General features: G+C 70.0%; 55 protein-coding genes (1 of these 55 only partly in view). 20 read left to right on the forward strand and 35 right to left on the reverse strand.

Annotated elements, in window-relative coordinates:
* Positions 1–98 precede the first annotated feature (98 nt).
* From PV682_RS35690 to PV682_RS35710, 5 genes are all read right to left on the reverse strand, one after another.
* Entirely contained in the window at positions 99–1,484 is a 1,386-nt protein-coding gene (locus tag PV682_RS35690) for a cytochrome P450 family protein (RefSeq protein ID WP_319735907.1), read from the reverse strand.
* A gap of 55 nt (positions 1,485–1,539) precedes the next feature.
* Positions 1,540–3,783 carry a HelD family protein gene (locus PV682_RS35695; protein ID WP_319735908.1) on the reverse strand — a complete coding sequence of 748 codons (2,244 nt, stop codon included), beginning with the start codon at positions 3,781–3,783 and terminating at the stop codon, positions 1,540–1,542.
* A 167-nt stretch (positions 3,784–3,950) separates the two neighbouring features.
* A complete protein-coding gene (locus PV682_RS35700) occupies positions 3,951–4,700 on the reverse strand; it encodes a hypothetical protein (protein WP_319735909.1) in 750 nt (249 codons plus the stop codon).
* Positions 4,701–5,081: 381 nt separating this feature from the next.
* The gene (locus PV682_RS35705; RefSeq protein WP_319735910.1) at positions 5,082–5,414 is read right to left on the reverse strand and encodes a thioredoxin family protein; all 333 of its coding nucleotides are present in this window, start codon (positions 5,412–5,414) and stop codon (positions 5,082–5,084) included.
* On the reverse strand, positions 5,408–5,821 hold the full coding sequence (locus PV682_RS35710; RefSeq protein WP_055723207.1) for a MerR family transcriptional regulator: 414 nt from the start codon (positions 5,819–5,821) through the stop codon (positions 5,408–5,410). Before PV682_RS35710 ends, PV682_RS35705 begins: the two co-directional genes overlap by 7 nt.
* Before the next feature lie 330 nt (positions 5,822–6,151).
* Here PV682_RS35710 and PV682_RS35715 point away from each other — a divergent pair, with 330 nt between their 5' ends.
* Positions 6,152–6,451 (forward strand): hypothetical protein, encoded by a 300-nt coding sequence (locus tag PV682_RS35715; RefSeq protein ID WP_319735911.1) that lies wholly within the window; start codon positions 6,152–6,154, stop codon positions 6,449–6,451.
* Between the two features lie 53 nt (positions 6,452–6,504).
* Here the strand turns inward: PV682_RS35715 and PV682_RS35720 are convergent, their stop codons facing one another.
* Together PV682_RS35720 and PV682_RS35725 are read right to left on the reverse strand one after the other, a co-directional pair.
* A complete protein-coding gene (locus PV682_RS35720; protein WP_319735979.1) occupies positions 6,505–7,269 on the reverse strand; it encodes a DUF2127 domain-containing protein in 765 nt (254 codons plus the stop codon).
* Between the two features lie 219 nt (positions 7,270–7,488).
* Positions 7,489–8,154 carry a TetR/AcrR family transcriptional regulator gene (locus PV682_RS35725; RefSeq protein WP_319735912.1) on the reverse strand — a complete coding sequence of 222 codons (666 nt, stop codon included), beginning with the start codon at positions 8,152–8,154 and terminating at the stop codon, positions 7,489–7,491.
* A 136-nt stretch (positions 8,155–8,290) separates the two neighbouring features.
* Here PV682_RS35725 and PV682_RS35730 point away from each other — a divergent pair, with 136 nt between their 5' ends.
* Positions 8,291–9,994 (forward strand): MFS transporter, encoded by a 1,704-nt coding sequence (locus PV682_RS35730; protein ID WP_319735913.1) that lies wholly within the window; start codon positions 8,291–8,293, stop codon positions 9,992–9,994.
* A gap of 77 nt (positions 9,995–10,071) precedes the next feature.
* On the opposite strand, the gene PV682_RS35735 is transcribed toward PV682_RS35730, so the two are convergent.
* Both PV682_RS35735 and PV682_RS35740 read right to left on the reverse strand, forming a co-directional pair.
* On the reverse strand, positions 10,072–10,674 hold the full coding sequence (locus PV682_RS35735; protein ID WP_319735914.1) for a 2'-5' RNA ligase family protein: 603 nt from the start codon (positions 10,672–10,674) through the stop codon (positions 10,072–10,074).
* Between the two features lie 221 nt (positions 10,675–10,895).
* Complete coding sequence (locus PV682_RS35740) at positions 10,896–12,323, reverse strand: cation:dicarboxylate symporter family transporter (protein ID WP_319735915.1); 1,428 nt, start codon at positions 12,321–12,323, stop codon at positions 10,896–10,898.
* A 124-nt stretch (positions 12,324–12,447) separates the two neighbouring features.
* On the opposite strand from PV682_RS35740, the gene PV682_RS35745 reads away from it, so the two are divergent.
* Positions 12,448–14,115 carry a sensor histidine kinase gene (locus PV682_RS35745; RefSeq protein WP_319735916.1) on the forward strand — a complete coding sequence of 556 codons (1,668 nt, stop codon included), beginning with the start codon at positions 12,448–12,450 and terminating at the stop codon, positions 14,113–14,115.
* Positions 14,112–14,807 carry a response regulator gene (locus tag PV682_RS35750; protein ID WP_319735917.1) on the forward strand — a complete coding sequence of 232 codons (696 nt, stop codon included), beginning with the start codon at positions 14,112–14,114 and terminating at the stop codon, positions 14,805–14,807. The genes PV682_RS35745 and PV682_RS35750 overlap by 4 nt, the downstream gene beginning before the upstream one ends.
* A gap of 13 nt (positions 14,808–14,820) precedes the next feature.
* On the opposite strand, the gene PV682_RS35755 is transcribed toward PV682_RS35750, so the two are convergent.
* Entirely contained in the window at positions 14,821–15,354 is a 534-nt protein-coding gene (locus PV682_RS35755) for a hypothetical protein (protein ID WP_319735918.1), read from the reverse strand.
* A 47-nt stretch (positions 15,355–15,401) separates the two neighbouring features.
* Here PV682_RS35755 and PV682_RS35760 point away from each other — a divergent pair, with 47 nt between their 5' ends.
* Positions 15,402–16,232 carry a 5'-methylthioadenosine/S-adenosylhomocysteine nucleosidase gene (locus tag PV682_RS35760; protein ID WP_319735919.1) on the forward strand — a complete coding sequence of 277 codons (831 nt, stop codon included), beginning with the start codon at positions 15,402–15,404 and terminating at the stop codon, positions 16,230–16,232.
* 145 nt (positions 16,233–16,377) lie between these two features.
* On the forward strand, positions 16,378–18,252 hold the full coding sequence (locus PV682_RS35765) for a tetratricopeptide repeat protein (RefSeq protein WP_407705798.1): 1,875 nt from the start codon (positions 16,378–16,380) through the stop codon (positions 18,250–18,252).
* Here PV682_RS35765 and PV682_RS35770 read toward each other — a convergent pair.
* Positions 18,241–18,693, reverse strand: a complete 453-nt coding sequence (locus tag PV682_RS35770; RefSeq protein ID WP_319735921.1) for a PPOX class F420-dependent oxidoreductase — start codon at positions 18,691–18,693, stop codon at positions 18,241–18,243. The two genes, PV682_RS35765 and PV682_RS35770, sit on opposite strands and share 12 nt — an antisense overlap.
* Before the next feature lie 26 nt (positions 18,694–18,719).
* Complete coding sequence (locus PV682_RS35775; RefSeq protein ID WP_109362723.1) at positions 18,720–19,745, reverse strand: ATP-dependent 6-phosphofructokinase; 1,026 nt, start codon at positions 19,743–19,745, stop codon at positions 18,720–18,722.
* 212 nt (positions 19,746–19,957) lie between these two features.
* Between PV682_RS35775 and pta the strand changes: the two genes are divergently transcribed.
* From pta to pyk, 3 genes are all read left to right on the forward strand, one after another.
* On the forward strand, positions 19,958–22,048 hold the full coding sequence (pta, locus tag PV682_RS35780; RefSeq protein ID WP_319735922.1) for a phosphate acetyltransferase: 2,091 nt from the start codon (positions 19,958–19,960) through the stop codon (positions 22,046–22,048).
* On the forward strand, positions 22,045–23,280 hold the full coding sequence (locus tag PV682_RS35785; RefSeq protein WP_319735923.1) for an acetate kinase: 1,236 nt from the start codon (positions 22,045–22,047) through the stop codon (positions 23,278–23,280). Before pta ends, PV682_RS35785 begins: the two co-directional genes overlap by 4 nt.
* A gap of 73 nt (positions 23,281–23,353) precedes the next feature.
* Positions 23,354–24,784, forward strand: coding sequence for a pyruvate kinase (gene pyk / locus PV682_RS35790; protein WP_319735924.1), 1,431 nt, complete (start codon positions 23,354–23,356; stop codon positions 24,782–24,784).
* A gap of 363 nt (positions 24,785–25,147) precedes the next feature.
* Here the strand turns inward: pyk and PV682_RS35795 are convergent, their stop codons facing one another.
* The 4 genes from PV682_RS35795 to PV682_RS35810 form a co-directional block, all read right to left on the reverse strand.
* Positions 25,148–26,509 (reverse strand): hypothetical protein, encoded by a 1,362-nt coding sequence (locus tag PV682_RS35795; protein WP_319735925.1) that lies wholly within the window; start codon positions 26,507–26,509, stop codon positions 25,148–25,150.
* Complete coding sequence (locus PV682_RS35800) at positions 26,499–27,083, reverse strand: DUF6114 domain-containing protein (protein WP_319735926.1); 585 nt, start codon at positions 27,081–27,083, stop codon at positions 26,499–26,501. The genes PV682_RS35795 and PV682_RS35800 overlap by 11 nt, the downstream gene beginning before the upstream one ends.
* A 169-nt stretch (positions 27,084–27,252) precedes the next feature.
* The gene (locus tag PV682_RS35805) at positions 27,253–27,900 is read right to left on the reverse strand and encodes a DUF6230 family protein (RefSeq protein ID WP_319735927.1); all 648 of its coding nucleotides are present in this window, start codon (positions 27,898–27,900) and stop codon (positions 27,253–27,255) included.
* Positions 27,901–28,526: 626 nt separating this feature from the next.
* Positions 28,527–29,504 carry a tetratricopeptide repeat protein gene (locus tag PV682_RS35810; protein ID WP_319735928.1) on the reverse strand — a complete coding sequence of 326 codons (978 nt, stop codon included), beginning with the start codon at positions 29,502–29,504 and terminating at the stop codon, positions 28,527–28,529.
* Between the two features lie 407 nt (positions 29,505–29,911).
* Between PV682_RS35810 and PV682_RS35815 the strand changes: the two genes are divergently transcribed.
* Positions 29,912–30,538, forward strand: coding sequence for a TetR/AcrR family transcriptional regulator (locus PV682_RS35815; protein WP_319735929.1), 627 nt, complete (start codon positions 29,912–29,914; stop codon positions 30,536–30,538).
* A 24-nt stretch (positions 30,539–30,562) separates the two neighbouring features.
* Here PV682_RS35815 and PV682_RS35820 read toward each other — a convergent pair whose 3' ends face one another.
* The gene (locus PV682_RS35820) at positions 30,563–30,901 is read right to left on the reverse strand and encodes a DUF3817 domain-containing protein (protein ID WP_319735930.1); all 339 of its coding nucleotides are present in this window, start codon (positions 30,899–30,901) and stop codon (positions 30,563–30,565) included.
* 127 nt (positions 30,902–31,028) lie between these two features.
* Positions 31,029–31,538, reverse strand: a complete 510-nt coding sequence (locus PV682_RS35825) for a MarR family winged helix-turn-helix transcriptional regulator (protein ID WP_319735931.1) — start codon at positions 31,536–31,538, stop codon at positions 31,029–31,031.
* 182 nt (positions 31,539–31,720) lie between these two features.
* Here PV682_RS35825 and PV682_RS35830 point away from each other — a divergent pair, with 182 nt between their 5' ends.
* Positions 31,721–32,716 carry a glycoside hydrolase family 6 protein gene (locus PV682_RS35830; RefSeq protein ID WP_319735932.1) on the forward strand — a complete coding sequence of 332 codons (996 nt, stop codon included), beginning with the start codon at positions 31,721–31,723 and terminating at the stop codon, positions 32,714–32,716.
* A 22-nt stretch (positions 32,717–32,738) separates the two neighbouring features.
* Here PV682_RS35830 and glxA read toward each other — a convergent pair whose 3' ends face one another.
* The 7 genes from glxA to PV682_RS35865 form a co-directional block, all read right to left on the reverse strand.
* Positions 32,739–34,688: a radical copper oxidase GlxA gene (gene glxA / locus PV682_RS35835; protein ID WP_319735933.1), complete on the reverse strand. Its 1,950-nt coding sequence runs from the start codon at positions 34,686–34,688 to the stop codon at positions 32,739–32,741.
* A gap of 2 nt (positions 34,689–34,690) precedes the next feature.
* Positions 34,691–36,457, reverse strand: a complete 1,767-nt coding sequence (locus PV682_RS35840) for a glycosyltransferase family 2 protein (RefSeq protein WP_319735980.1) — start codon at positions 36,455–36,457, stop codon at positions 34,691–34,693.
* 243 nt (positions 36,458–36,700) lie between these two features.
* On the reverse strand, positions 36,701–37,048 hold the full coding sequence (locus PV682_RS35845) for a hypothetical protein (protein ID WP_319735935.1): 348 nt from the start codon (positions 37,046–37,048) through the stop codon (positions 36,701–36,703).
* A gap of 27 nt (positions 37,049–37,075) precedes the next feature.
* Complete coding sequence (locus tag PV682_RS35850; protein ID WP_319735936.1) at positions 37,076–37,975, reverse strand: radical SAM protein; 900 nt, start codon at positions 37,973–37,975, stop codon at positions 37,076–37,078.
* 179 nt (positions 37,976–38,154) lie between these two features.
* Positions 38,155–38,346 (reverse strand): hypothetical protein, encoded by a 192-nt coding sequence (locus PV682_RS35855; RefSeq protein ID WP_055721997.1) that lies wholly within the window; start codon positions 38,344–38,346, stop codon positions 38,155–38,157.
* Positions 38,333–38,563 (reverse strand): hypothetical protein, encoded by a 231-nt coding sequence (locus PV682_RS35860; RefSeq protein WP_319735937.1) that lies wholly within the window; start codon positions 38,561–38,563, stop codon positions 38,333–38,335. The genes PV682_RS35855 and PV682_RS35860 overlap by 14 nt, the downstream gene beginning before the upstream one ends.
* Positions 38,560–38,799, reverse strand: a complete 240-nt coding sequence (locus PV682_RS35865) for a hypothetical protein (RefSeq protein ID WP_319735938.1) — start codon at positions 38,797–38,799, stop codon at positions 38,560–38,562. The genes PV682_RS35860 and PV682_RS35865 overlap by 4 nt, the downstream gene beginning before the upstream one ends.
* A gap of 224 nt (positions 38,800–39,023) precedes the next feature.
* On the opposite strand from PV682_RS35865, the gene PV682_RS35870 reads away from it, so the two are divergent.
* Complete coding sequence (locus PV682_RS35870) at positions 39,024–40,370, forward strand: tetratricopeptide repeat protein (protein WP_319735939.1); 1,347 nt, start codon at positions 39,024–39,026, stop codon at positions 40,368–40,370.
* 21 nt (positions 40,371–40,391) lie between these two features.
* On the opposite strand, the gene PV682_RS35875 is transcribed toward PV682_RS35870, so the two are convergent.
* Genes PV682_RS35875 through PV682_RS35885 form a run of 3 tightly spaced genes read right to left on the reverse strand, consistent with a single transcriptional unit; the run spans position 40,392 to position 42,450 of the window.
* Positions 40,392–41,036 (reverse strand): TetR/AcrR family transcriptional regulator, encoded by a 645-nt coding sequence (locus PV682_RS35875; RefSeq protein ID WP_319735940.1) that lies wholly within the window; start codon positions 41,034–41,036, stop codon positions 40,392–40,394.
* Positions 41,033–41,713 (reverse strand): DUF4166 domain-containing protein, encoded by a 681-nt coding sequence (locus PV682_RS35880; RefSeq protein WP_319735942.1) that lies wholly within the window; start codon positions 41,711–41,713, stop codon positions 41,033–41,035. The genes PV682_RS35875 and PV682_RS35880 overlap by 4 nt, the downstream gene beginning before the upstream one ends.
* Complete coding sequence (locus PV682_RS35885) at positions 41,710–42,450, reverse strand: hypothetical protein (RefSeq protein ID WP_319735944.1); 741 nt, start codon at positions 42,448–42,450, stop codon at positions 41,710–41,712. The genes PV682_RS35880 and PV682_RS35885 overlap by 4 nt, the downstream gene beginning before the upstream one ends.
* Before the next feature lie 174 nt (positions 42,451–42,624).
* Here PV682_RS35885 and PV682_RS35890 point away from each other — a divergent pair, with 174 nt between their 5' ends.
* Entirely contained in the window at positions 42,625–43,377 is a 753-nt protein-coding gene (locus tag PV682_RS35890) for a matrixin family metalloprotease (protein ID WP_319735946.1), read from the forward strand.
* 95 nt (positions 43,378–43,472) lie between these two features.
* Here the strand turns inward: PV682_RS35890 and PV682_RS35895 are convergent, their stop codons facing one another.
* Positions 43,473–43,766 carry an MTH1187 family thiamine-binding protein gene (locus tag PV682_RS35895; protein ID WP_010353257.1) on the reverse strand — a complete coding sequence of 98 codons (294 nt, stop codon included), beginning with the start codon at positions 43,764–43,766 and terminating at the stop codon, positions 43,473–43,475.
* A complete protein-coding gene (locus PV682_RS35900) occupies positions 43,763–44,107 on the reverse strand; it encodes a DUF3817 domain-containing protein (RefSeq protein ID WP_055719466.1) in 345 nt (114 codons plus the stop codon). Before PV682_RS35900 ends, PV682_RS35895 begins: the two co-directional genes overlap by 4 nt.
* Positions 44,108–44,316: 209 nt before the next feature.
* Here PV682_RS35900 and PV682_RS35905 point away from each other — a divergent pair, with 209 nt between their 5' ends.
* From PV682_RS35905 to PV682_RS35920, 4 genes are all read left to right on the forward strand, one after another.
* The gene (locus tag PV682_RS35905) at positions 44,317–44,949 is read left to right on the forward strand and encodes an AIM24 family protein (RefSeq protein WP_319735981.1); all 633 of its coding nucleotides are present in this window, start codon (positions 44,317–44,319) and stop codon (positions 44,947–44,949) included.
* Positions 44,949–45,599, forward strand: a complete 651-nt coding sequence (locus PV682_RS35910) for an AIM24 family protein (protein ID WP_055719467.1) — start codon at positions 44,949–44,951, stop codon at positions 45,597–45,599. Before PV682_RS35905 ends, PV682_RS35910 begins: the two co-directional genes overlap by 1 nt.
* Positions 45,596–46,396, forward strand: coding sequence for an AIM24 family protein (locus PV682_RS35915; RefSeq protein ID WP_319735948.1), 801 nt, complete (start codon positions 45,596–45,598; stop codon positions 46,394–46,396). The genes PV682_RS35910 and PV682_RS35915 overlap by 4 nt, the downstream gene beginning before the upstream one ends.
* Before the next feature lie 88 nt (positions 46,397–46,484).
* Positions 46,485–46,961 carry a MarR family winged helix-turn-helix transcriptional regulator gene (locus PV682_RS35920; RefSeq protein ID WP_319735949.1) on the forward strand — a complete coding sequence of 159 codons (477 nt, stop codon included), beginning with the start codon at positions 46,485–46,487 and terminating at the stop codon, positions 46,959–46,961.
* Here the strand turns inward: PV682_RS35920 and PV682_RS35925 are convergent.
* Positions 46,958–48,304 carry a sensor histidine kinase gene (locus PV682_RS35925; protein ID WP_319735950.1) on the reverse strand — a complete coding sequence of 449 codons (1,347 nt, stop codon included), beginning with the start codon at positions 48,302–48,304 and terminating at the stop codon, positions 46,958–46,960. The two genes, PV682_RS35920 and PV682_RS35925, sit on opposite strands and share 4 nt — an antisense overlap.
* Positions 48,301–48,966, reverse strand: a complete 666-nt coding sequence (locus PV682_RS35930) for a response regulator transcription factor (RefSeq protein ID WP_055719471.1) — start codon at positions 48,964–48,966, stop codon at positions 48,301–48,303. Before PV682_RS35930 ends, PV682_RS35925 begins: the two co-directional genes overlap by 4 nt.
* A gap of 119 nt (positions 48,967–49,085) precedes the next feature.
* Between PV682_RS35930 and PV682_RS35935 the strand changes: the two genes are divergently transcribed.
* Positions 49,086–49,709 carry a PepSY domain-containing protein gene (locus tag PV682_RS35935; protein ID WP_319735951.1) on the forward strand — a complete coding sequence of 208 codons (624 nt, stop codon included), beginning with the start codon at positions 49,086–49,088 and terminating at the stop codon, positions 49,707–49,709.
* A 45-nt stretch (positions 49,710–49,754) separates the two neighbouring features.
* Here PV682_RS35935 and PV682_RS35940 read toward each other — a convergent pair whose 3' ends face one another.
* The 3 genes from PV682_RS35940 to PV682_RS35950 all read right to left on the reverse strand — a co-directional run bounded on the left by PV682_RS35940 (position 49,755) and on the right by PV682_RS35950 (position 53,363).
* On the reverse strand, positions 49,755–50,993 hold the full coding sequence (locus PV682_RS35940) for an MFS transporter (RefSeq protein ID WP_319735952.1): 1,239 nt from the start codon (positions 50,991–50,993) through the stop codon (positions 49,755–49,757).
* Between the two features lie 140 nt (positions 50,994–51,133).
* Positions 51,134–52,090, reverse strand: coding sequence for a methylmalonyl Co-A mutase-associated GTPase MeaB (gene meaB, locus PV682_RS35945; RefSeq protein WP_319735953.1), 957 nt, complete (start codon positions 52,088–52,090; stop codon positions 51,134–51,136).
* A gap of 82 nt (positions 52,091–52,172) precedes the next feature.
* A complete protein-coding gene (locus PV682_RS35950) occupies positions 52,173–53,363 on the reverse strand; it encodes an acetyl-CoA C-acetyltransferase (protein WP_319735954.1) in 1,191 nt (396 codons plus the stop codon).
* Between the two features lie 153 nt (positions 53,364–53,516).
* Here PV682_RS35950 and mce point away from each other — a divergent pair, with 153 nt between their 5' ends.
* Both mce and scy read left to right on the forward strand, forming a co-directional pair.
* Positions 53,517–53,957: a methylmalonyl-CoA epimerase gene (gene mce / locus PV682_RS35955; RefSeq protein ID WP_055720165.1), complete on the forward strand. Its 441-nt coding sequence runs from the start codon at positions 53,517–53,519 to the stop codon at positions 53,955–53,957.
* Between the two features lie 212 nt (positions 53,958–54,169).
* A protein-coding gene (scy, locus tag PV682_RS35960) for a polarized growth protein Scy (protein WP_319735955.1) crosses the window boundary here: on the forward strand, positions 54,170–55,842 show its beginning. 2,176 nt of this gene lie beyond the right edge of the window; the window shows 1,673 of its 3,849 coding nt (coding positions 1–1,673); the start codon lies at positions 54,170–54,172; the stop codon falls past the right edge of the window.

Below are 55,842 nucleotides of genomic sequence, written 5' to 3' on the forward strand. Positions count from 1 at the left end.
GACGGCACGTTCTTCGAACCTCAAGCCGTCCCCCAAGCCGCCTGAAACATCACCAATCAACCGACCCGCCCCTTGACGAAAGAGATAGGGGCACCCCCTCATCCCTCCTTCTTCGACCCGAACATCATCCGCCGCAACGCCCCCAGCAGCCCCTTGCCCTCGCCCCCGGCCTCCCGTACCGGCTCCACCCGCCGGGGTACCGCCCCCGGCGCCAGTTCGTACCGCACCGGCAGGACCCGCAGCCCCCGCACGACCGCGCCCGACCGCCAGGGCAACTGGTCGTGCGGGAGGGCGAGTTCGAGGGTGGCGAAGTGGTCGAAGAGCTTGCCGACGGCGGTGGTGACGATGAGCGTCCCCAACTCCCGGGCGGCGGTGGGGCATTGGTGGGGCCCGGCACCCCAGCCGAGGTGGGCCCGGGTGGAGACGGTCGACCCCACCATGTGCGAGGCCCCGATCGCGAGCAGATCCTGGTGCGCGGCGGCGGCGGACGGGCACACCACGTCGCCGGCCCGGATGAGATAGCTCCCGAGCCCCATGTCCCGCGCCGCGAACCGGAAGCACATGTTGGCGACCGGCGGATTGGCGAGGGCCGCCCGGTTCACGGTCTCCCCCAACTGCCCGGCGGACAGGCTGCGCCGGACGGTCGCGTTGCCCCGCAGCACTTCGAGGAGCGTGTTGAGGACCATGTTCCCGGTGATGTCGTTCAGGTAGACGGCGTGCATGAACAGCTCCCGCCCGAGCTGCTCGTCGCTCAACTCCGGGTCGGCGAGCAGGAGATAGGACGTGAGGTCGTCCCCGGGGCGGGCCCGGCGGTGCGCGGCGAGCCGCGTGAACGCGCCGAGCGCCCGCGCGGTGGCGACCCCGGCGTCGGGTCCGCCGTCGAGCATCCGCCAGAGGTCCATGACGAGTTCGTCGCCGAGGTCGACGGGGCAGCCGAACAGCTTGGTGGTGACCATGAGGAGCAGCGGCCGGGTGTACTGCGCCCCGAGGTCCACGTGCCCGGTCGCGCCGGACTCGGCGGCGAGCGTCGCGACGAGTTCGTCGGCGTACTTGGCGACCGCCGAGCGCAGTTCCCACCCCTCGGGGCTGCGCGCGTTCTGGAAGGGGCCGAGGGCGGTGTGCAGGACGCGGCGGGCCGCCTGGTGCTCCTCGTCGTCCATGAACATGGTCTGCCGTACCTCGTACCCGGCCAACAGGGGCCAGTCCGGTGGTAGTTCACCGTGCGCGCGGGCTCGCCAGTAGCGGACGTCGCGCCGCCACTGGCTCTCGTTGCGCAGCACCTCCAGGACGTCCCGGTAGTCCAGGACCAGCCACACCGGCACTCCCATGAGCCCGACGGGCGCGACGGAGCCGTACGTGCCGCGCAGCCGGGTGTAGACGGCGCCGGGGTCGGCGTCGAACTCGGAGGTGAGCAGCGGCTCGACGGCCAGGGATTCGAGGGTGGGGTGGTCGGCCGGTGGGGTGGGGTGCGCGGGGGTGTTCATAGTGCACACGCTTACCGCACCGGCCATGCACGCGCAGTGACGCTCACAGGAACTGTTACGCCGGTGTGATCCTTCGCGGCGCGAGCGTCTCGGCGAGCGCTCCCGGCAGCTCTTTGGTATGGACCACGCCGAGCCGTTGGGTGGCCCGGGTGAGGGCCACGTACAGGTCGCTGGTGCCGTACGCGCCGGGTTCGACGACGAGGACGGAGTCGAATTCGAGGCCCTTGGACTGCCGGGGGTCGAGCAGGACGACGGTCCGGGTGAGGTCGGGTTCCTCGCCTGCCGTCACCCCGTCGAGCCGGGCGGCGATCTCCTGGTGCAGGGCGCGCGGCGCGATCACCGCCAGCCTGCCCTCGGCCGGGGTGAGTTCGCCGACGGCCCGCGAGACGGCGGCCGTCAGGTCGTCGGTGTGCCAGGACCAGGGCCTGACTCCCGTCGCCCGTACGGACTTCGGCGGTTCGAAGTCGGGGCGTTCGGCGCGGACGACGGCCGCGGCGACGTCCATGATCTCGGCGGGCGTACGGTAGTTGACGCCGAGCCGGGCGTGTTCCCAGCGGTCCTCGACGTACGGTCCGAGGATGCCCTGCCAGGAGCCGACGCCGGCCGCCTCGGCGGTCTGCGCGGGGTCGCCGACCAGGGTCATCGACCTCGTCGGGCTGCGCCGCATGAGCAACCGCCAGGCCATCGGGGAGAGTTCCTGCGCCTCGTCGACGATGATGTGCCCGAACGCCCAGGTCCGGTCGGCCGCCGCGCGCTCGGCGGCGCTGCGGAAGTCCTCCTCCTCCTGCCGCTCGGCGAATCGCTCGGCGTCGATGATGTCGTGCGCCGACAGCACCTCGGAGTCCTCCTCGTCCTTGTCGTCGAACTCGTAGGTCCGGGACGCGTACGAGACGTCCAGCACGCCCTGCGCGTACGTGACCTGCTCCTCCCGTTCCCGCTCGGCCAGCTCCCGCGCCCGGCGTTCGTCCACGCCGAGGAGTTCGGCGAGTTCGTCGAGCAGGGGGACGTCCGCGACGGTCCAGGCCCGGGTGACGGGGCGGCGTACGGCGTCGGCGTCCTCGTCGGGGAGGTAGGCGTCGGGCTCGGCGAGGAAGTCGGCCAGGACCCGGCGCGGGGTGAGCAGGGGCCACAACCGCTCGATGGCGGACCAGACTTCGGGGTTCTCGGCGAGTTCGTCGCGGATCTGCGTGAGGTCGCTGGCGTCGAGGAGGCTGCTGCCGTCGTAGGGGTCGGTGCCGACGCGTTCGGCGTACATCTCGGTCAGCGTGTTGAGGATGTGGCCCTCGAAGTGCTCGCGGGCCACGTTGTGCGGGAGCCGGGCGGCGCGGGTGCGTTCGCGGGCGACCTTCACCAACCCGTCGTCCAGCATGAGGACTTCGCGGTCGTGGACGACGGCGATCACCGGGTCGGGCAGCGCCTGCCGGTCGCGGACGACGGCGGCGAGGACGTCGGCCATGGCCGGACTCCCCTTCACCGCAGCCGCCTTGGGGGTGTCGGTGGCCGTCGCCTTCACGCCGGGGTACAGCTCGCCGACCGTCGCGAGGAGCACGCCGGTCTCGCCGAGGGCGGGCAGGACCTCGCCGATGTAGCCGAGGAAGGCGGGGTTGGGGCCGACGATCAGGACGGCCCGCTTGGCGAGCAACTCCCGGTGCTCGTACAGGAGATAGGCCGCGCGGTGCAGGGCGACGGCGGTCTTGCCGGTGCCGGGGCCGCCCTCGACGACCAGGACGCCCCGGTGCGGGGCGCGGATGATCTCGTCCTGTTCGGCCTGGATGGTCTGCACGATGTCGTTCATCCGGCCGGTGCGGGCCGCGCCGAGCGCCGCGAGCAGGACGGCGTCGCCGGTCGGGTCCTCGTGGCCGGTGCGCTCGTGGTCGCCGAGGTCGAGGATCTCGTCGTGCAGCGCCGTCACCGTACGGCCGTCGGTCGTGATGTGCCGGCGGCGGCGCAGGCCCATCGGGGTGTGGCCGGTGGCGAGGTAGAAGGGGCGGGCGACGTCGGCGCGCCAGTCGATGAGGACGGGGGTGCGTTCGGCGTCGTCCAGCCGCAGCCCGATGCGGCCGATGTGGTGGACGTCACCCTTCGCGAGGTCGATCCGGCCGAAGCACAGCGAGCCGTCCACCGCGTTCAGCGCGGCCAGCAGGCCCGAGCGTTCGGCGACCAGGATGTCCCGCTCCAGCCTGGCCTGCATCGGGGTGTTGCCCTGTGCGAGGGCCGTCGTGACGGAGGTCTCGGCGTCACCGCGCAGCGCGTCCACCCGCACGTACAGCCCGTCGATGAATTCCTGTTCCGCGCGCATTTCACCGTCTTGAAAGTCGGTGTTTGACAATTCCACTCCCGGCCGGATATACTGTGCTCATCACGCTTCTTCTGCGCTTCCCCGAGGGAAGTCGCGAATCATTGAATATACGCCGAGAAAACCCCCGAGTGCAAACACTCGGGGGTTTTTCCGTGAGCGGTGTCGGGTCAGTCGTCCGCGTGCTCCGGGGTCGCGCTCAGGTCGGCGCCCTGCGTGTGGTCACCCTTCGCGACCCGCAGCGTCGTCGTCTTGGCGGACGGCGCCGGCTCCTCCGTCTCCGTCGGATGGCTGGGGCACATCGAGGAGCGCTCGGAGGCGTTCATCGGCCGGGTGTGGATGCTGACGGTCGAGTACTCCATCTGGTCCGGGTTGTACTGGGTGAGCGTCGGATAGGCGTACCACTCGAAGTGGCCGTGGCGGCGCTTCGGGTAATTGATGATCATCTTCCCGGAGACCCGCTGCATCGCGGGCGCCAGCGTCACCGTACCGATCGAGAACTTCGGGACCTCGGCGCTGACCTCCTCCGTCTCCGTCATCGAGTACGACCAGCTGTGCCCGTACGACGTCTGGATGGACGCGCTGAAGATCTTCGACAGGCCGGCCTCGACGCCCGCCGAGACACTGACGCTGTTCTCCTCGGTGCGCGACTCACTGGTCTGCCTGCCCATCGTGACCGGCGTCCCGCAGGCGTGCACGGTCGAGCCGATCTGCTTGGCGGGACCGGCGAACACCGTGCGCTTGTGGGGCTCGAAACGACACCGGTCGGCCTTGCCGAGGCCGTCCACGTCCTGCTCGCACGAGGTGAGCAGCGCCGACTGGTCGTACCAGTCCGCCGCGCTCGCGCTCTGGGCTCCGGTCAGCAGGGTGCCGACCACCGCGAGTCCGGTCGCCGCCGCGGTCGCGAACTTCAGTTTCACTTTACGGCCCTTCGTCTGTGGGGGGATAGGTGGGGGGAATGCGGAAAACAGCAACGCACGGCGAAGTGATTTCCTCCGGCGTTGCCCAACTCCAGGTATAAGATAGTTAAAGCAACTCCCCTTGCCAAGCGATCTACGCCAGGCCAACCACCCGTACACACAGGCACTTTGACGTCGACTCAGTCACGCACCATAAAGTGAAACTATCCCTTTTTAAGCGACTTCATGCAAAGGGCCTTTCCCGAGTGGGGGGATTCGTGGGGGGTGACACACACATCGGAATTCCCGTGGGAGGGCTCCCACGGCCGATGTGCTTGAAATGTATAGCTCCCCACCCGGGATGGCCAAGTAAAACCGACGCAAAGCCGCATCGTTCAATCTTTATGCACTCCTGAGCAGAAGGACGTCCGCCAACTCGGCCAGCAGCTTCCTCTTCGCCCGCGCCCCGACCATCGCTTTCACCGGTTCACCGTCGCGGAACACGATAAACGTCGGCATGGAAAGGACTTTGTACTTCTGCGTCGTCAACGGATGGGAATCGACGTCCAGTTGTACGACCTTGAGGCGCTCGCCCTCCTCCTCCGCCAGCGCCTTCAGCACCGGCTTCATCTGGTGGCACGGCGGACACCAGGACGCCGTGAACTCCACGAGCACCGGCAGCTCGGACCCGATCACCTCGTCCTCGAAATTCCCGTCCGTCACGTCGATCACCATTCCCGGCCTCCCCATTCGCATTCTGGATCCCTGTTTCCGGCGGCGAGCGCGTCCTTGGCCTCCTCGGCGCGCTTCAGCTGCCCGGCGACCTTCTCCCGGACGGCCCCCAACTCGCCGATCAGCGCGTCGAGTTCCGCCAGCTTGCGCCGGTACACGGCCAGCGACGCCGGACACGAATCCCCTTCCGGGTGCCCGGCCCGCAGACACTCCACAAAAGGCCGCGTCTCCTCCAGCTCGAACCCGAAGTCCCGCAGCGTACGGATCTGTTGAAGCAGCCGGACGTCCGACTCGTCGTACGCCCGATGCCCTTGCCCGTCCCGCCTCGCGGGCAGCAGTCCGCGTGCCTCGTAGTACCTGAGAGTTCGGGTCGTCGTACCCACGCGGGAGGCCAGCTCGCCGATTCGCATGGGTACGAACGTAGGGGTTGACGCGGACGTCAAGGCAAGCGGCGCGGGCGGGGTGGGCCGACATGCCTCGTCGAAACGGCGGCGAACCTGCCAAGTCGGGGCAGGTGGGGCGCACCGCGTCCGGAGGGCGGACGTCCGCTCCGACCGGGGCTTCGTCCTCGGCGGCAGGGCAGGCGCGCGCCGAAAATATCCCTGTTTGACACACTGTGAAATCTGATTGCCGTACCTGAGGTGTTCGCGCCATCCGCCCACGGGCGGGTGGGAACCGGCGATCCATGGACAGGCTCCCGGTGTGCCTCGCACGACCTCTCGCGACAAAGGAGACGCGACATGAGCATGATCCAGACCGGCAAGCTGGACCTGTCGTCGGACGACCCCGTCGAGACGAAGAGCGGCAACACCAGCACCTTCACCCGGGTCGACTTCCCCGCCCCGTTCCCGGCCGGTTCGGTCGTCATCGTGCAGACCACGGTGCAGACCTTCAACGGCGCGGACACTCCCGGCGTGCGCCTGGCCGACGTGAGCGAGACCGGCTTCCTCATCCGCATCAACGAACTCTTCGGTGAGGGCGTCAAGAGCAACGGCCTGCACGCCGCGGAGACGATCGGCTGGACCGCGTACACCGTCTGATCCGTCGTACGGCCGGCCCGCGGCCATCCCTGTCGGCGGCGGGCCGGCCCCCCTCAGGCCGGCACCCCCGCCGACTCCTCCACCTCCAGCAGCGACGCGCTCTGCCGCTCCTCCTCGAACGCCTCGCGCCCGCCCCGCAATCCGAACAGCCTCTTCGCGACGGCGATGTACAGCACCGCCAGCAGGTTCAGCACCAGCGTCGCGATCTTCAACCAGCTGACCCGCTCGGTGAGTTCGTAGATCTCAAGGGGCAGGAACGCGGCGGTCGCCACCACCGTCAGATACTCCGCCCACCGCTTCGCGTACCAGAGCCCGACCGCCTCGACGAGTTCGATCAGCGCGTAGGCGAGGAGCAGGGCGGCGACGAGGACGAGGGTGCTGTGCTTGTACCCGAACACCTTCTGGACGGAGCCGACGACCGGGGAATGGTCGAGGTCGTAGTGGAAGTGCCGGAAGACCGGCCGGAAGACGTCGAGGTACTCGTCGAACAGCCTCCGCACGGCGTCCTGGCTGTTGCTGAACTTCCACACGGCGACCGCGACCAGCACGATGAACACGCCCCGCACGGCCCGCTCCACCGCCAGGAACCGCAGAACGAACAGATCCCGCAACACCTTCCCCCGCGCCACCAGCGGCGCCTCGACCGCCGGCCCCCTCCCCTGCGGCTCCCCCAACGCGAAGTCCCCGCACCGCAGACACCGCCACGCGTCCCCGAGCGCGGTCACCGCCCGCAACCGCTCCGCGAACCGGCCCTCGTCGGGCGCGTACGTCACATGCCCCTTCCGCGCACACGTCCGCCGATCCCAGTCGACCTTCATCCCCCGCGCCTCCACGCTCTGCTTGTTCACGGGGCGGGACGCTAGTGGGCGCAGGTGAGAACTCGACGTGAGAACGGATGCTCCGTGCCGATCAGTGTCACCGTCTGGTGCCGGGGCAGCGTCTCCTGCGCGAGGAACCAGGCCGGCCGTCGGATACGAGTACGGCTTGGAGACCACACCGGACGCCTGGCGGAGGGCTCGTCGCGCTCGCCGTGTCCGTCAGGCGGCGATCTTCCCGACCACCCCCGCCGCCACCCCCGCCGGCACCCCCGAAGCCGTCAGGACGGTCACCGCCGCCGACCGCCCCGCCTCGCCCGCGTCGAGGTGCCCGTCGTTGACCGCCTCCATCAGCCCGAACAGGATCTGCTCGTGCACGTAGGCGAGCGCGGACGCGTTGAGCGGTGAGACGAACACTCCTTCGTCCAGGGCGAGTTGAATCGTCTGTACGGTCGTCTCGCGCAAGGGGCTGAGCCGCTCGCGGATGCCCTGCATGGTGACCGTCCGCTGCGCGAGCGCCACCAGCAGCCGGTAGCGGTCGGCGATCGTCCAGACGGCCAGCAGGGACCGGGCGCACGCCTCCAGCGGGTCGTCCACCCCCTCGTGCGCCCTGTCGTGCACCGCCGTCACCGACTCCACGGCGCCGTCGACGAGCGTCGCGATCAGCGCCTCGCGGCTCGGGAAGTGGCCGTACACGGTCCGCCGTACGACGCCTGCCGCGCGCGCGATCTGGTCCATCGAGGCGTCGGGGTCGCGCAGCAGTTCCGCGAGGGCGACGTCGAGGATGCGGCGGCGGTTGGCGTCGGCGCGGGTGCCTGCGGCGCCGGTGCGGGGGGTGTGGGTGTCGGCCGGGGTCGGTGGCGGGCTCGCGGGGGTCATGGCGGCCATTGTGCCTCTCTGTGATCTGCGCGGCAGTGTGCGGATCGAGTTGCACACTGCTGTGCAGTCGGGGTAACTTTCACAGTGTTGTGCAATTGCTCAGCGATGCGCAATCCCGTCCCGAGCTCTGAAGAAGGCGAACCCCGTGCGACTCGTCATGAACCAACCGGTCGAGGAGATGGAGCGGCCCTACGCGCGCCGCTGGTGGGCCCTCCTCGTGCTCTGCCTCAGCCTGCTGATCATCGTGATGGCCAACACGGCCCTCACGGTCGCCGCCCCCGACATGACCCGTGACCTGGGACTTTCCAGCGCCGACCTGCAATGGGTGATCGACGGCTACACCGTCCCGTACGCCGCCCTGATGCTCGTACTCGGCGCGATCGGCGACAAGTACAGCCGGCGCGGCGCCCTCGTCCTCGGCCTCGTGATCTTCGGCGGCGGCGCGGTGTTCGGGAACGTCGCGGACTCCCCGGGAACCGTCATCGCGGCCCGCGCGATCATGGGCGTGGGCGCCGCCATGATCATGCCGGCCACGCTCTCACTGCTCGCGGCGACCTTCCCGCGCGCCGAACGCGCCAAGGCGATCACCCTCTGGACGGCCACGGCGGGCCTCGCCATCGCCGCCGGGCCCCTCGTCGCGGGCGCCCTCCTGGAGCACCACGGCTGGGCCTCGACGTTCCTCATCAACGTCCCCATCGCCGCGCTCGCCATCGTCGGCGCCCTCGCCCTGGTCCCGCCGTCCAAGGCGGGCGGCAAGGGCCGTATCGACTACGTCGGCGGCCTGCTGTCCGTCGTCTGGATCGCCGCGCTCATCTACATGATCATCGAGGGGCCGCACTTCGGCTGGCACGCGAAGGCGATCACGGCCGCGGTCGTGGCGGTGGCGGGCCTTTTCGCCTTCGTCGTCTGGGAGTTGCGTACGCCGCACCCCATCGTGGACGTCCGCCGCTTCAAGAACCGCCGCTTCGCCGGGTCCAACCTCGCCGTCGCGCTCTTCTTCCTCGCGGTCTTCGGCGCCTTCTACTACCTCACCCAGCACCTCCAATTCGTCCTGGGCTACGACGCGTTCGACACCGGCGTCCGCATGCTGCCGCTGGCCGGCGCGGTGTTCGCCGGCTCGGCCCTCACCGCCGTCTTCACCCCGCGCCTCGGCATGAAGTGGACGGTCGGAGCGGGCATGCTGGGCGGTACGACGGCCCTCGCGCTGCTGACTCAGGTCAACTCCTCTTCCACGTACGGGGACTTGGTCGCGCCCCTCGTCATTCTCGGCCTCGCGATCGGCCTCGCGCTCTCCCCCTGCACCGACGCCATCATGGGCGCCTTCCCCGAGTCCGAACTCGGCGTCGGGGGCGCGGTCAACGACACGTCCCTCGAACTCGGCGGCTCCCTCGGCATCGCCGTCCTCGGTTCCCTGCTGGCGACTTCGTACTCCGACCACCTGTCGACGGCCGCGAAGGGCAGCGGCGTACCGGCCGACGCCCTTGCCACGGCCCAGGATTCGGTGGGCGCGGGGTACGCCGTCGCGCAGGGCGTCGCCGAGCAGGCCCAGCAGCTCGCGGCGCGGGCCGCCCACGCCACCGACCCTCAGCAGGCAGCGCAGTTGAAGGCCCAGGCGGGTGAACTCGCGCACGGGGCGCGGCAGATGGCGGACGCGGTGGGGTCGTCCTTCTCGGACGCGGTGGCGCACACGAGCCTGATCGGGGCGGTGATCCTCGGGGTGGGGACGGTGGTGGTGACGTTGCTGCTGCCGCGTAAGGGGAGTGAGGGCGCCGGCGAGGAGGCCGTTGTGGAAACGGTTGCTGAAACTCCCGCCGAGGTCGAGGAGCCCGCCGCCAGCGGGACACGCTGACCCTCGGGCCGATCCGACGTGCCGCTTCCCACCGGAGGGGAGCGGCACGTCTCTTCCGTCCGGCGCGGCGTCCGGGCTCAGGCGAGCGGTACTTCGGCGTACGTCTCCCACTCGTACATCCGATGATCTCGGTGCAGGACGATCAACTCGGCGCTGGAGATGTGCGCTTGTGCGGGAGTGGGCTCGAAGCCGGCGAGGGAGCGGGAGACCGGCTCCGCCGGCCCGTCACCGGCGCTGTAGGCCACGGAGACGTGCGGGGCGAACCCGGCCTGCTTCTCGGGGACTTCGGGGAGAACGTCCCCGATCGCGGCCCGGACGGAGTCCCGGACAGCGCGGACCGGGCCGTCGGGTCGGACCGGCAGGAGCACGGCTTCCGGGTCCAGGACGGCCGAACCGATCCGGACGTCGAAGGCAGGGACGCGGGCGAGGTGGCCACGGGCCGCCGCGACGACGGCACGGACGTCCCTCTCGTCGACCTCGTCGGTGAAGCCGATGCCCTGCATGGTCAGGTGAAGCCATCGGTCGGGAATCGGAGTGAGGGCGTCTCCACAGGGGGCGAGGGCCGTTCGGTACTGCCGGGCGAGACGGTGTACGTCGGTCTGTCCCGCGAAGGTCAGGTGCCAGGTGTAGAAGCGGCGCCCGACGGTCCAACCGGGGCGCCACCACCAGTGGTCGCGCATGCTCTCGGTCTCGGCTGCCCTGCCCCGGATTCCATCACGCGGCGCCGTCGTCGCGGGAGAGGGCGAGATGCCGTACGGCACAGCGACCTCATGCAGAAACCCCGGACCTGGGTGGTCCGGGGTTTCTGTGTTCCAGCTACCGGGTGTCCGGCCCCGGTTCAGGCGGGGCCGGGCACCCGGGGTCTCGGAGGCAGGGGGTACGCCCCGGCCTCAGCGGGCGTTCACGCCTTGGCGAGTTCCTTCTCGCCGGAGGCCGCCGGGTGCTCGTCGGTCTCGTCGTCCGGGACGACCGAGGCGTGGTCGTCGAGGAGGGTCTTCTCGTCGAAGGGGAGGCCGCCCGCGAGGACCTGGCGGACGCGGTCCTTGTCGATCTCCTTGGTCCAGGTGCCGATGAGGACCGTGGCGACGGCGTTGCCCGCGAAGTTCGTGAGGGCGCGGGCCTCGCTCATGAAGCGGTCGATGCCGACGATGAGGCCCATGCCGTCGACGAGGGCCGGCTTGTGGGACTGGAGGCCGCCCGCGAGGGTCGCGAGACCGGCGCCGGTGACGCCCGCCGCGCCCTTGGAGGCGACGAACAGGAAGAGCAGCAGCGGGATCTGCTCGCTGACGGCCATCGGCGTACCCATGGCGTCGGCGATGAACAGGGACGCCATGGTCATGTAGATCATGGTGCCGTCGAGGTTGAAGGAGTAACCGGTCGGAACGGTGATGCCGACGACCGGCTTGCTGACGCCCAGGTGCTCCATCTTCGCGATGAGCCGCGGCAGCGCCGACTCGGAGGAGGAGGTGGACAGGATCAGCAGGAACTCGCGACCCAGGTACTTGAAGAGGGAGAAGATGTTGAGGCCGGTGACGATCTTCAGGATCGTACCGAGGACGACGAAGACGAAGAGGAAGCAGGTGATGTAGAAGCCGACCATCAGGACGGCGAGGCTCTTCAGCGCGTCGACACCGGCCGAACCGGTGACGGCGGCCATCGCGCCGAACGCGCCGACCGGGGCGGCCCACATGATCATCGCGAGGACGCGGAAGACGAGGCGCTGGATGTGCTCGACGCCGCGCAGGACCGGCTGGCCGGCCTTCCCCATCGCCTGGAGGGCGAAACCGCACAGCAGGGCGACGAAGAGGGTCTGGAGGACCTCGCCCTCGGTGAACGCGGAGACGATCGTCTTGGGGATGATCCCGAGCAGGAACTCGGTGGTGTCCTTGGCCTCCGCCGACACCTGCGACTGGCCGGACTCCCGGACCGCCTCGGTGATGTGCAGACCGCTGCCGGGCTCCAGGATGTTGCCGACGACCAGGCCGATGGCCAGCGCCGCGAACGACATGACCACGAAGTAGCCGAGCGCGATCCCGCCGACCGCGCCGACCTTGGCGGCCTTGCGGACGGACCCGATGCCCAGCACGATCGTGCAGAAGATGATCGGCGAGATCATCATCTTGATCAGGTTGACGAACCCGGTCCCGATCGGCTTCAGCTCGACGGCGAAGTCGGGGGCGATCAGACCGACGGCGATACCGAGGGCGACCGCCGCGATCACGGCGATGTAGAGATAGTGGGTGCGGTCCCGCTTCGCAGCGGGAGCGGCAGGTGCCGTATCGGGGGTGCTGGCGGCCACGGCTGCCCTCCTTGACGTCTTCGTCGGCATCACACCGGCGTGCGGCTCACGGTCCGGGGAGATAAGGGAATGCGGTGACTATCTCCCGCCCTGTGAGGGCGGTCACCCTTCCGTTCATTTAGTTCACGCCACGGACGGAAGGCAGACTGGCCATATGCACCTCCGCGTCCCCCGTCCCCGCAGCCTCGCAGGCCAGCTCTTCGGCATGCAGGCGGTGCTGATCGCGGTGGTCGTGGCCGGGTACGCGCTGTTCAGCTACATCAGCGACGAGCGCCAGGCGGAGGACGCGGCGCGCCGCCAGGCGATGGCCGTCGCGCGGTCGGTGGCCGATTCCCCGTCGGTGCGGGAGGCGATCGGTACGGGGGACACCTCGGCGCGGCTCCAGCCGTACGCGCTGAAGGTCATGAAGGACACCGAGGTCGACTTCGTCACGATCATGAATCCGCGGGGGATCCGGTGGACGCATCCGGACCGCACGCAGATCGGGCAGAAGTTCCTGGGGCACATCGAGCGGGCGCTGCGGGGTCAGTCGTTCACGGAGAAGTACACGGGGACGCTGGGCGAGTCGGTCAGAGCGGTGACGCCGATCTGGGCGAGCGACGCGGCGGAGGCGGCGAACGCCAAGGGTGCGGCCACAAAGGGAGCCGATGATCAGATCATCGGCCTGGTGAGCGCCGGCATCAAGATCGAGGTCATCAGCAAGCGCGTACAGGAGCAGGTCACCGCCCTCCTCGGCGTGGCCGCCGGCGCCCTCGCCCTCGGCGGCATCGGTACGTACGTCATCAACGCGCGCCTGCGCCGCCACACCCACGGCATGAACGCCGGCGAGCTGAGCGCCATGCACGACTACCACCAGGCCGCCCTGCACGCAGTCCGCGAAGGGCTGCTCATGCTCGACGGCCAGTACCGCGTCGCCCTCATCAACGACGGCGCACGCGAACTGCTCGGCGTCGGCCCCACCCGCGTCGTGGGCGACTCCGTGGCCGAACTCGGCCTGCCCGCCCCGCTCACCGGCGCCCTCCTCGCCTCCGAGCCGCGCGTCGACGAGGTCCACCTCACGGCCGAGCGCGTCCTCGTCGTCAACACGTCCCCCGTCTCCGGCGGCGAGCGGCGCGGTACGGTTGTGACGCTGCGCGACGTCACCGAACTCCAGTCCCTCATGGGCGAGTTGAACTCCGAACGCGGCTTCACGCAGGCGCTGCGCTCGCAGGCCCACGAGGCGGCGAACCGGCTCCACACGGTCGTCTCGCTGATCGAGCTGAACCGCGCCGACGAGGCCGTCGAATTCGCCACCGCCGAACTGGAGTTGGCCCAGGCGCTCACCGACCAGGTCGTCGCCGCCGTGAGCGAACCCGTCCTGGCCGCCCTGCTGTTGGGGAAGACCGCCCAGGCCAACGAGCGGGGCGTCGAGCTGGAGGTCTCCCCGTCCAGCCGCCTCGACGACGGCGTCCTTCCCGACTCCCTCCCCGCCCGCGACCTCGTCACCATCCTCGGCAACCTCATCGACAACGCGGTCGACGCGGCCCAGGGCAGCGTCGGCGCGCGCGTCTCCGTAACCGCTTACACAACGGACACGGAACTCGTCCTGTCCGTCTCCGACACCGGCACCGGCGTCGACCCCAGCGACACGGAGAAGGTCTTCGAACGCGGCTTCACCACGAAACCCTCCGGCCCCGGGGGGCGCGGACTCGGCCTCGCTCTGGTACGACAGGCCGTGCACCGGCATGACGGGACGCTGTCGGTGTCCGCCGCCGAGGGGGGTGGCGCGGAGTTCGTGGTGCGCCTGCCCTTGCGCGCGCCGGTTTCTGGAGGCGGAGCATGAGTACGGGAGCGGAGCCGATCCGTGTCCTCGTCGTCGAGGACGACCCTGTCGCCGCGGACGCGCATGTGCTGTACGTGGGGCGGGTGCCCGGGTTCGTCGCCGTGGGCAAGGCCCACACGGGCGCCGAGGCGCGGCGCCAGCTCGACCGTACGCCGGTGGATCTGCTGCTCCTCGACCTCCACCTCCCGGACGGGCACGGGTTGCAGCTCGCCCGCTCCCTGCGCGCCGCCGGGTACCACGCGGACGTGATCGCGGTGACGTCCGCCCGGGATCTCACGGTGGTGCGGGAGGGGGTTTCGCTGGGCGTCGTGCAGTACGTGCTGAAACCGTTCACCTTCGCGACGCTGCGGGACCGTCTGGTGCGGTACGCGGAGTTCCGTGGCGCGGCCGGGGAGGCGAGCGGCCAGGACGAGGTGGACCGGGCCTTGGCCGCGCTCCGGGCGCCGAGCCCCGCCGCACTGCCGAAAGGGCTGAGCGGGCCGACGCTGGAGCGGGTCACGGGCGCGCTCCGGGAGGCCGGCGAGGGGCTGACCGCGGCGGGGGTCGCCGAGGCGGTGGGCATCTCGCGGATCACCGCCCGGCGGTACCTGGAGCACCTGGTGGAGGCGGGGCGGGCGGAGCGGCAGCCCCTGTACGGCCAGGTGGGGCGGCCGGAGCTGGTCTATCGGTGGGTTCGGGGAGACCGGCGGTGAAGGGCTCCGGCCCTCACCGCGCGTACACCACGACCTGAGCCCCCAGCCCCGCCACGGTCAACGCCTCCACGGCCGACAGCGCCACGAGCAACGGCTCCCCGCTCGCCCCCACCCAGAACACGATCAGCGCGGCGAGCGGCACGACGCAGAACGCCAGGAGATCCACGGCCAGTTGAACCCGCTTACGGGACGTGCGCCGGGCATCCCCCCGATGCGCGACCTCCCACCCGAACGCGGTGAACCCCCCGCCGGGCACGGCGAGTTCGGAGAGCCGAGGCCCCAACTCCTCCCGCACATACCGCCCGATCGCCGAGATCTTCTCGTCGTTGACCAGGTACGTCCACCCCAGCACCACACACACCGGCGGCAGCGCGAGCAGCATCTCCACCCGCTTGGCCTGAGCCGCGGCGGCGATGACGGCCGCGACGACGGTCAGCGTCACGTACAGCAGATTGTCCCGGAACCCGATCCGGGCCTTCTGCTCGTCCTTGATGCTCTCGTACTCCGCGAGCAGCAACTGCCCCGCACTCACGTCTTGTTCCGACATTCCCGTCCTACCCCGTTCCCCCGACGACTTGGCAGTACCTTAAAGGCGTGCCGCACACAGCCGTGATCCTCACCGCCCTGCCCGTCGAGTACGACGCCGTGCACCCGTACCTGAACGACCCGACGGAGATCACGCTGCCCGACGGAACCCGCCTGGAACAAGGCCGACTTGAGGGCACGGACTGGACCCTCGCCCTCGCGGAACTCGGCGAGGGCGCCCTCACGACGGCGATCCTCGCGAAGCAGATCATCAACGAACTCCGCCCCGAGGCCCTCCTGTTCGTGGGCGTGGCGGGCGGCCTGAAGGACGACCTGGAACTCGGCGACGTCGTCGTGGGCACGAAGGTGTACGCCGTCCAGGGCGGCAAACTCACCCCCGAGGGCCACCTGGAGCGCCCGGAGAGCTGGCACGGCTCCCACGCCCTCGTCCAGGCGGCCCGCTCGGCCCTGCGCGACCTGCGCCCGGACGTACGGGGCCACCGCAAGCCGATCGCCTGCGGCGACGTGGTCCTCGCCGACCAGCGCTCCGACTTCGCCGCCCGCATCCGCCGCTCCTACAGCGACGCCTACGCCATCGAGATGGAAGGCTCCGGCGCCTCCCACGCGGCCCACCTCAGCGGCCAGTTGGACGCCCTGGTGATCCGCGGCATCAGCGACTTCGCGAACCCCGCCAAACACGAGGCCGACGCCTCGGGCTCCCAGGAACACGCGGCGGAGCAGGCGGCGAAGGTGGCGATCACCGTCCTGCGCAAACACCAGCCGCGTACCCCCCAGGAGGGCTCCAAAAGCGGAGGCCCCACCTACTCCGGCGACCACATCGACTTCAGCGGCGGCACCTTCTACGGCCCGGTCACCGGAAAACAGACCGGCACCCCGTAGACACGGCCCGGTCCCCCGAGCGACCACGACCCTCCCACCCCGCCCACCGGGCTTCACCGGCCGCACCACCGAACTGGCCCGCCTCCTCCCCCACTTGGCCCCGGACTCGCCCTCCCACCCGGTCCTGAACTTCGCGGTCACGGGTATGGGGGGCATCGGCAAAACGGCTCTGGCGGTCGAGGCGGCCCACCAGGCCCGGGCCGACGGCTGGTTCCCCGGAGGGACCCTGTTCGTAGACCTACGGGGTTACGACGACGACCCGGTCACGGCGGACCAGGCGATCCTGGCGCTGCTCGACGCGCTGGGCGTACAGGGCCAGGACCTCCCGCCCACACCGGAGCGCCAACACGACCGGTACGCCAACCTGTTGGCGACCCGTGCCCCGCGAACCCTCCTGATCCTGGACAACGCCTCCGACCCGTCCCAATACCTCCCCCTCCTCCGGAGCACCGCCCACCACCGCATCCTGATCACCTCCCGCGACCGCCCCGATTCCCTCCCCCTCCGCCTGATCGACCTGGAGACCCTGGCCCCGGACGACTCCGTCGCCCTCATCACCCACGCCCTCCACACCACGGACGAACGCGACGACCGACCCCAGCGGGAGCCACACCAACTCCGCGAACTCACCGACCTGTGCGGCCACTTGCCGCTGGCCCTCCAGATCGCGGCGGCGATGCTCCGCCGACGCCGGACCAGGGACATCGCGTCCCTGGTGACCGAGATCCGCGAGACCGGCGACGCGGCGACCGTCCTCGACAACGCCTGCCCGGGCACGGACCTCTACGGCCGTTCTCTCGTTCTACGCCCGGTACTTGAGACCTCGTACCGCCGACTGCCACCCGAACTCGCCCGCCTGCTGCGGTTGTTGTGCCTGGCACCGGGAGCGGAGACCGGAACGGGGTCCGTCGCGGCTCTGGCCGACCTCCCCGCCAGGACGGTGACCGGTCTGCTGGAGGACCTCGCCGCGCGGTGTCTGGTCTCCGTGGTCGAGGGGCAGGCCGATCGGTGGCGGGTGCACGACCTGGTGCGGGCGTTCGGGGTGGGGGTGGTGGAGGAGGGGGAGGCGGGGGCGGCTCGGGAACGGCTTCTGGCGTACTACACACGGTGGTTGGGGGCGGCCGACGCTTGGCTCCAGTGGCGGCCCCGGAAGGACGTACCCGAGTTGCTGGGGAGCCGGGAGGAGGCTCTCGCGTGGTGTGACAGCGAACGTGCGGGACTCGTCGCGGTGGCGGAATGGGCCCGCGAGGAACAACATGCGATTCAGGTGGCGGAACTGGTCTGGCTGTTGTGGACGTACCTGGACTGGCGGCGGTACTACGAGGACATGGTCGCTGTGAGCCGGGCCGCGAAGGAAGCCGCACAGCGCATGGGGGACCCCTACACCGAGGCCATTGCGTGGGGAAACCTCGGCACCGGCCTGTTCCGGACCGGCCGGTACGAGGAATCGGTCGACGCCCACACGCGCTCGCTCCACCTGTTCCAGGCTGCCGGGGGACGCCGCAGCACCGCCGCCATGGCATGGTCCAACCTCAGCGCGGCACTTACCGAGGCAGGCCTGAACGAGGAGGCTCTGGACGCCGGCATGAAGGCGAGGGATCTATTCCAGGCTGGCGGGAGCCTCCTCAATGAGGCGAGAACACTGATCAACGTCGGCATCTCTCTCCTGAGGATCGGACGGACGGACGAAGCGATCGACGCCCACATCCGTTCCCGTGAACTGTTCCAGGCCGTCGCGGACCGGGTGGGCATGGCACTGCTTCTCTACTACCTCGGTGGCAGTCTGCGCGCGGCCGGACGGACCGAGGAAGCGATCGAGGCGTACAGCGAAGCGTTGGAGCTCTACCGGGAGTTCGAGAACTGGTACTGGGTCGGCTCCACCCTCGAAGCCCTGGCCGAGGTCAGCCCGGCCACCGACACACGCGCCCTCCTCCTGGAGGCCGCCGAGGCGTACACCCTGGCCAACTCCCCCACCGAAGCCGCACAAGCCCGTACCCGAGCCGCCGCCCTACCCCCCTGACCCCACCGGAAACGGCTCCACCCCCACCACATGCCGCACCCGCACCGGCTCAATCACCAGCCCCACCCTCCGCTCCCCCTCCATCAACCACGGATACCGCTCCACCCCCAGATACTTCTGAGTGAGCCGGTCCATCCCCCGCTCCGCCTCCTCCCCCTCCACGAACCGCACCACCCGCCCCCGGATCTCCACCCGGTCGTACGGATTCTGCGGATCGTGATGGGACAGCGAAACCCACGGATTGCGCCGCAGGTTCCGCTCCTTCACCCGCCCGATGGACGTGTTGACGACCACATGGTCATCCACCAAGTCCGCCCACATGGGCGAGACTTGAGGCGCGCCGTCCGGCCCGACCGTGGCGAGGTGCCAGAAGTTGGGGGCCAGAAGGCGCGCGCGGGCGTGTTCGTCGAGGGTGCCGCCGGCTTCGTACAGAGCGTCCATGCACGAAGCCTGCCCGAAAGCGGCGCCTAGAAGACCGACTCGGCCTCGTCCATCCGGTCGACGGGGACGCGCTTCAGCTCGGTGACCGCCTCGGCGAGCGGGACCATGACGACGTCGGTGCCGCGCAGGGCGGTCATCCGGCCGAACTCCCCCCGGTGCGCGGCCTCGACGGCGTGCCACCCGAAGCGGGTGGCCAGGACGCGGTCGTACGCGGTGGGGGTCCCCCCGCGCTGGACGTGCCCGAGGATCACCGGCCGCGCCTCCTTGCCGAGCCGCCGCTCCAGCTCGCGCGCGAGCGCCGTACCGATGCCCTGGAAGCGTTCGTGGCCGAACTGGTCGATGGCGCCCTTGCCGTAGTCCATGGAGCCCTCGGCGGGGTGGGCGCCCTCGGCGACGCAGATGACGGCGAACTTCTTGCCGCGCGCGAAGCGCTCCTCGACCATCTTGACGAGGTCGGCGGGGTCGAAGGGCCGCTCGGGGAGGCAGATGCCGTGCGCGCCGGCGGCCATGCCGGATTCGAGGGCGATCCACCCGGCGTGCCGGCCCATGACCTCGACGACCATGACGCGCTGGTGGGACTCGGCGGTGGTCTTCAGGCGGTCCATGGCCTCCGTGGCGACGCCGACGGCGGTGTCGAAGCCGAAGGTGCGGTCGGTGGAGGAGATGTCGTTGTCGATGGTTTTCGGTACGCCGACGACGGGAAGGCCGGCGTCGGACAGCATGCGCGCGGCGGTGAGGGTGCCTTCGCCGCCGATGGGGATGAGCGCGTCGATGCCGAACTCGTGGATCATGTCGGAGGCGTTCTCGCACGCCTCGCGCAGGCGGTCGCGCTCCAGGCGGGACGAGCCGAGGATGGTGCCGCCGAGGGCGAGGATGCCGCTGACGGACTCCAGGTCGAGGGCGCGGTAGCGGCCGTCGAGGAGGCCGGAGTAGCCGTCCTCGAAGCCGATGACCTCGTCGCCGTAGTTGTCGATCGCCCGGTGCACGACCGACCGGATCACTGCGTTCAGGCCGGGGCAGTCGCCGCCCGCTGTGAGTACTCCGATGCGCATCGTGCTGTGTCTCCTGCTCGCTGATGGGTACCGATGAGACTTCTTGGATTCTTTCATGCCGCTGTGTCCGCCCTTGGACTGGCGGGCGCCTTATCCAGGCCCAAGGGTATTGTCAAGAGGGTTCTGCTCACCTGTGTGGGTGACTCTTCGTGAACCGATCGGGCCGCCCGGAACGATCCCCTCACAACAGACCGAAGAAATGGAGACGACGGGTGACGCGCAGCGTGTACGTGACCGGGATCGACCGCGGCGACGGCCGCCAGGTCGTCGAGCTGGGGGTCATGGAGCTGCTGACCCGCCAGGTGGACCGCGTGGGCGTGTTCCGCCCGCTGGTCCACGACGGCCCGGACCGCCTCTTCGAGCTCCTGCGCGCCCGCTACCGCCTGGCGCAGGACCCGTCGTCGGTGTACGGCATGGACTACCACGAGGCGTCGACGCTCCAGGCCGAGCGGGGCACGGACGAGCTGGTGTCGACGCTGGTGGACCGCTTCCACAAGGTCGCGCGGGAGTACGACGTCGTCCTGGTCCTCGGCACGGACTACGCGGACACCCAGTTCCCGGACGAACTGTCGCTGAACGCCCGCCTGGCGAACGAGTTCGGCGCGTCGGTGATCCCGGTGGTCGGCGGCCGTCGGCAGACCGCGGAGTCGGTGCGCGCGGAGACCCACAACGCGTTCCGCGCGTACGACGGCCTGGGCTGCGACGTGCTGGCGATGGTCGTGAACAGGGTGGCCCGCGAGGACCGTGACGAGATAGCCGACCGCCTCGCGAACAGGCTCCCGGTGCCGTGTCACGTCCTGCCGGACGAGCCGGCGCTCTCCGCGCCGACAGTCTCCCAGGTGCAGCACGCGCTGGGCGCGCGGGTCCTGCTGGGCGACGACTCGGGGCTCGCCCGCGACGCGCTCGGTTTCGTCTTCGGCGGCGCGATGCTGCCGAACTTCCTCGCGGCCCTGACCCCGGGGTGCCTGGTGGTGACGCCGGGCGACCGCGCGGACCTGGTCGTCGGCGCACTGGCCGCGCACAGCGCCGGGACCCCGCCGATCGCGGGCGTGCTGCTGACGCTGGACGAGGTGCCGGACGAGCACATCCTGACGCTGGCGGCGCGCCTCGCGCCGGGTACGCCGGTGCTGTCCGTGCGAGGGAACAGCTTCCCGACCGCCGAGCAGCTCTTCTCCCTGGAGGGCAAGCTCGGCGCGGCCACCCCGCGCAAGGCGGAGACTGCGCTCGGCCTGTTCGAGCGGTACGTCGACACCGCCGACCTGCTCACCCGCGTCTCCGCCCCGAGCAGCGACCGCGTGACGCCGATGATGTTCGAGCACAAGCTCCTGGAGCAGGCCCGCTCGGACCGCCGCCGCGTCGTCCTCCCGGAGGGCACGGAGGAGCGCGTCCTGCACGCGGCGGAGGTCCTGCTGCGCCGCGCGGTGTGCGACCTGACGCTCCTGGGCCCGGTCGACCAGATCCGCAAGAAGGCCGCCGACCTGGGCATCGACCTCGGCGACGCCCAGCTGATCGACCCGGCGACGAGCGAGCTGCGGGACGCCTTCGCGGAGACGTACGCGTCCCTGCGCGCGCACAAGGGCGTGACGGCCGAGCTGGCGTACGACGTCGTCTCGGACGTCAACTACTTCGGCACGCTGATGGTGAAGGAGGGCCTGGCCGACGGCATGGTCTCCGGCTCGGTCCACTCCACGGCGGCCACGATCCGCCCGTCCTTCGAGATCATCAAGACGAAGCCCGAGGCGTCGATCGTGTCGTCGGTGTTCTTCATGTGCCTCGCCGACAAGGTCCTGGTGTACGGCGACTGCGCGGTGAACCCCGACCCGGACGCCGAGCAGCTCGCGGACATCGCGATCCAGGCGGCGGCGACGGCGTCGCAGTTCGGTGTGGAACCCCGGATCGCGATGCTGTCGTACTCGACGGGGACGTCCGGTTCGGGCGCGGACGTCGACAAGGTCCGCGCGGCGACCGAGCTGGTGCGCGCGCGCCGTCCCGACCTGAAGATCGAGGGGCCGATCCAGTACGACGCGGCGGTGGAGCCGACGGTCGCGGCGACCAAGCTGCCCGGCTCGGAGGTGGCGGGGCAGGCGACGGTGCTGATCTTCCCGGACCTCAACACCGGCAACAACACGTACAAGGCGGTGCAGCGGTCGGCCGGCGCGATCGCGGTCGGGCCCGTCCTCCAGGGGCTGCGCAAGCCGGTCAACGACCTGTCCCGGGGCGCGCTGGTCCAGGACATCGTCAACACCGTCGCCATCACGGCGATCCAGGCCCAGACCCCGCTCGCAGAGAAGGCAGCCCAGTGACCGCGACCCGTGTCCTCGTCCTCAACTCCGGCTCCTCGTCGGTCAAGTACCAGCTCCTCGACATGGCCGACGGCAGCCGTCTGGCGGCGGGCCTGGTGGAGCGGATCGGCGAGGAGACGTCCCGCCTGAAGCACACGGACCTGACGAGCGACGTCACGCGCGAGCGCACCGGCCCGATCCCGGACCACGGGGCGGCGCTGAAGTCCGTCGCCGAGGAGCTGGCGGCGGACGGCCTGGGCCTCGACTCCCCCGAGCTGGCGGCGATCGGCCACCGCGTGGTGCACGGCGGCCAGACGTTCACGCAGCCGACGGTGATCGACGAGGCCGTGCTCGCGGAGATCGAGCGCCTCATCCCGGTCGCCCCGCTGCACAACCCGGCGAACCTGACGGGCATCCGCACGGCCCAGGCGCTGCGCCCGGACCTCCCGCAGGTCGCCGTCTTCGACACGGCGTTCCACACGACGATGCCGGAGTCGGCGGCCCGGTACGCGATCGACGTGGCGACGGCGGACGAGCACCGCATCCGCCGCTACGGCTTCCACGGCACGTCGCACGCGTACGTGTCCCGGGCGACGGCCGAGTTGCTGGGGAAGGCGCCGGAGGAGGTGAACGTGATCGTGCTGCACCTGGGCAACGGGGCGTCGGCGTCCGCCGTGCGGGGCGGGCGGTGCGTGGACACCTCGATGGGGCTGACGCCTTTGGAGGGGCTCGTGATGGGTACGCGTTCCGGTGACCTGGACCCCGCCGTCATCTTCCATTTGGCGCGGGTTGGCGGAATGTCCACGGACGACATCGACACTCTCCTCAACAAGAGGAGCGGGCTCGTCGGGCTCTGCGGCGACAACGACATGCGGGAGATCCGGCGGCGTATCGACGCGGGCGACCAGGCGGCGGAACTCGCCTTCGAGATCTACGTCCACCGGCTGAAGAAGTACATCGGGGCGTATTACGCGGTGCTCGGAAAGGTCGACGCCGTCGCGTTCACGGCCGGGGTCGGGGAGAACGCGGCGGAGGTGCGGGCGGCGGCGCTGGCGGGCCTGGAGGGGCTCGGCCTCGCGGTGGACCCGGCGCGCAACGCCGTACGCGGCGACGGGTCGCGGCTGATCTCGCCGGAGGGTGCGCGGGTGGCGGTGGCCGTCGTGCCGACGGACGAGGAACTGGAGATAGCGACACAGACGTACGCCGTCGTCGGAACCGGTGCTGGAAATCCGGACCCGTCGGTAGGCAACTGAGCGCGAACCCGCCCATTTGTACATTCCGCCAGACGGAATATTCCGTAGCGAAACAAACCGATAGGATCGACTCATGCGCCGTTCGAAAATCGTCTGTACTCTCGGCCCCGCGGTCGACTCCCACGACCAGCTGGTGTCGCTGATCGAGGCCGGCATGAACGTGGCCCGTTTCAACTTCAGCCACGGCTCCCACGCCGAGCACCAGGGCCGGTACGACCGGGTCCGCGCCGCCTCCAAGGAGGCCGGCCGCGCGATCGGCGTCCTCGCCGACCTCCAGGGCCCCAAGATCCGCCTGGAGACCTTCGCCGAGGGCCCCGTCGAGCTGGTGCGCGGTGACGAGTTCACCATCACCGCCGAGGACGTCCCGGGCGACAAGACGATCTGCGGTACGACGTACAAGGGCCTGCCCGGTGACGTGGCGCCCGGCGACCAGATCCTCATCAACGACGGCAACGTCGAGCTGAAGGTCCTCGCGGTGGACGGGCCCCGGGTGCGGACGACCGTCGTCGAGGGCGGCGTCATCTCCGACCACAAGGGCATCAACCTGCCGGGCGCCGCGGTGAACGTGCCCGCGCTGTCCGACAAGGACATCGAGGACCTGCGCTTCGCGCTGCGCATGGGCTGCGACATGGTCGCGCTGTCCTTCGTCCGCGACGCGAAGGACGTCGCCGACGTCCACCGCGTGATGGACGAGGAGGGGCGCCGCGTCCCCGTCATCGCCAAGGTGGAGAAGCCGCAGGCGGTGGAGAACATGGAGGACGTCGTGATGGCGTTCGACGGCGTGATGGTCGCCCGTGGCGACCTCGCCGTCGAGTACCCGCTCGAGAAGGTCCCCATGGTGCAGAAGCGGCTCATCGAGCTGTGCCGGCGCAACGCGAAGCCGGTGATCGTCGCGACCCAGATGATGGAGTCGATGATCACCAACTCCCGGCCGACCCGCGCCGAGGCGTCCGACGTCGCCAACGCGATCCTCGACGGGGCGGACGCGGTCATGCTGTCCGCCGAGTCCTCCGTCGGCGCGTACCCGATCGAGACCGTCAAGACGATGTCGAAGATCGTCACGGCGGCCGAGCAGGAGCTCCTCTCCAAGGGCCTCCAGCCCCTCGTCCCCGGCAAGAAGCCGCGCACGCAGGGTGGTTCCGTCGCCCGCGCCGCCTGCGAGATCGCCGACTTCCTCGGTGGCCGTGGCCTGGTCGCCTTCACGCAGTCCGGCGACACGGCCCGCCGCCTGTCCCGCTACCGCGCCCAGCAGCCCATCATCGCCTTCACCACGGACGAGAACACCCGCAACCAGCTCACCCTGAGCTGGGGCGTCGAGTCCCACGTGGTCCCCTTCGTCAACTCCACCGACGAAATGGTCGAGATGGTCGACCAGGAGATCGCCAAGATCAACCGCTTCACCCCCGGCGACACGGTCATCATCACCGCCGGCTCCCCGCCCGGCGTCCCCGGCACCACGAACATGCTCCGCGTCCACCACATCGCGGGCACCCCGACGGACTGATCCCGGCCTGAACGACCCTGAGGGCGCTCCCTGTTGGACGGGGGGGCGCCCTCAGTGGTTTCAGCCGACGGTCCCCCACTGCGCGGGGAACTCTGGCGGCCAGGGCAGAGACGCGTCGTACAGAGCCTCCCGATCGCCCATCACCTCGTACTCGGCGCCAGCGCCTCACTGGTGAGGTAGAGCTGCCGGCGTGACGGGTGGAACCCCACAACCCGGAACAGCCGCCCCCTCCGCGCGAACTCCCGCACACATCCCCCACAAAACGATCATGCCCCCGACAAAGAGCGATGGCCCGGCTCCCCCGGCGATTCGGAAGGGAACCGGGCCACCACTCCTGTGCGGCTCCCGGAAAAGATCAATTGCTCACGTGATCGACTGGTGCATACCCGGAATGTGCAGGGTCCCGCCGAACTGCCCGGCCTGGACGACCTTGACGTTGCTGAAGTAGATCCAGGGGATGTTCAGCGGCGGCGGATTGTCGGGCGTGAACGTCACCGGGAGCAGCCCGAAGAGGTTGCCGGAGATGCTCTCGGTGTACATCGTGGTGGCGCCGTCGGTGATGGTGGACTCCGCCCCCTTGGCACTCTGGACGTGGTACGTCTTGCCGGCGTTCTTGTCCTTCACGATCTGGTGCAGATCGACGATCTTGGTGCTCTTGGAGACGACGTACTTGAGCACCTTCTTCTTCACCCCGCTGGACGTCGTCACCTCGACGATGCCCTGGTAGTCCGCGCCGTCCAGCGTCAGCCCGCTGGCCTCCAGGATCCAGGGATCCTCCGGCAGGAGGAGCTTGTTGTCGCGACCGTCGGCGACGGCGTCCGTGGAGACCTTGCAGTCGTCGACGTCCGTACCGGCACTCGGCGAGGGGCTGGGCGAGGCGGACGCCTTGTCCTCGTCGGCCTTCTCCGTCTCCTCGGTGTCCTTCTCGCCGGCCTTCTCGTCGTCCTTCTTGGCGGAGGTGTCCCCGGAGGAAGCCTTCGGAGAACTGGACGCCTCGGAGGGCTTCTTCGCGGCGGCCGACCCCGCCCCTGAGCCGGCGTCGGTCGACTCCCCGCCCGTGGAGGCGGACGGGGAGGGAGACGGCGAGGACGTACCGGAAGCCGCGTCCGAGCCGGACCCACCGGTGAAGATGTCACTGATGGCGTCCCCGATGGTCTCCAGCAGCCCGCCCCCGTCGGTCTTCTCGCTTCCGGAACCCGCGGACGGCGAAGGAGACGGCGAGGAGGCACCGGAGGCGTCCTCCTTCGCAGGAGTGGAAGCCGAGGCGGAGGCGGACGGCGAGGGGCTCGGCTCGCTCTTGTCGTCAGACCCTGAATTCGACGACGGGGAGTCCCCCTTGCCGGCCGGGTCGTCCTTCGACTCCCCCTTGCCCGAGTCCTTGTCCGAGTCCTTGTCCGAGTCGTCTTCCTTGCCCGAGTCCTCGGAAGCCGAGGCGGACGGCGTGGGCGACGGCGAGGCGTCCTCCGCCTCCAGCGCCGCGACGCACTTCTTGTACTCCTCGGCCTGCTGGCTGTTGGACGCGGCCGGATGATCCTCGGCGCGGGCCAGCGTCGGCGTGAAGCCCATCCCCATGAGCACCGCCGTCGGCATGGCCGCGAGGGCTATCGCCTTGCCCGCGGGCACATGGAGCCGGGTCAGCAGCGGCTTCCTGGGGGCCGCGTGCCGCGGCCCCGTCCCGGCTCTGAGGGCCGCAGGAATGTCGCTGCGGGCCTCGTCATCCGACATGGTGAACTCCCTTGGGGTCCTCGGCCCGCGCGCCGTCCGCGGAGCCGAAAGCACCGTCGCCCGGCGTCCCGTACGGCTGCTGCGGCGCCTCGGGCAGGTCCGAACCGGAATCGGGCGCGCGGTCCTCGGCTGGGTCCCCGGAGCCCGGCTCCCCGCCGCCCGCGGCGGGATCGGCGGGCCGACCGGGCATCCAGGAGAGGGCCAGCGCGCCACCTATCAGCGCGAGCAGGAAGCCCATGATGAAGCCGCCGATGTTGGATACCACCAGCGACACCAGTGCGAGCAGGATGGACGCGACCCCGGCGAAGACCCGGGTGGCCTGCTGGAACCACATCGTGAGTCCGAGGGTGAACAGCAGGACGCCGATGATGAGCGAGCCGGCGCCCGCGGTCGTCGACATGGCGATCGACATCGTGCCCAGCTTGAGCGTCGCATACGGGAAGTAGGCGATCGGTACCCCGCCGAGCAGGGTGAACAGACCCGCCCAGAACGGCCGACTGCCCCGCCAGGCGCGGAATCGCAGACGCAGCCGGGTGAAGGCCCCGACGCGCTGGACCGGAGTCTCGGCACTCATGGAAAACAGCTCCCTGGGTCCGGTGGAGGTACGTACCGGCTCGGCCGTAGGACGTGGAGAAGCCGGAATGAGTCTGTGGCGGGACCCGGCGCATGGCCGGGACCCAGAGGGCGGGGAAGCCGGGGCTCCCCCGCCCCTTCAGGACGGTTCAGCCGCCCCGGAGTGCTCCTTAGAAGCACTCCATCTTGGGGTTGTCGATACCGAGTCGCATCGACAGGCCGTTGAGCTTGAACGTGCCGGCCGTGGTCGCCCAAGCGGTCTGCTTGACGTCCGTCAGATCGGCCTCTTCCGCCTGCTGGGAGAAGCCTCCCGGCAGCACGCTGTCGCCCTCGCGGAGCGCGGGGCCACGGCTCTTGTCCTTGACCGCGACGCCGATGTCGATGTTCTTGAACGTCGCGTTCGCGTCGAGCTGGGCGACGTCGATGTACAGGTTGTCGGCTTCGACCTTGCGGTTCTCGTTGGGTCCCGCCTCAAGACGGAGGTAGACCGTCTTGTTTATGAGCGGGATCTTGGTCGCGACCGACTGGCACATCTTCGTGATCTTGGCGTGGTCGAACGACGAGATCGCGACTGGACGGGCGGTCTTGTTCTTGCCGTCCGTGTCCGTGTAGCCGGTGTCCATGCCGCCGTACTGGGCGAAGCCCCAGCCTTCGAGGTGGTCGGCACTGACCTTGAACTCCTGGCCAGAAACGCTGAACGACGCCGCGAGGGCGCCCTGCGCGAGACCGACACCCACACATGCTGCGGCGGCGACGCTGGGCACCATGACCACAGCGAACCGCTTCCATCTGGTCCCGCCACGCACCTGGGACTCCATCATTTCCTCCTTCTCGGACGTACATCCCGCTCCGACGAGCCCCGTGGACGGCGGCTCGGACGGGCAGGGATGGGAGAAGTGCTACGTCCTCGGGAAGGGGAGCGCCTGTGCTCGGAAGCGCGAACCGCGCCTGAAATCACCGGCGATCACCCCCGAGCGACTACCACTCGGTCGCGCCTGACACGCATCACGCGCAACCTTGCCGGACAGGCTCCGCCCGCGGGCGAAGACCCCCCTGCCCTCAAGAGCCGGCGACGTCGCCGTCGGCTCTGCCCGGTGGGGACCCATCAGGCCCGTGTCCCGACCGGCTGCCGGGGAACGGGAATGGACCGAGCGTCGCCGATCGTGGTGCATTCTCGCCGCCCGCACAAGGGGGTTCGTTACTGGCTAGTAACGGCCGGATAACCGTCCGACGACCCACAGGTCTCGACCGGCGACCGAGCGCGACATCCTTGCCCAGGACAAATCGCGTGACAGTGGGACAGAGTCCGGCAGACCAACAGTCCCGACTTACTGGAAGTAACAGCGGCCACGTTTACCAAGATTTGGCAAAGCGTGGCCGCAAAAGCGTCCAGCCGACCGAACTTTCACTCCGGCCCCTCGGTACCGGCGGGTTTAGCGACTGGTCAGAACAGCGCGCGGGCCAGCGCGCGCCGCGCCCCCGCGACCCGGGGGTCGTCGGGGCCGATCACCTCGAAGAGTTCGAGCAGCCGGACCCGTACGGCGTCCCGATCGTCACCGACCGTGCGCCGGACCGTCTCGATGAGCCGCCCGAACGCGTCGTCGACGTGACCGCCCACCAGATCCAGGTCGGCGGCGGCGAGCTGGGCCGCCGCGTCGCCCGGCTTCTCGGCCGCGTCCCGGCGGACGGCCTGCGGGTCGAGGCCCTGGACACGCTGGAGCAACTCGGCCTGCGCGAGCCCGAGTTTCGCCTCCTCGTTGCCCGGGTCGTCGGCCAGCACGTTCTGGTACGCCCGTACGGCGCCGCCCAGGTCCCCGGCGTCCAGCGCCTCGACGGCGGCGGCGAGCAGACCGTCGTACGGCCCCGCCGGGGCCTCCACCGGCGTCGCGGGGGCCGCGCCGGGCTCCGCGTCCGGGTCGACCGACAGGCCCGTGATGCCGAAGCGCTCCTCGGCGACCTGGACCAACTGGTCGAGGGTCTGGCGGATCTGCGTCTCGGGGGCGGCACCCTGGAAGAGGGGGAGCGCCTGGCCCGCCACCACGGCGAAGACGGCCGGGATGCCCTGGATGCCGAACTGCTGCATCAGCATCTGGTTGGCGTCGACGTCGATCTTGGCGAGCAGGATCCTGCCGTCGTACTCGACCGCGAGGCGCTCCAGGACCGGGCTGAGCTGCTTGCAGGGCTGGCACCACTCGGCCCAGAAGTCGATGACGACCGCGACCTCGGCGGACCGCTGGATGACCTGGCTCTCGAACCCGGCCTCGTCGACGTCGATCACGAGGTCGGCCGGGGAGATCGCCCCCGCGCCGCCCTGGCGGGCCGTTTCGGCGCGCGCCTGCTCCGCCTTCGCCTTGGCCTCCTGGGCCGCCTTCACCGCGGCGAGGTCGACGACTCCGCTCATGGACATGTTCCGTGGCTGCATGCGTCTATCCTCCCCCGAGCCGGCGCCTGTGCGAAAAGCGGTCCGTGAGCCTTGTCGCGCCGGGGGCGCGTTTGCCCCGGCGGGTTCGCGGGCAAGCGCCCACCGGTCCCGGAACCGCCGTAGATGCCGAAAGCCCGAGCGGTCCGCCGTACGCCGCCGGGTCCCCACCCCGCGTGCCGTCCGGACCTCCGGTCCCGCACCGCTCGCGTACGTCCGTCGCGTGCCGTGCCGGGGCCCTGCCGAGCTTTCGCTACGACCCGTAGCGTAATGCGCGCCGTGCGCCTCGCGGGAGTCCTTCCCGGTGATCTCCCTCACGACTCCACAATCTTCGCCTGGGCCGTTCACAGGGCTCCACCGAATTACGGCGCGGGGGCCGGGCGCCCGGAACCGGCCGCTATGGTCGTCCGATGCAGAGCCGCAGCCCCGCCCCCCGCCCGGGCCGTCCGCGCAGCGCCACCGCGGACGCCGCGATCCTGGCCGCGACGCGGGAGGCCCTGGTGGACCTGGGCTGGTCCAAACTCACGCTGGGGGACGTCGCCACCCGGGCCGGCGTCGCGAAAACCACCCTCTACCGCCGCTGGACCGGCAAGAACGAACTCGTCGTCGACGCCGTCGCCGAACTCTTCGACGAACTCCGCCTGCCCGACCGGGGCAGCCTCACGGCGGACCTCGAAGGGGTGGTCCTCCAGTTCGCGGCGATCCTGGCGCGGCCGGAGGCCAAGAGCGGGCTGATGGCCGTCGTCGCGGAATCCACCCGGGACGAGGCGCTGCGCGCCCGGATCCGCGGGTCCATCGTCGACCGGCAGAAACGCCTCGTCCTGGAGGGCCGGGCCCGCGCCCAGGCGCGCGGCGAGATCCCTCGCGAGCCCGACAGCGAGCACGCCACGGACACGGCCGACCTCATCTTCGACGTCGTCGCCGGAGCGGTCGTCCACCGCACCCTGGTCAGCGCGGAGCCGGTGAACGAGGCGTGGGTCCAGAGCTTCGCCCGCCTGCTGCTGGGCGGACTGCCCGCGGCGGCGGAAGGGGGGTGACCGGGGCGCGCGGGCGCCCCGCGGTCACACCTTGGCGGCGGCCGGCGCCCCCTCGGTCAGCTTGGCCTCCAGTTCGTGGCTGACCTTGCGCTCGACGAAGAACGCCGCCGTGGGGATGGTGCCGGCGAGCAGGACCCACAGCTGCTTCTTGACCGGCCACTTCGCCTTGGAGCCGAGGTCGAAGGCGAAGACGAGGTAGATGATGTAGAGCCAGCCGTGCGCGATCCCGACGACCGACGTGAAGCCGTCCGCGCCGTCCATCTCGAACACGTACTTGCCGATGACACCGAGGGTCAGCAGGACCAGCAGGACACCGGTGACGTAGGCCATGACGCGGTAGCGGACCAGCACAGATTTTTTCATGCGAACGAGCCTAACCGGGCCACCAACCCCCGCAGCGGCGGGGACCAACGCAGGCCGTCACGCGGTAGCGGGTCGGCACGCGGAACACCCCCGCGTCTGCGGGGACACGCGCTCTGGCACGAAAACCCTACTCCTCCTCGAAGTCCCCCGAAGCCACCCGCAGCGGTCTCAGCATCGCGAAGATCTCCGCGCACTCCTCCGCGTCGTAGACGCCGAGGCCGAAGTCCATCGCCATGAGGTCGCGGGTGGCGGTGTCGACGACTTCGCGGCCCTTGTCCGTGATGGACGCGAGGGTGCCGCGGCCGTCGTTGGGGTTGGGGCGTTTGGCGACGAGGCCGGACTTCACCAGGCGGTCGACCGTGTTGGTGACCGAGGTGGGGTGGACCATGAGGCGTTCGCCGATCTTGGACATGGGGAGTTCGCCGGCTCTGGAGAAGTTCAGCAGGACCAGGGCCTCGTAGCGCGCGAACGTCAACCCGTACGGTTTCACCACCGCGTCGACCTCGGCCAGCAGGATCTGCTGGGCCCGCATGATCGAGGTGATCGCGGCCATGGACGGCACGCTCCCCCACCGCTGCTTCCAGAGCTCGTCCGCGCGGGCGATGGGGTCGAAGGGGAGACTGAGGGGCTTCGGCACGGCATCAGACCCTACCCGCCGGTCACATTCCGGTCAGCCACGTCTCACGCACCGGGCCGGGGACAGCGCCGGGAACCGCTTCCTGAGCGATGTTCCCCGGACGGGCGGCGGTTCGGCTTGGTGGGTCACCTTTTACGCGTTATGCAACGAGGGTCCCCCACCCCCCGTTCGCAGGGAGCGGCATGTCCCGTCCAGCCCACGCACTCGTCGCCCTCGTCGCCCTCGCCCTCCTCTCGCCCACCGCCGCCTGCTCCTCCTCCCCCGCGGCCGAGGAGGCGTCGGTGGTGAAACCCCCGGGGCGCGCCGCCGGGAAGAACCCCTTCTGGGTGGACCCCGACAGCAACGCCGCCCGGCAGATCCAGCTGTGGCGGCGCGAGGGCCGCGCCTCGGACGCGGAGCTGCTGCGCAGGATCGCCGACCAGCCCGCAGCCCTGTGGCCGGCCGGCGAGATCGACCCCGGCCCGGCGGTGACCGCGGCGACGACCGCGGCGGCCCGCGACGGCCGTACGGCGCTGTTCGTCGCGTACGACATCCCCCACCGCGACTGCGGCCAGCACTCGGCGGGCGGCGCGGCGGACGGCGGCGCCTACCTCGCGTGGATCGGCAGGTTCGCGTCGGCGATCGGGGACGCGAAGGCGCTGGTGGTCCTGGAGCCGGACGCGGTCGCGCACATCGTGGACGGGTGTACGCCGGGTGAGTACCACGACGAGCGCGAGCAGTTGCTGGCGGCGGCGATCACGCGGCTGAAGCGACAGCCCGGTACGAAGGTGTACTTGGACGCCGGCAACCCCTCCTGGATCCGCGAGCCCGGGAAGCTGGTCGAGCCGCTGAAGCGGTCCGGCGTCGACGCGGCCGACGGCTTCGCCCTGAACGTCTCCAACTTCCAGCCGGACGACGCGGTCAAGCGCTACGGCCTCGACCTGTCCGCCCGGCTCGGCGGAAAACACTTCGTGATCGACACCAGCCGCAACGGCAACGGCCCGCTCCCGGGGGTGTGGTGCAACCCTCCGGGGCGGGCCCTGGGCACCCGGCCGACCACCGAAACCGGGGAACCCGCTCTGGATGCCTACCTGTGGATCAAGCGGCCGGGTGAGTCGGACGGCACGTGCGAGGGCGGCCCGGACGCGGGCCAGTGGTGGCCGGCGTACGCGCTGGAACTGGCGCGCAACTCGAAGTGACGCAACTCGCGGTGGAGGGCGCTCACTTGACCTGGATCCACTTCGCCTCCGACGGTGTCCCCGCCGCGTCCGTCGCGAACAGCATGTACCAGCCGGGCGGCACCAGCGCCGGGTCGTCCGGGACGGTGAACGTGACGGCCCGCCCCTCCTTCGTCAACTCCAGCGCGATGGACCGCTGTTCGACGTCGGTGGTGTGGGTGACGGCGCTGGGCCGCATCAGCCGGGCGGAGACGATCCGCTCGGGGTGGTCGGTGCGGTAGGTGACCTTGCGGTCGTCGGGCAGCAGCCCGGGGCCGTCGTCGAGGACGGGCCGGTCCTTGCCGTTCTTGTGCAGCGCGGGCGGCGTGAAGACCTCCATGCGCTGCTCGAAGTGCCCGAGTTTCGTGTTCTGTTGATCGTCGTAGAGGGGGTCGGAGCCGAAGGTGGCGACCCGCCCGTCGGGCAGCAGCAGGGCCTCGGAGTGGTAGTTGCGGCCGACGACGGGTTCGGCGGCCTCCCGGAAGACGTTGCCCTTGGGGTCGTAGAACTGCGCCTTGAGGATGTTGCTGGCGCTGCGCCCCCGGTAGTCGGAGGAGCCGTTGGAGGTGAAGACGGTGTCGTCCGGCATGATGACGCTGTTCAAGTACCGGGTCCCTTGGGGCAAGTTGGGCCCGTCCTTGAAAGAGGGGTTGTCCTCCTTCAGGTCCACCACGGCCGTCCGGGACGTCGACTTCTTCGACTCCCCCACTCCCCCGCCGCCGAGGATCATCACCTTCTGGTCCTGCGCCGGAGGCAGCAGCACGGACGCCGAAGTCTCCGTGGCGTCCGCGTCCTTGAGCCCCGGCACCTTCTGGAACGTGTTGGTCCTCAGGTCCCAGATCCCCGGCTCGCGCCCCTGGTCGGCGGGCCCGTACCCGGCGTTGGAGGCGGGGTAGAACAGCTTCCCGCCCTTGGTGAGGAACAGCGCCGGATAGGTGGGGAAGTACCGCTTGGGCCCCGGCGTCCACTTCTTGGTGCGCGGGTCGTAGATCTCGTTGTCCCCGGGGTCGACCACGCCGACGTCGTCGAGCCCGGAGACCGCGAGGACGCGCCCGTCGTCGAGCCCGACGAGGGTCGGGTACCAGCGGGCCTTGGCCATCGGGTCGACGGGGACGTACCGCTCGGCGACGGGGTCGAACTCGTAGGCGGCGCGGATGCCTTGGAAGTCCTGCTTGTCGAGGGTGATCTTCTCGCTGAGCCCGTACGTGTTGTCGGCGTCCTTGCCGGTGAGCCCGACAATCTCGTACTGGGCGCGCTTCTCGGTGACGGACATGGGCCCGCTCTCGGCGGCCTCGACGAAGACGCGGACCTCGCTCGCGGTGACCCGCGTCTGCCAGGGCTGCATGACGCCGCGCCGGTTGTAGGTCACCTTGAAGTCGCGTTTGGCCTTGGGCACGGTGACGTCGAACTTGCTGACGTACTCGACGCCGGACGGCGAGCGGAAGCGGGTGCCCTTCTTGAGGACCATGGGTTTGTCGGGGTTCTCGTTCTTGACGCGCATCCCGCCGGCGGCCCGCTGGACCTCGCCGTCGAGGAGTTCGTAGCGGGCCGTGCCGCCCGCCACCAGGAGCCGCCCGTCGGGGAGTTGGGCGTGTCCGGAGCAGAAGAAGTCCTCCGGGGTGGGGATCTTCTTGAAGGTGTTCGCCTTCGGGTCCCACAGCACCGTGTCGAAGGACCCGGCGTCGAACTTCTTCTGCTCGTTGCCGGACCCGGCGACGATGAGGACCTTCCCGGTGTGCAGCAGCGCCGCGTGGATCGCGTTGGTGCGGTACTGCTCGGGGATGTCGACCTGGGCCCAACTGCCGTACTTGGCCCGGTACTCGGGCTGGGCGATCCGGTACGCGTGGTACTGCTCGCCGACGAAGTCCAGCGCGGCGGGCGCGTTCAGGCTCGCGAGGATGGCGACGCCGCCGATGCCCAGGACGGTCTTCTTGGTCTTCTGCGGGAGGGCCATGGCTAGTTGCCTCCTGTCGGGGTGCCGGAGACGGGGGCGAGGGCGGGTTCGACGGCGGGTGCCTCTACCACCAGAGAGCTACGGGTACGGGGCCGGGCGAGCCGGTGCCGCACCCCCGTGCCGATCCACACCGCGAGCGGCGCCAGGGAGATCGCCGTCGCGAGGACCGCCCAGGTGCGCATGGCGACGTGGGTGTGGCCGAGGACGGCGGAGGCGGCGAGGGACGCGATGAGGACGGCCGCCCAGAAGAGGTGGATACGGAACGTCATGAGCCGGTCGGCGCTGACGCCGGCGCCCTTCGGGGTGACGACGAACCGGCTGGGGCGGCGCAGCAGGGCCGCGCCGAAGGACTTGAGGTAGATCGGCGCGGACAGGGCCGACATGCCCATCCCGGCGAGCCCGCCGGAGCCCTCGGGTTCGTGCGGGGAGACGTTGTGGCGCCGGTTCCAGAGGTAGAGGCCGATCTGGAGGGCGGCGGCGTCGCTGTACAGCATCAGCCACACGGACGCGGCGACCTGGGTGCCGGACGCGCCGAACCACAGGAACAGCACGCAACTCACCATGCCGAGCAGCCAGTTGACGGCCGTCATCGGGTAGTAGACCAGCATCATCGTGTACGAGAACAGCCTTCCTGGAGGCATCGTGAACGGCGCCTTCCAGTACTGCTTGAACAGCGTCTCGTAGGTCCCGCGCGACCACCGCAGCTGCTGCGTGAAGAAGTCCGTCCAGGACGCGGGGCCCTCGCCGACGGCCAGCACGTCCGGCGTGTACACCGACCGCCACTTGCGCCCGGTCGCCGGGTTGCGCCGCCGGTGCAGTTCGAACCCGGTCGCCATGTCCTCGGTGATCGAGTCGTACAGCCCGCCGATCTGCTTCACGGCCGCGATCCGTACGACGTTGTTGGTGCCGACGAACATCGGCGCCCGGTAGCGGTTGCCCGCGCGCTGGATCAGGGCGTGGAAGAGGAACTGCTGCGACTCGGCGGCCTTCGTCACCGGATGGTGGTAGTTCCCGTACACCTGGGGTCCTACGACGAACGCGACGTCCGGGTCCCGGAAGTAGCCCATCATCCGTTCGAGGTAGTCCGGGTGGGGTACGTGGTCGGTGTCGACGGAGGCGAAGAAGTCGTACTCGTCGCCGTGCGCGGCGATCCAGGCGTTGTAGTTGCCGTGCTTGGTCCGCGCCTTGTGCACCCCCTTGGCCCGGTTCCACTCCGGGACACCCTTGCGGCTGAAGTGCCGCACCCCCAGCTCCGCGCAGAGCGCCTTGGCCTGCCCGTCGTCCCCCTCGTCGAGAAGCCACACGTCCAGCGGCCCCCGGTGGTGGATCCGTACGGCGCCCTCAAGGGTCGCCCGCACCATCGCGAGGGGCTCACGACCGGGGACGTACGTCGTCAGGAACGCGACGCGCGTACCACTCTCGGGTATGACGGGTACGGGGTCCCGGGCGACCAGCGTCGCGTGCGCGACGGACGCCACGTTGACGACCATGAACAGCTCGATCAGCCCGATGGCTATGAGCATCGCGATGTCGAGGTGGACCATCCACGCGTCGCCCCCCTCGCGCTCCACCCAGTGGCTGGGCCACACGAGGTACACGAGCAGCAGCGCCGTCAGCACCGGCGCGAGGCTCATCAGCAGGACGGCGCGTATTCGGTGGGGCTCGCGGGAGAGCAGCGATATGTACTGCACCCGGTACGACGCGGCCGGCTCCGTGAGCGGCCCGGCCAGCCTGCTGTGGGTGTCGTAGTCGTAGCCCTCAGGCCGCACAACGCCCTCCAAGGGGTGGGAGTGGTCGAGGCCCGAGGGGGTAAGCCGACGAGCCAATACCCACACAAAAATGGACATACCGGACACTGTCGAACGGGGTGGGGCCAGGCGGGTGGGACTTTCGTCCAACGGTGGGACTTTCGCCGGACGGGGGGTTATCTGCGCGTCGCAGGCGCACGCGGAAAGCCCCGTCCGTACGCCGTGAAGAGACGTACGGACGGGGCCGTGGCCGGGGTGCGTCGATCAGGACGAGACGGTTTCCGAGCCGTCGTGGGCTCGCAGCTCGGCCAGCCTCCGTTGATACAGCGGGCCGGCCGCGTGCGCGCCGCGAGCTTCACTCGGCGTGTACTGCTCGATCAGGTGGTGTGCCACAGCCTTGAGATGCGCCGACCACGCCAGTACGTGTTGCTGAGCGGGCCGACCGCACTCCTGAGGCTCACCGGGAAGGCAGAGCGGAAGTGCCGGGCTCAGCTTGTTCGCCGCGTGCCGGACATAGCGAGCGATCATCGCCCACTCTTCTTCGGTCCTCTGTACGGCGGTGCTGTTGCTCTCCCAGCCCCACGGCCCGAAGTCGTCTCCGTGGTCGTCCATGTGCGCGCTCCTGATCATCGCGGCGAACTAAAACGGCGTGCCGAGCGTAGCCGGGTTGTCGGCCTCGCTGGGGTCGCAGTGACCCACGGACGGTGGGCACGGGCCGCAAGGGCCGCACATGGGCAGGAACTGAGGGGGCGTGCACGACTGTGCCCCGTTGCCCAGGACAGCGCGAATGTCCGCCAGTACCTCTCCCATGCGAAGACCACCCCAGATTTCGGACAGGGGCGATTCCCGGACGTTCCCGATGGTCAGGAAGCGCCCGAGAACGCAGGGCCACACGTTGCCGTCCGGACCGATCGCGCACTTCTCGTGAGCACAGTGGCCGCAGAGATCAGCGATGTTCGGCGCCGCTCCGCTGCTTCCCCGGCCAAAGGCGCGGATACGGTCTGCGCCGACCTGTTCGACTCCGATACTCAACAGATCCTGTGTCGCTTCGAACGCGCGCTGTCCGCTGTGCACGGCGACGACTCCACCTCGGACCGGAACACCGAGACTCAGCGCCTTTTCGATGTTGGCCCGGGTACGCCTGTGAGAGCCTCGGAGGTTGGTCACGGCGTCGTGCTTCTCGGCGCTGTCGGAGTAGTACGAGGTGGCGATTTTCACCCCGCACTCGCGGATCACGTTCCACAGTTCAGCGCGGATGTGGGTCATGTTCGAGAAGATCTCGACGGACAGGCCGGACGCGTGCGCGTGCCGGATCAGCGCGGGAAGGTACGGATACAAGGCCGGTTCCCCACCGATGAACTGAACGTCACACGTACCGATTTCGGAGAGTTCCGAGATGACGCGCACCCAGTCCTTCACGGTCATGGTTCCGCGCGTTCCCTTGGGACCGCTGTCCGCGTAGCAGTGGTCACAGAGTTCATTGCAGAGCCCTGTCACCTCTAACCACGCGAATTTGAGCGGGTTTTCGGCAACTTTCATCCCATCCTCCTTACGGGTTGGGTTCGATCGGAGAAGACCCCGCCCGTTGGTCTCGGGGTACGGACACAGCGGGCGGGGCCGATTGAGGGTGGATCAGGCGGCGAACCGGGCGACGGCCCACGCCACGACGAGGGTCCACACGGCCGCAGCGAGAACAACCACGACGGTGCACACGGCCCTCATGCGAGTTCCAGCGCGGACGGTCGCGCGTTCCACTCGATACCACCGCGTTCGGGCCGTACCCATGCCATGAGAATCGGCTTCTGATACGCAGGAAGCTGGTTCTCGTCCACGTCCTCGCAGATGGCCATGAGGACGCCGGTACGTACGCCGTCCGTGACGGTCTTCCCGATGTGCTCAGCGGTCACCATGAGCCGCCTCCCGCTCGCAGTCGGGACAGTTCTCGTAGGGGCAGGGGGTGAAGGTCGGCGTGGGGAGTTCGATCTCACCGGTCTGAACGTTTCGGACACCGCCGTACTCGGTCCGCCAGTCCGTCAAGGGTGACGCGTCGACTTCTTCCGTGCCGTCCAGGAGCTGAACCAGCGCGGGAGGTCCGAGCGCACTCACGCGGGCGTTGGGCCATGTCACGGGGTCACCTCGCTGTGCGCCTCCGCCGCGTGCCGCTTCCACAACACGGCCGCGTCGCTGGCGGCCGAGGGGTCGTAGTCCTTGCTCGGCTCGCCGTTCTCCGTCTTCCGGACCATGCGCCTGAACCACTCGTCGACGTACGCCTTGCAGCCGTCACAGTCGCCGATGATCTCGGGCGTGATGAACGGCTCCCAGGGGTACTGCTGTTCGGGCTTTTCGCTTGTACCGTTGGGCACTGTCGTCAACCTCCAGCCGGTTGGTGGCCACGCCCCCGGACGCTCGAACGTCGCGGGGGTCCCCCATCTCCTCCGCCCCACAAAGTGGTGATGTGGGCTATCGGTGCGACGGGTGGTCAGTTCTCGCTCTAGGCAACCGACTTGCTACGCAGAGCGGTACCGTTGTGACAGCGGGTGTTTTTAAGAGTTTTAAGCACCCAGCCGGCCGGAGGAGTTGAGCGCAGGTGAAGACACCGGAACCGAACGTGAAGCTGGAACGGCTCTACCGCGAGACCGGCTGGACGTTGCGTCAGCTCGCCCAAGAGGTGAACCGCATCGGGACCGAACGGCGAACACCCATGAAGTACCGGGAACCGTCCGTACACCAGTGGCTCAAAGGCCACCTGCCGAGGGAAGCCGCCCGCCCTCTGATCCTGGAAGCTCTGGCACGGAGGCTCCGCCGCCCGATCACACACAGCGAAGCAGGTTTCCCGCCCCCTTCAGGGAAATCAAACATCCATCCAAGCACCGTGGACGGGTTGCTTGATCTAGGAAAAGCAGACATGGACCCGTCACGCCGCAGCATTATAGGTGCGGGCCTATTTTCCGTCGCGCTCGCTGTCCCTAATTGGAGGGACGTCGTAGGCCGCATGGAAGCAATTCAGTCCGGGAAAATGCAACGCATCGGCACCTCTGAAGTAGATTCCGTAATCGCCATGACGGACCGCCTTTCAGAGCTCGACGATGAATTTGGAGGTCGTTACGCACGACCTCTGGCCGCCGCCTTCCTGGTCAACATCGTCGCCCCGTACTTGAAAGCAGACGCATCCGCTGAAGTTCGCAGAGAAATGATGGCATCCGCATCATTCTTGTGCTACCTCACCGGCTGGATGGCTGTCGACGAGGGGTCGCATGGAAGTGCCCAGCAGTACTACGTGAAGGGCCTAGAACTCGCCGGCGCAAGCGACGACCACTTGACTTACTGCCACATCCTCCGGGGGATGTCCGTCCAGTCTGTCGACTTGGGACACGGCCCAACAGCGGTGACTTGGGCCAATGCGGCCAGTGAAGCATCCCCCACAGCCGGGCCAAGGATGAAAGCTTTCATGGCCGGGCAGCAGGCTCATTCCTACGCTGCCGCAGGCGATCGGCACAACGCGCTCCAAAGCATCCGGGAAACCGAAGCCGCCATGAGTAAGGCGGAAAGCAGGCATCAAACTTTCGGTGGATACAGTGCCGCCACATTGGCATATCACACCGCGCAGGTCAGGTATGCGCTAGGGGATGTGGCCGGAAGCGTTGACCATCTCCAGCTTCACTTCCGCTTGCGAGAGCCAGCGAACGAATCCACTCGCAGCGGGATGCGATTCAGCGGGATGCTGGCCGAACGCCAACTGGAGATGGGATACCTGGATGAAGCCTGTGCCACATGGAATAAAGTACTGGATGGCTATCCCGCGATTCAATCCGGACAGGTCGACAAACACGTCAAAGAAATGTTCCGACTAATCCGGCCACACCTCAAGAACAATACCGCGCGGGAGCTTTACGAGCGGGCTCGGCTAGTCGCACCTAACGCGCTTGCGACCTAAAAGCGAACCCGCCCCGCCAACTCACCGCTCCTGCCTGGAAGTCCGCCGCAAATACTGCCGCACGGCCCGCTGGGAGATCGGCCCCAGCTCCTCCAACGCCCCCACGAGCAGCCCGAGTTGCTCCAGTGCGGCCAGCGCCGAACCGGCCCCCTCCGCGTCGACCCCCTCGTACAGCTCGATCCCCACGAACGAAGCGGCGACGGCCCGAGCCAGCCCCGCAGGGTCCGTGAAGTCGCCGACCGGCGTCCCCCCGAGGACTCGCCGCAGCACCTTCTCGATCTCGGTGATCCACAGGTCGAGGCCCGCGGCGGTGGCCGGCCCGAGCGCGGGGTGTGTCTGCGCGCCCGCGAGGAGTTGTCCCAGCCGGGCGACGTGCCCGAAGCCTTGCTCGGCGGCGTGGATCTCCCGCCCCAGCGCGAGGAGTCCGGACAGCGACTCCACCTCCTCGAACCGCTCCCGGTACCGGGAGACGGACTGCTCGGCCCCGTAGAGGCACGCCGCCGCGAGGAGTTCGTCGACCGACCCGAAGTGATAGAAGACCAGCGCCTGATTGACCCCGGCGGTCGCGGCGACGGACCGCGCGGACGTCTTCGCGATCCCCTGCTCCGTGAGCGTCCGCAGCGCCCCTTCCAGCAGCTTGACCCGGGTCTCCCGCGAAGGACTCACGCGCGCACTTCCTCTCTCACCGGCCGCAGCCCGGCCCGTACCCCGCAGTCTCGTACGTCGCTGTACGAGGCCCGGAACCACCCCTCGTACCCGAAGAGCGGCCCGAACCACCGGTTGACGACGCGGACTTGGATGCGGAAGACCCCGCAGGCGTCGTCGTACGACTCGCGGACCTCCGCGTCGGCGCCGATGAGTTCGGGCACCCGGACGTCCAACGGCCCTTCCCGGAAGCGGTGTTGGCCGGAGCGGATGAGGAGGGAGCCGTCGGGTTCGGCGTGGAGGCGGAGGTCGGTGGCGAGGTGCTGGTGGGTGCCGAGGTAGTCGAGGATCGTGCCGTGGGAGCCGAGCACCATCTGCGCGTCGAACCGGTGTTGACGCGAGGGGAAGCTGAACGTCCGTACGAACGTGACGGTTTCACGGCCGTAGGAGTCGAGGTAGGGGACGTTCTCGATGACGAACGGGATGTCGTGGCCCGTGCGGGGGACGAGGATGTTGCGGGTCGTGCCGAGCGCGAGGAACGGCTTCACGAACGCGGGCCCGTGCCAGATGCGGGACATGACGCCCCGCCCCGTGCACGCCTCGCCGCTCGCGAGGCCCACGGAGAAGCGGCGGCGCAGCTCGGGGTGGAGGCGGGAGAACGCGGCGTCCCCCATGGCCGTACGGAAGATGGAGGTCATCGCGGGGTCTCCAGGGCGCGCAGCAGACGGGGGGTACGCGCGCGTTCGGGTGCGCGGCGGACGCAGCGGCGGGCGGCGGGGACGCAGGGCAGGGGCGCCTTGAAGAGGGCCAGGCAGGCGGCGACCAGGAGGAGTTGGGGGATGAGGAAGAGCAGCGGCGGGGTGTAGTGGGTGAGCGGGCCGAGACCGATGCCGGTACCGGCGGCCACCAACACGACGGCCCGGACGGCGAGTTCGGCGATCCAGTTGCGCAGCGCGCGTTCCGGGGTGATTCCCTTCTCCAGCCACAGCCGGAGCCGGTCGAACGACCAGGCCGTCGCCCACACCATCAGCGGGCGGAAGAGGACACGGTCCGCGCACCGGCCCGCCCACCCCCAGCGCGGCCGGTAGTCGTACCCCGTGAGGAACCGCACGCCGTCCCCCTCCGGGACGTAACGCCAGTACCCGCTGCCCTCCTTGAGGAGCGACAGCGGATGCGGGGAGGCGAACCGCAGCGCCGACGTCCGTGTGCCGTCCGGGCGTTCGCGTTCTCCGGCGGCGACTCCCGTGCCGGAGACCGTGACGAACGGCAGGACGCGGGTGGCGTACCGGAAGCGCTGCGGGTCGCCCTCCGCGCGCGGAAGGTAGTCGATTTCGGTGAACCGGAGGTCCCAGCGCTGATGCTGGGACGGGGTCTGTGTACGGGTCCACAGGTCGTCCATGTCGGCGCGTATGTGCGCCTCTATGTAGAGCCCCATCGGTAATCCCCCAGGTGGAGACGGACTTTGAGCACTCGCTCAAAGTCTCTGCGCGTGACGGTACACCTGTTTGAGCGAGTGCTCAACGCCGGTTTCCGGGTGAACGGGCCGGTACATGGACGCGGTTAGGCTCTGCCGCGTTCGTCACGAGGCCGGATCAGGGGAGGCGTCGCAGTGCTGGGGCTGCTGGGCAGGGTGGGGGCGGTGGTCGTGCTGCTGGGGTCGCTGGTGGCGAGCCGTCCGGCGGAGGGGGCCGTGGGATACGAGCGCGAGGCGACGGAGGGGGTGGGGGTGGCGGAACCGGCGGCCGGCTCCGCGCGGGCCGCCTGCGCGGACACCGCGTACGCGACCGCCGGACACAAGGAGTACGGGACGTACCTCTGGCACGTCGGCGACGGTCCGATGCCGGGCGGGCTGTCGCGGGACGAGGCGCGCAAGGTGTTCGACGAGGCGATCTCGGCGATCACCGGGGCGCGCAACGACTGCGGGCTCAGCGGTGGGGCCGGGCCCCGGGCGCGGTACCTGTCCGCGACCGGCCGGGAGGCCGGCATCGACCGGGCGGGGCGCTGCGCCTCGCGGGACGGGGTGAGCGTGTGGGACGCCGGTGAGCTGCCCGAGGACGTCGTCGCCGTCACGTGCTCGTGGGCCGTGACGATGCCGGACGGCGGGCCGAACGACCTGATCGAGGCGGACGTCCGCTTCAACACGCGCCACCACCGCTTCACGGACACGCCGGGCGCGCGGTGCGCCGACGCGTACGACGTGCGGGCCGTCGGCACCCACGAGGCGGGGCACGTCTTCGGGCTGGGGCATGTGGGGGCGGGGCACGAGAACCTGACGATGTACACGAACTCGTTCGCGTGCTCGACGCGGGCGCGGAGCCTGGGGCGGGGAGACGTGCTGGGGCTGCGGGCCCTGTACCGGTGAGGTACGCCTTGCGGGCTGCCGGCGGGTGCGGCTGGTCGCACCCGCCGGCAGCCCGAGGCGCTCGGGCACCCCGTCCGGCAGATCCGGGCGTACGTCTAGCCCGCGAGGTGGCGTTCCACCGTCTCCACCTTGGACGTCAGCCCGTCCGTGACCCCGGGGCGGATGTCCGCCTTGAGGACGAGGGAGACGCGGGGCGCGCGTTCCTCGACGGCGGCGACGGCTCGCTTGACGACGTCCATGACCTCGTCCCACTCGCCCTCGATGGACGTGAACATGGCGTCGGTGCGGTTGGGGAGGCCGGACTCGCGGACGATGCGGACCGCGTCGGCGACGTACTCGCCGACGTCCTCACCGACACCGAGCGGCGTGACGGAGAAGGCGACGATCATGCGCTCACGGCACCTTCCTGGCGGGCGCGGGAGGCGATCACCGCGTCCTCGGCCTCACGGCGCAGCTTGCGCTCGGCGAAGAAGCCGCCGAGGGGCAGGACGGAGAGGACGAAGTAGAGGAGGCCCGTCTTGAGGGGCCACTTCGTGCGGTTCCAGGCGTCGGCCCAGAAGATCACGTAGAGGATGAAGAGCACGCCGTGGACCATGCCCATGACCGGCACCGCGTTGAAGTCGGTGGTCCGCTTGAGGACGGAGCACACGAGCAGGAGGAGGAAGGAGATGGCCTCGGGGGCGGAGACCAGGCGGAGGCGGCGGAGGGCGGAGGCTGTCTTCAGGTCCACGGGGTCACCTTAAGAAGGGGTCGTCACGGTGCTGAGCTGGCGGTTTGCGTCGCACACCTGCCGCGCGCCTTGTGAACGCACGCACAAGCGTTCGTCCATTGTGGCAAACGCCCCGCCTCAGGGTTCTCTCAGGGTGGAGATCCACCCGATATCCACCCGTGGGCCCTGGTCTCTCCACCCCCCGGCCGGATACCTTCGGCGTCGTGGCGATGTTCCGACTGCAAGGCAGCAAGGTGCTGGCCGTAGAGATGACCGGCGACGGCGTGAAGGCCAAGAACGGCTCGATGGTCGCGTACGACGGACAGATGGCGTTCAAGAAGCTCTCGGGGGGCGGTGAGGGTCTGCGCGGGATGGTGACCCGGCGGCTGACCGGCGAGCAGATGACGGTGATGGAGGTGAAGGGGCACGGCATCTGCTGGTTCGCGGACCGCGCCTCGGAGATCAACCTCGTAGCCCTCCAGGGGGACAAGCTGTACGTCGAGTCGAGCAACCTGCTCGCGACGGACGCGGGCCTCAGGACGGGGACGACGTTCACGGGCCTGCGCGGCGCCTCGCAGGGCAACGGCCTGTTCACGACGACCGTCGAGGGCCACGGCCAGGCGGCGATCACGTCGGACGGCCCGGCGGTCGTCCTGCGGGTCACTCCCCAGTACCCCCTGACCGTCGACCCGGGGGCGTACGTCGCGCACCAGGGCAACCTCCGCCAGTCCTTCCAGGCGGGGGTGACGTTCCGCACGTTCATGGGCGAGGGCGGCGGCGAGGCCTTCCAGATCCGCTTCGAGGGCGACGGCCTGGTGTACGTCCAGCCCAGCGAGCGGAACACGATCGCGGGGGACGTGTGATGACCTTCCGAGAGCTCAACTCCAAGATGGTCGAGGCGACGATCGCGCCGGGCCAGCGCCTGTTCAGCCAGCGGGGCGCGATGCTCGCCTACAAGGGCGAGGTGTCGTTCACGCCGAACATCCAGGGCGGCCAGGGCGGCGTCATGTCGATGCTCGGCCGCAGGCTGGCGAACGAGGACACCCCGCTGATGACGGTGGAGGGCAGCGGCACGGTCCTGTTCGGGCACGGCGGCCACCACGTCCAGGTGATCAACCTCGCAGGCGACACGCTGTACGTGGAGGCGGACCGTCTGCTCGCCTTCGAGGGCACGCTCCAGCAGGGGACGATGTTCCTCGGCTCCCAGGGCGGCGTCATGGGCATGGTGCGGGGCCAGGTCAGCGGCCAGGGCCTGTTCACGACCACCCTGAAGGGGCACGGCGCGGTGGCGGTGATGGCGCACGGCGGCGTCTTCGAGGTGCCGATCACTCCGCAGCGCCCGGTCCACGTGGACCCCCAGGCGTACGTCGCGCACCACGGCGACGTACGCAACAAACTCTCGACCGCCCTCGGCTGGCGGGACATGGTCGGCCGGGGCTCCGGCGAGGCCTTCCAGCTCGAACTGAGCGGCAACGGCGCGGTGTACGTCCAGGCATCCGAGGAGAAGCTGTGAACCACTACGCGGGCGCGGGCCCGGTGGTCTACGACCCGATGTCGCTGCCGGTGGACGACAACGTCAACGCGTACACCTTCTGCGTGGAGCTGAAGGGGAGCCAGTGGTTCCTCCAGAAGGGGAAGATGATCGCCTACTACGGGTCGATCGACTTCAACGGCATCGGGCACGGCCGCCTCGACCGCCTGGTGCGGACGTCGTTCCATTCGCCTCTGCACGCGAGCGACTGGGTGGTGGCGGAGGGATCGGGCAAGATGCTCCTCGCGGACCGGGCCTTCGACGTCAACTCGTACGACCTCGAAGACGGCAACCTGACCATTCGCTCCGGCAACCTCCTCGCGTTTCAGCCAAGTTTGGCGCTCAAGCAGTCGATCGTGCCGGGGTTCCTGACGCTGATCGGGACGGGCAAGTTCGTCGCCGCGTCCAACGGTCCGGTGGTGTTCATGGAGCCGCCGATCCGGGTCGACCCGCAGGCGCTGGTCGGCTGGGCGGACTGCCCCTCGCCGTGCCACCACTACGACCACGGCTACATGACGGGCCTGTTGGGCGGTCTACGTGCGATGACGGGCCTGGGCGGCGCCTCGGGCGAGGAGCACCAGTTCGAGTTCGTGGGCGCCGGGACGGTCCTGCTCCAGTCCTCCGAGGCGCTCATGGCCGAGCAGGCGACGGGCGTCGTGCCGTCCGAGCCGGGCGTCCCGGGCGGCGGGGCGCACCCCGGGCAGGGGCACGGCGGGCAGCAGGGCACACAGCGCCTTCCCGGACAGCTCGGTGATCTCCAGCGTCGCTTCGGGCTGTGAGCGGTAACCTGCGGAGTGTGACGTCGAACGGGTGCGCGGCGTCACACTCTTCTCATTAACATTTCAACTTTTTAGGTAGACTTCATTTATGGAGACCGAGACGGCCACGCGCTGGCTGACCGAAGCGGAGCAGTGCGCCTGGCGCACCCAGCTGGAGGTCAACAGGCTGTTGATGCACCAGCTGGAGAAGGATCTCCAGCCGTTCGGGCTGACCATGAACGACTACGAGATCCTCGTCAACCTTTCCGAGTCCCCCGACGTCCGTATGCGGATGAGCGACCTCGCCGCCGCGACCCTCCAGTCCAAGAGCCGCCTCTCCCACCAGATCACCCGCATGGAGAACGCGGACCTGGTCCGCCGGGAGAACTGCGAGTCCGACCGGCGGGGGCTGTACGCGGTCCTCACCGACCAGGGGCTCGACGTGATGCGCCAGGTCGCGCCGCATCATGTCGCGTCCGTCCGCCGCCACTTCATCGACCTGCTCTCGCCCGAGGGGATGACGCAGCTCTCCGCCGCGCTGGGGCCGATCTCCGACCACCTCCGCGAGAACCGGGGCCGGCCCTAGCTCCTTGCGGGCAGGCGCAGTTCGAAGGCTGCGCCGCCCGTCGGGGCCGCCCCGACCGTGAGGGTTCCGCCGTGGCGTACGGCGATGTCGCGGGCGATCGCCAGGCCCAGGCCCGCGCCGCCCTCGTCCCTGCTGCGGGCGTCGTCGAGGCGGACGAAGCGTTCGAAGACGCGTTCCCTGTCCGCCACCGGGACTCCGGGGCCGTCGTCCGCGACCGTGAGGACGGCGTCCTCGCCCTCTCTGCGGACCGTCACGGCCACCGTCGTACGGGTGTGCCGGGCCGCGTTGTCCAGGAGGTTGGCCAGGACTCGGGTCAACTGGCCACGGGAGCCGGTGACTTCGACGCCGGGTGCCGTATCGAGACGCGTTCCCTTTCGGGGTGCCGTCTCCTCCCTCGCCAGAGCTCCCAGGTCCACCGGAGTGCGGGGCGGGGTCTCGCCGGCGTCCAGGCGGGCCAGCAGCAGGAGGTCGGCCGCGAGGTGCTGGAGGCGGACCGTGTCCTCCACCGCGCCGTCCAGGTCCAGCAACTCCGGGTGAGCGGCGGCCACTTCGAGTTGCGTGCGCAACGAGGCGATGGGGCTGCGGAGTTCGTGCGAGGCGTCGGCGACGAAGCGGCGCTGGCGGTCCACGGAGGCCTCCAGCGCGGCGAGGGTCTCGTTCGTCGTGCGGGCCAGCCGGGCGACCTCGTCGTCGGCGTCCGGTTCGGGGACCCGGCGGGAGAGGTTCTGGGAGGCGGTGATCGCGGCGAGCTCCTGGCGGATGCCTTCCACGGGGCGCAGCGCACGCCGGGTGACGAGCCAGGTGACGCCCGCGACGAGGGCCAGCAGCAGGGGCAGGACGACCAGGAGGACCGTCAACGCCGTGCGCACCGCGGACTGTTCGGTGGCCAGGGGGGCGCCCGCGTGGACGGTGAGCGGGCCCTGGGCGGGGGTGCCGACGGTGAGGGTCGCGAAGCGGTACTCCTCGGTGTCACCGTCGAGCGTGGCCGAGCCGGTGGCGTGGGTGACGTCGCCGAGCTCCCCCGCTTCGAGGTCGTCCTCGTCGCTCGTGGCGCCGAACTTCGAGGTGACGTCGGCCAGTTCATCGCTCTTCGCGACCGTCGCGCCGTCCGCCGCGCGGATCAGGACCGGTACGTCGTCGTCCAGGTCCACCCGGTCGTACGGCGTCCCCGCGGCGAGTTGAGCCGCCACGCCGCGCGCCGTGCGCTCCGCGTCGTCGTCCGCCTGGCCGCGGAGGTTCGTCCACAGCGACATGACGACGACGGCACCGGCCGCGACCAGGGCCAGCGCCACGACCGTCGTCGCCGCGAGCGTCGTGCGGGCCCGCACCGAGCGGGGTCTCATCGCGTCGCCTCCAAGCGGTAACCCGCCCCCCGTACCGTCCTGATGAGCGCCGGGTCCAGCTTGCGGCGCAGTGAACTGACGTACACCTCAACGATGTTGGGGTCGCCGTCGTAGGCGAAGTCCCAGACGTGGTCCAGGATGTCGGCCTTGGAGACGACCTCGCCGGGGCGCAGGGCCAGGTGCTCCAGGACCGCGAACTCCTTGGCTGTCAGGGTGACTTCGGTGTCGTGGAGGTGGACCCGGCGGGTGGCCGTGTCGATCCGGAGCGCGCCGAGGACGTGGACGGGGGAGGCTCCCCGGCCGCCCCTCCTCCTCAGCAGCGCCTTCACCCGGGCGACCAGGACGACGTAACTGAACGGTTTCGTCAGGTAGTCGTCCGCGCCCGTGTCCAGGCCCTCCGCCTCGTCGTACTCGCCGTCCTTCGCGGTCAGCATCAGGATCGGGACGTCGTGGCCCGCCGCGCGCAGGGCCGCGCAGACCCGGTAGCCGTTCATGCCGGGCAGCATGATGTCGAGGATCACCAGGTCGTACGGGGTCTCCGTCGCCCTGTGCAGGCCCTCCCGGCCGTCGTGCACGACGTCCACGGCGTAGCCCTCGGCGGCGAGGCCCTTCGCGAGGGACAGGGCGAGGCGTTTTTCGTCCTCGACGATCAGCAGGCGCATGCGTCCAGGGTGGCAAACCGAACCTGAAGATCCCTTCAGGTGGCTTCAGGTTGCGTTCAGGGTCGGTCCGCGAGGGTGGAGCACATCGCAACGACCCCACGGAGAAAGGTACGGAACCCATGAAGCGCAGCATCGCCATCGCCGCCGTCGCCGCGAGCGCGGTCCTCGCGGGAGGCACGGCCCTCGCCCTCACCGACGACGAGCCCGGCACCGGCGAGTCGCACGCCCGGACGAACCACGTTCAGCTCACGGACCGGACGGACGACACGGACCGGGACGACCGGACGGACGACGCGAACGACACGGCCGCCCGCCCGACGGTCACCACCTCGAACCTCACCATCACCCAGGCCATCGACGCGGCCCTCAAGGCCCGCCCCGGCACGGTCCTCTCCGCCGACCTCGACACGGACGACGACGCCGACGCAGCCCGAGGCTGGGAGGTCGAGATCCTCACCCCGGACACGAAGACGTACGACGTCCGCGTCGACCCGTCCACCGGCAAGGTCCTCACGTCCCAGCTCGACCGCGACACCGACGCCGACGACCGCCGCGCCCCCGACGGCCTCACCGCCCGCCAGGCCGCCGAAGCCGCCGCCCCCAAGGGCACGGTCGTCTCCGTCGACTTCGACGAGGACCACGCCGGCACCTGGGAGATCGAGACCCACGACGCCCAGGGCAAGCACCAGGACTGGGACGTGAACACGAGGACCGGGAAGATCACGGCGGACCGGGAGGACTGAGCGGGAGTGCGCGCGGGTCCGCCGAAGTACGGCGCTCCCGCCCCCCTACCTCCGCTCCGCCCACGCCCCTCCCGCCCCCGTGACCAGCGCGACCGCGCCCGCCGCCGCGAAGCACACCCCCAGCGGGGCCCTCGCCAGGAGGAGGCCCGCTCCCGCCGCTCCGGCCGAACTGCCCGCGTTCACCGCTGTGTTGATCCAGGCACCTGCTCGGGTACGGGCCGTGGGCGCGGTGGTCTCCTCCGCGACCAGGTAGGACGTGGTGATGACGGGGGTCACGAAGGCGCCCGCGAGGGTCAGCAGGGCCGCGAGGGTGACGATGTCGGGGGCCGCGCCCGCCGCGATGAGGAGGAGGCCCAGGGCCGCCGCGAGCCGGGGGAGCCGGGTCCGTGCGGGGGTGCGCCAGTCGACCGCGCCGTTCAGGAGCCCGCCGACCGCGCTGCCCACCGAGAGCGCCGCCAGGGTCCAGGCCGCCGCGCCGGGCGCGTACCCGTGCCGGTCCGCGAACGCGGTGACGAGGAGGTCGGCCGCGCTGAGCGCCAGCCCGGTGGCGGCGGTGAGGGCGAGGGGGACGAGCAGGGCCCTGGGACTCGCCGACGAGCTGTCCGGCGTACGGCACTCGTCACCGGCGTACGCATCGGAACCGGACCCCGCACGCTCTTTTGCGGCCCCGCCCTCGAACGCCCGCACCCCCGGCGACCGCACGAACCCCCACGTCCCCACCACCATCACCGCCGCGCTCGCGAGCACCCCCGCCACCGGCGAGGCGACTCCCACCAGGACCCCCACCAGCACAGGCCCGACGACGAACAGCAGTTCCTCCGCGACACCGTCCAGGCTGTACGCCCGCTGCAACATGCCTTTCCCGGGGGCCAGTTCGGACCACACCGCGCGCATGGTGGGCCCGAGGGGCGGGGCGCAGGCGCCGGCCAGGGCGATCAGGGTGCCCAGCGTCAGGGGGGACGGGCCGGGGCGGACGGCCGTGAAGGCGAACGCGCAGAGGAACGCGGTGTACAGGAGCACCATGGGCGGCAGCGCGCGGCGCGGCCCGTGGCGGTCGACGAGGGTCGCGCGCAAGGGCGTGAGGACGACCATCGTGCCGCCGAAGACGGCCATGACGACACCGGCCGTCGCATAGGAACCGGTCGCGTCGACGGTCGTGAGGAGGACGGAGAGGGCGACGAGGCCGTAGGAGAGCCGGGCGACCAGGGCCGAGCCGAACGTGCGCAGGGCGTAGGGGAGTTGGAGCACGGCACGGTAGGACGGCCGGGAAACGGGCGTGGGCACGCGGGAGTTCCTCACGAGGAGAGGTGGGAGAGGGGTCACCGGAGTCACGGTCGGCGAGGACCGTGGGGGGACGCCGCTCTACGCACAGGGGAGGAACATGCGCGTCAACGTAGCAGTACGCGGCGGGAGTTGCCGAACGATTATGCGCGCACGACCCCCGCCACCAGTTCGTCCGCCGCCCGGTACGCGTCCAGTTCGCCCGCCACCACCCGCTCCGCCAGCGCCTCCACGCGCCGGTCGCCCCGCAGGTCCCCGATCCGTTCGCGCAGGGTCGTCACGGCGATCGTCTCGATCTCGTGGGCCGCGCGGGAGCGGCGGCGTTCGGAGAGGACTCCCCGTTCCTCCATCCAGCCCCGGTGTTTCTCCAGTGCGGAGAGCACCTCGTCGATGCCCTCGCCGCGGGAGGCGACCGTCTTGACGACGGGGGGCCTCCAGTCGCCCGGCGCGCGGGACTCGCCGAGGCCCAGCATGTGGTTCAGTTCGCGGGCGGTGGCGTCGGCGCCGTCGCGGTCGGCCTTGTTGACGACGTAGACGTCGCCGATCTCCAGGATTCCGGCCTTGGCGGCCTGGATGCCGTCGCCCATGCCGGGGGCGAGCAGGACGACGGAGGTGTCCGCCTGGGCGGCGATCTCGACCTCCGACTGGCCGACTCCGACCGTCTCGACGAGGACGACGTCGCACCCGGCGGCGTCCAGGACGCGGATGGCCTGGGGGGCGGCCCAGGCAAGGCCGCCGAGGTGGCCCCGGGTCGCCATGGAGCGGATGTAGACGCCGGGGTCGGAGGCGTGGTCGGACATCCGGACGCGGTCCCCGAGCAGGGCCCCGCCGGAGAACGGCGAGGACGGGTCGACGGCGAGGACGCCGACCCGCTTGCCCTGCCGCCGGTACGCGCTGACCAGCGCGGACGTGGACGTGGACTTGCCGACGCCGGGCGAGCCGGTGAGGCCGACGACGTACGCGCCGCCCGTGAGCGGGGCCAGCGCCGCCATGACCTCCCGGAGCTGCGGTGACGCCCCTTCGACCAGGGAGATGAGGCGGGCCACGGCGCGCGGCCGGCCGTCACGGGCCTGGGCGATCAGGGAAGGGACGTCCTGCATCTCAGCTCCGTTCAGTGGGCCCGCCACCGGTCCGACGACCAGATCATCGGACCGGCAACCTCAACTCGGACCGGCGACCTCGTCAACGTACGGACGGCACCCGCACGATCAGCGCGTCCCCCTGCCCGCCGCCCCCGCACAGCGCGGCGGCGCCGACCCCGCCGCCCCGGCGCTTCAGCTCCAGCGCCAGGTGCAGGACGAGCCGGGCCCCGGACATCCCGATCGGGTGCCCGAGAGCGATCGCGCCGCCGTTGACGTTCACCTTTTCCGGCGACACCCCGAGGTCCTTCATGGACTGCACGGCGACGGCGGCGAACGCCTCGTTGATCTCGATGAGGTCGAGGGCGTCCACCGTCAGCCCCTCCTTGCCGAGCGCGTGCAGGATCGCGTTGGACGGCTGCGACTGGAGCGAGTTGTCGGGGCCCGCGACGTTCCCGTGTGCCCCGATCTCGGCGATCCAGTCGAGGCCCAGCTCCTCGGCCTTGGCCTTGCTCATGACGACGACGGCGGCGGCCCCGTCGGAGATCTGGGAGGCGGACCCGGCGGTGATCGTGCCGTCCTTCGTGAACGCCGGACGCAGCTTGCCGAGGGATTCGGCGGTCGTCTCGGCGCGGATGCCCTCGTCCTGGCTGAACAGGATCGGGTCGCCCTTGCGCTGCGGGATCTCGACGGGCGTGATCTCGGCCTCGAACAGGCCGTTCTTCTGCGCGGCGGCGGCCCGCTGGTGGGAGAGCGCGGCGACGGCGTCCTGCTCCTCCCGGTTCAGCCCCAGCCGGGTGTTGTGCTTCTCCGTGGACTCCCCCATCGCGATGCCCTCGAAGGCGTCGGTGAGCCCGTCGTACGCCATCGCGTCGAGCATCTCGATCGCGCCGTACTTGTACCCCTCGCGGGACTTGGGCAGCAGGTGGGGCGCGTTGGTCATGGACTCCTGGCCGCCGGCGACGACGACGTCGAACTCGCCGGCGCGGATGAGCTGGTCGGCGAGGGCGATCGCGTCGAGGCCCGACAGGCAGACCTTGTTGACCGTGAGGGCCGGGACGTTCATCGGGATGCCGGCCTTGACGGCGGCCTGGCGGGCCGGGATCTGCCCGGCGCCGGCCTGGAGGACCTGGCCCATGATCACGTACTGGACCTGGTCGCCGGAGATCCCGGCCCGGTCGAGCGCGGCCTTGATCGCGAAGCCGCCGAGGTCGGCCCCGGAGAACGACTTGAGGGAGCCGAGAAGGCGTCCCATGGGAGTGCGCGCACCTGCGACGATCACCGATGTGGTCATGAGCTGCGATCCCCTTACCGCCCCGCACGGGCCGTAGGAATGTGAACGAGGGTTTACTGCCAAAGTACTGAGGAGTAGGTCACTGCGTCACCCGGCCGTCGATGTGATCGCCCGCACGTTGCACAACCACCCTTTCAGCGCTCCACTGAACCCATGCTGACGCGAATCGACCACATCGGGATCGCCTGCCACGACCTCGACGCGACCGTCGAGTTCTACCGCGCGACCTACGGTTTCGAGGTCTTCCACACCGAGGTCAACGAGGAGCAGGGCGTGCGCGAGGCCATGCTCAAGATCAACGATACGTCGGACGGCGGAGCCTCGTATCTGCAACTCCTGGAGCCGGTCCGCCCGGATTCCACGGTGGCGAAGTGGCTGGACAAGAACGGCGAGGGCGTCCACCACATCGCCTTCGGCACGGCGGACGTCGACACCGACGCGGAGGCCATCCGCGACAAGGGCGTACGGGTCCTCTACGAAGAGCCGCGGCGCGGTTCCATGGGGTCACGGATCACCTTTCTGCACCCCAAGGATTGCCACGGTGTCCTCACAGAACTGGTCACTTCGGCGCCTGTTGAGTCCGACGAGCACTGACCCACGTACATAAGGGCCGGTAGGGTTGGGGGCGGTTGCCCGCCGCAGGGCGGTGCAACCGCTATGCCGGGGTCCGGGTTTCGGGGGTGCGGGTGGCGGGCGCGGCCCGTGGTCCGCCGATGATCTGACACCATTCCCCGGGGGCCCCGTCCGGCGGATGGACGGGAGCTCGTTGGAGAAGCTTGCGACCAGGGGACGGATGGGACCGCGCAGTGCGGGGCTACGAGAGCCAGGAGCGAGAGCCGGCGGCTGACGTCGACCACCTCACTCGGTTCGAAGCCGAGATGAAACGGCTGAAGACCGAGCGGGAAAAGGCGATCCAGCACGCCGAGGACCTCGGCTACCAGGTCGAGGTGCTGCGCGCCAAGCTGCACGAGGCGCGGCGCACCATCATGACCCGGCCCGCCTTCGACGGCGGCGACCTCAACTACCAGGCCGAGCAGCTGCTGCGGAACGCGCAGATGCAGGCCGACCAGTTGCGCCAGGACGCCGAGCGCGAGCTGAGCCAGGCCCGGGCGCAGACCCAGCGCATCCTCCAGGAGCACGCGGAGCAGGCGGCCCGGCTCCAGGCGGAGCTGCACCAGGAGGCGGTCACCCGGCGCCAGCAGCTCGACCAGGAGCTGGCGGAGCGCCGCCAGACCGTCGAGTCGCACGTGAACGAGAACGTGGCGTGGGCCGAGCAGCTCCGCGCCCGCTCGGAGGCGCAGGCCCGCCGGCTGATGGACGAGTCGCGCGCCGAGGCCGAGCAGGCCCTCGCGACGGCCCGCGCCGAGGCGGAGCGCCTGACGAACGAGGCCCGCCAGCGCCTGACCAGCGACGCGGAGGCGGCGCGCACCGAGGCCGAGCAGATCCTGCTGCGGGCCCGCGCGGACGCGGAGCGCCTGCTGAACGCGGCGGGCGCGCAGGCCCAGGAGGCCACGGACCACGCGGAGCAGCTGCGGACGTCGACGGCGTCGGAGTCGGACGCGGCGCGGCGGCAGGCGAGCGAGCTGTCGCGGGCGGCCGAGCAGCGGATGGCGGACGCCGAGGAGGCGCTGCGCAAGGCGCAGGCCGAGGCGGAGAAGGTCCTCTCCGAGGCTCAGACGGCCGCCGAGAAGGCCCTCTCCAGCGCCGAGTCCGCGAACGAGCAGCGCACGCGCACCGCGAAGGAGCAGGTGGCGCGGCTGGTCAGCGAGGCCACCAAAGAGGCCGAGGCGACGAAGTCGGAGGCCGAGCAGGTCGTCGCGGACGCCCGCGCCGAGGCGGAGAAGATCGTCGCCGAGGCCGCCGAGAAGGCCCGCACGATCACCGCCGAGGAGTCCGCGACCCAGCTGTCGAAGGCCGCGAAGACCGCCGAGGACGTCCTCAACAAGGCGCAGGAGGAGGCGCGCGGGACGATCACGGCCGCCGCCGAGGAGGCCGAGCGGGTCCGCAGCGAGGCGGAGGCGGAGGCGGACCGGCTGCGCGCCGAGGCGCACGACATCGCCGAGCAGCTCAAGGGGTCCGCGAAGGACGACACGAAGGAGTACCGCGCCAAGACCGTCGAGCTCCAGGAGGAGGCGCGGCGGCTGCGCGGCGAGGCCGAGCAGCTCAGGTCCGAGGCGGTCGCCGAGGGCGAGAAGATCCGCGCGGAGGCCCGCAAGGAGGCCGTCCAGCAGATCGAGGAGGCCGCCAAGAGCGCCGAGGAGCTGCTGTCCAAGGCGAAGGCGGACGCGGACGAGCTGCGCCAGAAGGCGACGGCGGACAGCGAGAAGGTCCGCACCGAGGCCATCGAGCGGGCGACGTCGCTGCGCCGGCAGGCTGAGGAAACGCTTGAGCGCACCCGCGCGGAGGCCGAGCGCCAGCGCGACGAGGCGGTCGGGCTCGCGGAGACGATCACCGCGAACGCCGAGGACGCGGCGCGTGA

It is taken from the genome of Streptomyces niveiscabiei (assembly GCF_033794345.1).
GTDB lineage: Bacteria > Actinomycetota > Actinomycetes > Streptomycetales > Streptomycetaceae > Streptomyces > Streptomyces niveiscabiei.

Bases quoted from the DNA above. Each gene is read 5' to 3' on its own strand.
- PV682_RS35845 (WP_319735935.1), bottom strand. From the start codon at position 37,048: ATGGACGACCACGGAGACGACTTCGGGCCGTGGGGCTGGGAGAGCAAC.
- PV682_RS35715 (WP_319735911.1), top strand. From the start codon at position 6,152: ATGAGCATGATCCAGACCGGCAAGCTGGACCTGTCGTCGGACGACCCC.
- PV682_RS35830 (WP_319735932.1), top strand. From the start codon at position 31,721: ATGTCCCGTCCAGCCCACGCACTCGTCGCCCTCGTCGCCCTCGCCCTC.
- PV682_RS35795 (WP_319735925.1), bottom strand. From the start codon at position 26,509: ATGTCGGATGACGAGGCCCGCAGCGACATTCCTGCGGCCCTCAGAGCC.
- PV682_RS35735 (WP_319735914.1), bottom strand. From the start codon at position 10,674: ATGCGCGACCACTGGTGGTGGCGCCCCGGTTGGACCGTCGGGCGCCGC.
- PV682_RS35745 (WP_319735916.1), top strand. From the start codon at position 12,448: ATGCACCTCCGCGTCCCCCGTCCCCGCAGCCTCGCAGGCCAGCTCTTC.
- PV682_RS35710 (WP_055723207.1), bottom strand. From the start codon at position 5,821: ATGCGAATCGGCGAGCTGGCCTCCCGCGTGGGTACGACGACCCGAACT.
- PV682_RS35750 (WP_319735917.1), top strand. From the start codon at position 14,112: ATGAGTACGGGAGCGGAGCCGATCCGTGTCCTCGTCGTCGAGGACGAC.
- PV682_RS35705 (WP_319735910.1), bottom strand. From the start codon at position 5,414: ATGGTGATCGACGTGACGGACGGGAATTTCGAGGACGAGGTGATCGGG.
- PV682_RS35720 (WP_319735979.1), bottom strand. From the start codon at position 7,269: ATGAAGGTCGACTGGGATCGGCGGACGTGTGCGCGGAAGGGGCATGTG.
- PV682_RS35765 (WP_407705798.1), top strand. From the start codon at position 16,378: ATGGGGGGCATCGGCAAAACGGCTCTGGCGGTCGAGGCGGCCCACCAG.
- glxA (WP_319735933.1), bottom strand. From the start codon at position 34,688: ATGGCCCTCCCGCAGAAGACCAAGAAGACCGTCCTGGGCATCGGCGGC.
- PV682_RS35770 (WP_319735921.1), bottom strand. From the start codon at position 18,693: ATGGACGCTCTGTACGAAGCCGGCGGCACCCTCGACGAACACGCCCGC.
- PV682_RS35755 (WP_319735918.1), bottom strand. From the start codon at position 15,354: ATGTCGGAACAAGACGTGAGTGCGGGGCAGTTGCTGCTCGCGGAGTAC.
- PV682_RS35930 (WP_055719471.1), bottom strand. From the start codon at position 48,966: ATGCGCCTGCTGATCGTCGAGGACGAAAAACGCCTCGCCCTGTCCCTC.
- mce (WP_055720165.1), top strand. From the start codon at position 53,517: ATGCTGACGCGAATCGACCACATCGGGATCGCCTGCCACGACCTCGAC.
- PV682_RS35775 (WP_109362723.1), bottom strand. From the start codon at position 19,745: ATGCGCATCGGAGTACTCACAGCGGGCGGCGACTGCCCCGGCCTGAAC.
- PV682_RS35920 (WP_319735949.1), top strand. From the start codon at position 46,485: ATGGAGACCGAGACGGCCACGCGCTGGCTGACCGAAGCGGAGCAGTGC.
- PV682_RS35820 (WP_319735930.1), bottom strand. From the start codon at position 30,901: ATGAAAAAATCTGTGCTGGTCCGCTACCGCGTCATGGCCTACGTCACC.
- PV682_RS35885 (WP_319735944.1), bottom strand. From the start codon at position 42,450: ATGGGGCTCTACATAGAGGCGCACATACGCGCCGACATGGACGACCTG.
- PV682_RS35740 (WP_319735915.1), bottom strand. From the start codon at position 12,323: ATGCCGACGAAGACGTCAAGGAGGGCAGCCGTGGCCGCCAGCACCCCC.
- PV682_RS35950 (WP_319735954.1), bottom strand. From the start codon at position 53,363: ATGACCACATCGGTGATCGTCGCAGGTGCGCGCACTCCCATGGGACGC.
- meaB (WP_319735953.1), bottom strand. From the start codon at position 52,090: ATGCAGGACGTCCCTTCCCTGATCGCCCAGGCCCGTGACGGCCGGCCG.
- PV682_RS35925 (WP_319735950.1), bottom strand. From the start codon at position 48,304: ATGAGACCCCGCTCGGTGCGGGCCCGCACGACGCTCGCGGCGACGACG.
- PV682_RS35805 (WP_319735927.1), bottom strand. From the start codon at position 27,900: ATGGAGTCCCAGGTGCGTGGCGGGACCAGATGGAAGCGGTTCGCTGTG.
- PV682_RS35725 (WP_319735912.1), bottom strand. From the start codon at position 8,154: ATGGCCGCCATGACCCCCGCGAGCCCGCCACCGACCCCGGCCGACACC.
- PV682_RS35880 (WP_319735942.1), bottom strand. From the start codon at position 41,713: ATGACCTCCATCTTCCGTACGGCCATGGGGGACGCCGCGTTCTCCCGC.
- PV682_RS35850 (WP_319735936.1), bottom strand. From the start codon at position 37,975: ATGAAAGTTGCCGAAAACCCGCTCAAATTCGCGTGGTTAGAGGTGACA.
- PV682_RS35855 (WP_055721997.1), bottom strand. From the start codon at position 38,346: ATGGTGACCGCTGAGCACATCGGGAAGACCGTCACGGACGGCGTACGT.
- PV682_RS35690 (WP_319735907.1), bottom strand. From the start codon at position 1,484: ATGAACACCCCCGCGCACCCCACCCCACCGGCCGACCACCCCACCCTC.
- PV682_RS35800 (WP_319735926.1), bottom strand. From the start codon at position 27,083: ATGAGTGCCGAGACTCCGGTCCAGCGCGTCGGGGCCTTCACCCGGCTG.
- PV682_RS35810 (WP_319735928.1), bottom strand. From the start codon at position 29,504: ATGCAGCCACGGAACATGTCCATGAGCGGAGTCGTCGACCTCGCCGCG.
- PV682_RS35935 (WP_319735951.1), top strand. From the start codon at position 49,086: ATGAAGCGCAGCATCGCCATCGCCGCCGTCGCCGCGAGCGCGGTCCTC.
- pyk (WP_319735924.1), top strand. From the start codon at position 23,354: ATGCGCCGTTCGAAAATCGTCTGTACTCTCGGCCCCGCGGTCGACTCC.
- PV682_RS35905 (WP_319735981.1), top strand. From the start codon at position 44,317: ATGTTCCGACTGCAAGGCAGCAAGGTGCTGGCCGTAGAGATGACCGGC.
- PV682_RS35895 (WP_010353257.1), bottom strand. From the start codon at position 43,766: ATGATCGTCGCCTTCTCCGTCACGCCGCTCGGTGTCGGTGAGGACGTC.
- PV682_RS35910 (WP_055719467.1), top strand. From the start codon at position 44,949: ATGACCTTCCGAGAGCTCAACTCCAAGATGGTCGAGGCGACGATCGCG.
- PV682_RS35695 (WP_319735908.1), bottom strand. From the start codon at position 3,783: ATGCGCGCGGAACAGGAATTCATCGACGGGCTGTACGTGCGGGTGGAC.
- PV682_RS35815 (WP_319735929.1), top strand. From the start codon at position 29,912: ATGCAGAGCCGCAGCCCCGCCCCCCGCCCGGGCCGTCCGCGCAGCGCC.